The sequence below is a fragment of the Microcoleus sp. T3_A4 genome (assembly GCF_036700465.1).
Lineage (GTDB): Bacteria > Cyanobacteriota > Cyanobacteriia > Cyanobacteriales > Microcoleaceae > Microcoleus.
The window spans coordinates 1-57,671 of sequence record NZ_JAUBOY010000032.1 but is presented as its reverse complement, the minus strand read 5'-3'; the positions used below and the strand labels follow the sequence as shown (position 1 = coordinate 57,671).

Sequence of the window (57,671 nt, the reverse complement as noted above, 5' to 3'; positions counted from 1 at the left end):
GACTCAAAGGCAGAGAATTTTCGTTTTGTTTATCTGAATTAGCATCACTCGACGCCTGCGATAAAGTTGCTGTCGCTGTACCCCCAGACTCAGGCTTGATCGTTTTTATCCCGGAAGTTAGTCTCCCGCTGCTAGATAAACTCAACGCTGATGTTCCGTTTGAACTTGGCAAGGTGGAATTTTGGGGGTTATTGTTTCCGGCCTCGACAGCAGAATTTGCTAAATTTGACAAGGATAAAAATCCGCTGCTTCCTACCCGCTTGGGGGCTAAAGATGGCTGAGGAGTTTCTAAGTCCCGATCTCGAAGTTCCTCGAATAAACCTTTGCTTTTTACTACTGATGAATTTAACAAGTTCAGTTCAGAAGCAGTAGAGCCATTAAACTGATTGACTAGCACTGGTGAGCTGTCGATTTCAGCCGCAATGGCGGTATCTTCAGCAGATAGTCCCGATAGCGAAGCTGGAGTGTTTGAGGCTGGTTCTTCTTCGCCATCTATACTCAACCTTTCTGGATTTACAGAGACCTCCCAGATAAATAACCCCCCCGCACACAGCACGGCTAAGGGAGCCCAAACGGCGGGTTGCGTCCAGTGGCGCAACCGCGCTATTAGATAGCGGACAGATGTAGGAAATCGCTTAAAAATTGACATAGTTTTGCTTCCTTCCGATCGTGCGGATTTAAAACTATTTTCCCTAGTCTACCACATCAATCTTGATTATTTTTGCTATGCGGGGGTAAGTGCGATCGGGAGCATCTCGGTTTGGCTTTTACTGTCGGTGTGCGATCGTCCGGCTGGCTATATTTATAGATTTTGCTGTGCGGGACGGATCGCACTCCCAAAAAACGCTTTTTACTTTCTGCCCAGATGCTCCGAGTACGATCGAACTTTTGATTGAAAGTTGCGAAAGCTCAATGCAACCGGTGAAAATCCATAAAGCACTGGTAGAAATATGTCTTGCTTTCCTTAAATCAAGGGGCATAAGATGATAAAATTTTATGGGATGCTGTGTCCGGCCAGCCGGGTCTGTTAGCAGCTCGACCTCAAACCAAAATGTCAAGGTAAAATTGGCAATTGCTGAGAACAACACCCAAGAAAAGTTGAGAGGAAATTAATGAAAAAAATCGTAGAAGTATTAGCAAATCGGGAACAACTGATAGATCGATCGCTCGAGATTGTGCTGTCGAAAATCTCAGAAGCCATAGCAGAACGCGGACTTTGTACGATCGCCGCAGCGGGCGGAAGCACACCGGAACCCCTCTACAGAGCGATAGCAGCCCAAGACCTGCCTTGGGACAAAATTCACGTTTTCTGGGGCGACGAACGCTACGTTCCCCCAGAACACCCAGACAGCAATCAAAAAATGGCGCGCCTCGCATGGCTCGATCGAGTGAATATCCCCGCCAGCAACATCCACCCCATGCCCACAGGCGCCTGCGACCCCGCAGCCGACGCTGCGGCGCACCAAACCGAATTACAGCAGTTCTTCAAAGTATCCGACGGCGAGTTTCCTGCCTTCGACATCATTTTATTGGGCATAGGAGACGACGCCCACACAGCCTCTCTATTTCCCGGCACAGCAGCTTTGCAAGTCCGCGACGCCCTAGTAACTGTCGGCAACAAAGACGGTCAACCCCGCATTACCTTTACAGTCCCCTTAATCAACCGGGCCCGGTGCGTCATCTTCATGGTCGCAGGAGCCAGCAAACAACCCGCCCTAGCTCAAATTTTTGCCCCCGCAGCCGACGAAATGACCTATCCAGCCAGACTCGTTCAACCAGAGGGCGAACTTTGGTGGCTGTTCGATGCGGCGGCTGGCGAAGCAGTAAAATAGCCGACAGAGCCGCAAGCGTGCCAACACAGTCAGCATTATCACTAACTCAATCTTGCCCATCACAGCTAACGTCACGGCGTCAGCTCAGTTGCTAGTATTAGAAGCAATATAAGAATTGTGGCGGTTAAAGTTAAAATTTGACCATATACACGAGTATTTTTATGAGGCTGATTTGAAAATCTGGCCGATAGCAAGGAGAAATCGATGATTGTCTGTCCCAATTGCAATCACCAGAACCCCGACGGGGCCAGCCAGTGTGAGGCTTGCTACACGCCTTTACCTGTTACCGCAAGTTGCTCGAACTGCGGTGCAGCAGTTCAGACAGATGCAGCATTTTGCGGTCAGTGTGGCTTTAATTTGCGTCCGGGTTCCATAGTTCCAGAAGTTGAGGTGACAGTACCGTCCCCCTCGCCTGTAGGCCCGACAGTGGTATCCTCACCGGCGCCGGATTTAGTGCCACCCGATCCCCTGATGGCAATGGAACCTCTAGTTACCCTGAATAAGGGGCTTAACTTGGAAAAAACTCCTGCCAGCATTCCGACGATTCCAGATCCCCCGCCTTTGCCCTCGGTTCCTGTTACAACTGAATCGGTGGCAACACCAGTAACTATCTCTCCTCCGGTTCCGGGCCTACAGCCAGCAGGTGTAGCTAAAACTCAACTGCAACAGCAGTCGGCGCGCCTGCTACACGTTCAGACAAATACCCCGATGGAATTGCCTCACAGTCTGGCTGTGGTTCACATAGGCAAGCCAAATGATTTAGTGCCCCCGGATATTGATGTTTCGGGATTTGCTAATTCTGAGATAGTTTCTCGGGTACACGCAAATCTCCGGGTGGAGGGAGATGCTTGCTACCTAGAAGATGTAGGCAGTTCCAACGGCACTTACGTCAACAATACTCCGCTACCCAAGGGAAACCGCCACCGGTTGCGACCGGGAGACCGCATTTCTCTGGGCAAAGGAGACCTGGTTACGTTTTTATTTCAAATCTCTTAGAGCGAGTTTGGATTGGGCGATCGAAAGTCTAAAATCTAAAATCGCATCTTGAGGCGCTCTACCAAAACTCAATGCAGCCAATGTGATTAAGCTGACCTTGCTACATCCACTCCAGTCTATACCCGTCCGCAGTTGGATCTTTGAAGACGAGCAGGTCGTCCGGATCGGGCGTTCGACCGAAAACCACGTCGTTCTTTTTAGCGCTGTGGTTTCTCGTCGCCACATCGAATTGCGGCGCAGCGGCATAACTTGGGAACTGATCAATTTAGGTACCAACGGCACTTACCTCGATGGTAAGCCGATCGCTAAGGTTCCCATTGTGGACGGTCTGATCGTTCACTTGGCTCGCTCTGGGCCGAAAATTCAAATCAACGTAGGCCCGAATCAGTCCTCAGTCCAGTTAGGACAAATTAGCGTCAAGCCTAGGGAGGCTAAGGAAATTCACGCTCCCTCGGGCGGCGTGCACATTAGCACGATTCCTGTTCCCGACCACAAAGAAGTTGGCAATTCCAGGGAAGAGGAGGAGTTAACCCAGGCAGATAATAATCGCCATTATTCGGAAGAAGAATATTAAATCGGCTTCTTTGGACGATCGACATTTTTCAAAGGCGGCACTCAGGAGTTTATTTATGAGTACATCACCACAGATTGTTAGGCGCAGCGAACTGCAGGGCCGCCGCACCATCGACCGCAGAACGGCGGAAGAGGTCGGCAGGGTAGATCGGGTTTGGCTCGATGCTCACTCCCAGCGGGCGATCGGCTTTACTTGCAAGTCGGGCCTTTTGGGTAGCAAAAAAACTTGGTTCGCTTGGGCACAAGTTGATACAGTGGGGGAAAATGTTTTTGTCACCATTAACCCGGAACTGCCGGAATTGCATCAGCCGGAACAAGCTGTTTGTCCGATCGGGCTTGAGGTGCTCACGGACGCTGGGAATCAGGCAGGTGCAGTGGTTGACTACCTTTTTGATATCCGCACGGGTTCAGTAACCCACTACCTATTTAAATCAAGCGGCTGGCGCGGTGTTTTAGACGACATTTACTTGTTACCTGTGGCAGCTATTTCGACCATTGGCAGCAAGCGGGCGATCGTCTCTGAAGCTGCTGTATCAGAGCCAGTGCAGTACGCGGAGGGACTGCACAAAAAAGTCGGTCTGGTAGCAGAGTTTTTACACGAAGATTTCGACAGAACTCTCAAAAATGTGGCCGGTGTGAAGCGGGGCGCTCAAAGTCTGGCGGAAAAATTCCAAGATAAAGCTCTCGAAGTCAGGGATGTAGCTCAAGAAAAAGTTGCAGAGTTGAAACGGCAAAGGCAAGAATCTGTCCAGCCAGAGCCGAAACCGGAGCCGCCTGACTCAGATTTGAGCTGAAGTTTGGTCTTCCCGCTCGCCGGGGGACTAATTGCCGATCGCATTTTCGGGCGGCGCGCGCGAGGAAGGTCGATCGGTATTTTCGCTATGAGAAATTGATGCGTTGTCGCTTAAAATTCCAGTGCTGCTCAAAGCATTGTATTTTAAAGGTATCGCATCAATAAGGAAAATGTTAGCAACTCAAAATGACCTATGCTGTTTGATACAATCAACAAGTATTTTATCTAGAGACCCCAGGATTAATAATTGGTTAACTTCTTTCTTTATAAACAGCGAGTCCTTGAGCAGTGACTGTCGCCTGATCGAGAAGTCGAATCAGCGGTGCAACCAGCGCGGGTCTGAGTTAAAGTCTCTGGTTCATCAGCGGGAAAAGGATTATTTAGCCGATCGAATTGAGCGGCTCACCCATCGGCAGAATCGCTCCCTCACAGACCACATTAATCACGCGGTTAAAACCGCCGTCCATCACTGGGAAGTTCACCCGACTAATCACATCGTGTTTGGTTGTTACCGAGGACAGCAAAAATTGGCGCCTGCGCCAAAAGCTCACCCTCAAAAGTTGCTTCAAATGCCTCAAGCAGCCAAAAGTTCGACTTTTACTGCCGATAGAGGGAATAGGGGCGCACTGACGACGCCTTTAAAAAGCAAATTTTTTGCAGTTTTCTCCCAAAAAATCTCTCTGGAAGTATCCCCGTTTCAGTCTGGCGGTGGAGTGTCAAAACATCAGTGATTACCTTAACTCTTTTACATCCTATCCAGTCTGTCCCAGTTCAAAGTTGGTGTTTTGAATCAGAACCGGTGGTTCGGATCGGTCGATCGAACGACAATGATGTAATTATTTACAGCGCTGTAGTTTCCCGCCACCACGTAGAGCTGTGGAATCACGCTAATGGCTGGGAAATTATTAATTTTGGTGCTAACGGCACTTATGTAGATGATAGACCGATCGCTCAGGTGTCCGTTGTGGACGGTATGACAATTCGCTTGGGCAATTCCGGGCCAAAAATCAGGATTCGGGTGGCCGCCACGAATCAACCGGGCAAAATCATTAAGCCACCGCAGCGCGAACTCCGCCAAAAGGACGAAGTTTCAAAAAACAGGTCAACAGCTTGGCCTGGGGGCGTGGGAATCCTCGAAGACGATGAACTTGGGGGGCTGACTCAAATCGATCTTGACTGACCGGCCGCTATCTATCTATCCCTGCTGGCTAGTTCCCACAAAGTGACCGATGCCCAATTCGAGCGTCTAACTAATATTGGGGTAAGTGGCCTGATTTGTGCCTAAATATCCCTATACATTAATTAACAGGTTATCTAGTAGGATGTCAGCCTTCTAAAGATAAGATTGGGGGGAGATCGATCGATATTAGCTCACTTTCGCTGTTTGCCCAGCGGCGGTAATCTAAGAGCAACTGGTGCATCAACCGCTGTTTGACGCTCAGCAGTACGCTCTTGAGCAAAGCATTCCCCGTTGCTTCTAAAATGGGTTTGGGCGTCAGCCAAAACGGCGGCGGTAATTCTACTTGCACTTCCAAATCCGCTTTTCCTTTCAAGTATGCTACCCCGCTGCTTTGGTGTACACAAAGCTTTCCTTTGAGATTGAGAGCAAAGCGATCGTTGATATAACCCACGCCGAGAATTTCGCAGGCGACGGACTGCAAATTGATTGTGCCATCCGACTGGGCCCACACCCTCATGTCTACTGTGGGTTGAATGCTCAGCATCATAAATTGTAACGGTCGCATTTTTAGGCGGAAACAGTCATCGCTTAGCTGTTGTGTGCGACTTTGATCAACGAGGGCGTTCACCAGTCGCCTCGGCTGGCGCAGATAATGTTGAATGGGAACCCGTTCCTCTGGTACGGCGATCTCAACGGATTGGGAAGAATTAAAGCGGGTATACATGAGAAAATATCAAAATATAGGATTCCTAAGCATATCTTAATAAAGTATCACCTTTTTTAAGGTGACATACGTAGCGCACTAAGTCGCACGCCCAGCAATGTCATCCGAGAAATCACTGATTAAAGCTTTCTGGACATCGCTAATTTTTCATCATACTTCCTAGCTGATGAGAGTAAAGCAAACATTTGTAACCTAAAATTGCCTCTACATGAAAATTTCGTTAGCGCAGCCCTCGAAGAGGATCGCACATCTCGGCCCTGTTGGTACAAATGCAGAAACAGCGGCTCTAGCTTATCTCAATTGGTTGAGCCTGGAAACTAACTTGGAATGCACCCTGTGTCCTTATTCCACCATTTCCCAAGCGCTAGAGGCATCTGCCGTAGGGCAGGTTGACTATTCAGTTGTGCCCGTCGAAAATTCGATCGAAGGCAGCGTGACTGTCACCTTAGATACACTCTGGCGACTCGATCAACTCCGCATTCAACACGCCTTAGTTTTGCCAATTTCCCACGCCTTAGTGTCTAATGCCAAAAATTTTAACGAGATTCAAAAAGTTTACTCTCACCCGCAAGCGCTAGCTCAGTGTCAGGTATGGTTGGGGCAGTTTATTCCCTCAGCTCAATTAATTCCGGCGAACTCTACGACGGAAGCATTGCAATATCTGGAAGATAGAAATGTAGCAGCGATATCTTCGCCAAGAGCGGCTGAACTTTACAATTTGCCAGTGTTAGCTCACCCCATTAATGATTATCCCGATAATTACACTCGCTTTTGGGTACTCAGCAGGAGTGGTGGAGAAATCGCCAACGTAGAACCAGGGGAACACTCATCCCTTAAATCCAGCACAACATCTGCTGCTAAGTTGATCCTCGATACTTCACCGTCTAATTGCACCCATACCTCACTAGCTTTTAGCGTACCGGCCAATATGCCGGGAGCACTGGTAAAACCTTTGGAAGTATTTGCCAGTCGCGGTATTAATTTAAGTCGGATTGAATCTAGACCGACTAAAAGATCACTCGGAGAATATATTTTCTTTATGGACGTTGAGGCTAACGCCTGCCAAGCATTTGTTCGAGCGGCACTCGAAGAATTAAAAAATCACACAGAAACTTTAAAAATCTTTGGTTGCTACAATTTACTGTCAGTAGTATAATTTTCTTTTATGTAGTATACTTTTTAAGTCAACCTTAGGAGGCTGGTGAGATGAATGCTGATGAACTTCTCAAGCGATACGCCGCCGGAGAAAGAAATTTTCATGAAACAAACTTGAAAGAGGCTTCTTTGCGAGAAGCTTTCCTAATTCATATTAATCTAGCCTGCGCGAATCTCAAAGAAATAAATTTTGCTTTGGCCAACCTAATGGGGGCAAACTTAATAGGTAGCAATCTCAAGAATGCTTGCCTGGTGATGACCAAACTCAATGGGGCAAACCTGAGCCGAGCCGATCTAAGTTTCGCCAGATTAACAGGAGCTGACCTGATTGAAGCAAAACTGAAAAACGCCAACTTGAGCGACACCAAAATGATCGGTGTTGATTTGAGCGGAGCTTTCTTGTACGCCGCCAACCTAATGGAAGCAAACCTCATAGATGCTTGCTTGGACAATACAAACCTCGAAGAAGCCAATCTAAGCGAGGCTAAACTGCGGGGAGCAAGTCTAAAAAAAGCCAACTTGAGAAACGCTTTTTTGTGTGAAAGTAACCTTGAGGACGCCGATTTGAGAGGAGCTGACTTGAGGGGTGCTAATTTGAGCGGGGCATTTTTGTGCGGTGCTAATCTTGAGGGAGCTCAGCTAGATAAGGCAATTTTAAGTGGGGCTATACATTTTTGCGTCAGACAAGTTTGAAATCACGCAATAATATATAACCGGAGAATCCGACAACTAAGGACTAAAAAATATACTATTGACTTGGCTGAAAGTGAAGTCTATTTGCTGCTGTACCTTAGCAAAATGAAGCTGCATTTTGAGGATCTCTTTCTTAGAATTAGCTTGAGCAATCTTACTTTCCAAAGCCAGCAAGTTGCGGTTGAGGTTTTCTACTCGCACAGTTTGGTAGTCTAAGTCAATTTTTAGTTCTGCCGCCTGATCAAATTGAACCTGCTTGCGAACCACGGCGAGGCGAACTGAATTCTCATCCTGTGTCTGAAGAGCTAGCAAAGCTCGCTGCTGCCACTGGTTGGCTTGAGATTCAGCTTGATTGTACAGCCACTGAATCCGCAGTTGGGCGGAAATCGCAATGCCAACAGCCTGACGCAGTTCTTTGAGAGGTTCCTGAATTTCTAAGATTAATAGTTCCCAAAGATTCATCAGTTCGCTGGTAAATTCTTCGCGTTCTACAGAGGCTACCAGTGCTTCTAATAGCAACAAATTTGGTTGCATTTGCTGCGTAATTGTCTCAAATATTAACTGTGCTTCGGACATTTGCCGATCGTAATTTTTTTCTGAGACTGCACCGGATGAGTGCTTTAATATTTTTTCCGTGCTGTCTAACTCAGCTTCTGAATCTGAACTTGAAGCTACAAAGGCTTGTAACTTTTCGCGGGCGATCAAATTAAGCCTTTGTCGAAGCAAATCGGAGGCCGCCCGCTGCACTGGCCCTGTTTCGCTTTGACAAATCTTGATGACTATTTTTAAGCCAGCATCGCCGTAATTCAGTGTCTCTCTCAGGGCGGCAATTCGATGTTCGTTGACAGAACTAGACAGCCGATGTTTAACTCCTGCTAGTCCGCCAAGCACTACACCGCCCACAGGAGGTGGCAGTTGACCGCCTCTAACTGCATCGTATGGTTTCGGTTGGTCGTGATTTTCTAACACAAGCATTTACTGCTATAAGGAACCTATCCGAACCTGTTTGAAGTTAAGAATTGAACAGATACCAGTTCGCAAAAATAATGGAACTGTAAGCGCGCGATCCAAACCCTTAGTTCATCAGTCAATCGAAAATCAAAAATCGAATGATTTGTGTGTAATTCTTTCTGCAATGGAGGTCAAACAGATCGTACTTTTTGCCTGCCCCATTGACTATTTGAGCGTATCTTTCAGTACAGTCCTCGCTGCCAAGTGATTGCGAGTAGAAGTCAAAATTTCGGTTTCGCGTTCCAATCTCGCAGCAGTATCTTGCAATTCTAAAAGAGTTTGCTGTTCTGTCGCGGCGCCGTAAAGGTAGCTGGCTACCCAGTAGGACAATTCTGTAGGCAAACTGGGAATGTCTTCGGGCAGGTCGATCGGCTGATCCATCAATTTACTGGAGAGGCGAACTACATCTCTCAGCAGTTGTTCGACATCTTTTCCCAAAGGTCTGAGGTCTTGTTGCGGCGGTGCGTCTTCGATCCATTCTACTAGACCGACTAAATACGGTTTTTCCCGAACGGCGTCGAGGACTCGGAACCGCTGCTGGCCGAGAGTCATAATTTTCATGCGATCGTCGGGGAGGCGCTGACAGTGAATCACTTCGGCGCAACAGCCAACGGCAGAGACTTTGTTTTGGTTGGGGTCCCACATGAGTACACCGAAACGCCGATCGCCCTCCAGAATCGTATTCATCATGATTCGATAGCGAAACTCGAAGATTTGCAGCGGGAGTGGCCTACCTGGAAATAGAACCACTTCCGGCAACGGAAATAAGGGGAGTTCGCGAACTGCTACAGAGGAAGAGGATGCCATTGTCGCTCAAAAGTGACGGTACTTGCGCTTATTTTTCTTACTTTAACTGATTAAAGGCAATTCGGGGGCAGGAGCGATCGGGCTTTTTCGGTGGCAACGGGAGCGACGGCTCGCTATCTCTGGTGCTGACAGCTTGACCAAGGCGTTATTTCGTCAAAATGTTAAATATACCTTTTTGCTAAACTAAGTGAGTCCGAAGGCGATGATAGCGACTGCTAAAGGAGCGTTTTTGTAGTGAGCGCCCCTTAATTAACAATAATTATTTAAATTCGTGTCGGAGCAGAAATTATGGGTGATTATTAACTAATAACTAATACCTAATAACTAATGACTAGGAAAATTTCAACAAAAAGAAGGAACAATTTATTTAATCTTTGTTCCTTCTTTCCGAGTTTTCGATAACTCAATCTACAGCTTGACTTCGATATCTACGCCGGCTGGCAAATCCAGTTTCATCAAAGCGTCAATTGTTTTGGCCGATGGCTGGTGAATGTCGATAATGCGGCGGTGCGTGCGGGTTTCAAAGTGTTCGCGAGAATCTTTGTCTACGTGGGGCGATCGCAGCAAGCAGTAAATCCGCCGTTTTGTCGGTAGGGGAATCGGGCCGATCGCTGTGGCTGCTGTGCGATTTGCTGTATCTACAATCTTTTCGCAGGATGCGTCTAGAATTCGGCGATCGAAAGCTTTGAGGCGGATGCGAATTTTTTGCTGTTGAATTGTTGCCATTTTTGTTTCTTTAATTTTCTAGGTTCAGTTTATTTTTAGTCATTAGTTATTAGTTAGTCGTCATTAGTTATTAGTCATTAGTTATTTAATCTTTAACTACTAACCGCTGACTGCTGACTGATGACTACTGACTGATGACTGCTGACTACTCACTAAATAGCAGAAAAGCCTGATTAAATTTGGTGGCTTTTCTGCTATTTAAGTTGTTATCGGAGTCCTACTTGAGGATTTTGGAAACAACGCCGGCGCCGACGGTGCGGCCGCCTTCGCGGATAGCGAAGCGCATTCCTTGTTCGATCGCGATCGGGTGAATCAGTTCAACAGTCATTTTGATCCGGTCACCGGGCATCACCATTTCTGCTTCACTACCGTCATCAGCGGTGAACTGTGCAATCGTACCGGTCACGTCAGTGGTACGGACGTAGAATTGAGGGCGATAGCCAGAGAAAAAGGGCGTGTGCCGGCCGCCTTCTTCCTTCTTCAGGATGTACACTTCAGATTCAAACTGAGTGTGAGGCATGATGCTTTTCGGCTTGGCAATCACCATTCCGCGTTCAATATCCGCCTTTAAAATCCCCCGCAGCAGTAGACCAACGTTGTCGCCTGCCAAACCTTCTTCCAGAGACTTGGTGAACATTTCCACACCAGTCACTGTAGTGCTGCGAGTGTCCTTAAGACCCACCAATTCGACTGTTTCGCCGACTTTGATGGTTCCGCGTTCGATCCGGCCAGTGGCGACAGTACCCCGACCAGTAATCGAGAATACGTCTTCAACTGCCATCAAGAAAGGCTTGTCAACTTCGCGTTCTGGGGTGGGGATGTAAGCATCTACTTCTTCCATCAGCTTGTAAATTTTGTCAACCCACTCATTTTCGCCCTTGACAGTCTTGGGATTAGCAAGCATCGCTTCGAGAGCTTTCAATCCCGAACCTGTGACGATGGGGATGTCATCGCCCGGAAAATCGTAAGAGCTCAAAAGTTCGCGAACTTCCAGTTCTACCAATTCCAACAGTTCAGCATCATCCACCATGTCTTCTTTGTTCAAGAAGACAACCAAGCTGGGAACGCCAACTTGCTTAGCTAGCAGGATGTGTTCGCGAGTTTGAGGCATGGGGCCATCTGCTGCTGACACTACTAGGATGCCGCCGTCCATTTGAGCAGCACCGGTGATCATGTTTTTCACATAGTCAGCGTGTCCGGGGCAATCTACGTGAGCATAGTGCCGACCTGTGGTTTCGTATTCCACGTGAGCAGTATTAATCGTAATACCCCGTGCTTTTTCTTCTGGCGCAGCGTCGATGTCGGCGTAGTTCTTAGCCTTTGCTTGACCTAGTGCAGAGAGAGTCATCGTAATCGCGGCGGTCAAAGTTGTTTTGCCGTGGTCAACGTGACCGATCGTGCCGATGTTTACGTGGGGTTTATTCCGTTCAAATTTTGCGCGTGCCATTCTTGATCTGTTCCTTGTTTTTTTTAGCGATTTTAGACTTGAGATTTTAGATTCTAGACTTTGGATTCAATCCAAAATCCAAAATCTAAAATCCAAAATCATTAGTTCCCTTTGTTCTTAGCGATAATGGCTTCAGCCACGTTTCGCGGCACTTCTTCGTAATGGCTGAATTCCATTGTGAAGATGCCTCGACCTTGGGTTTTCGAGCGGATGTCGGTGGCGTAACCAAACATTTCTGCTAGTGGAACTTTTACAGAAACTTTGGCTATCCCCTGATCCGTCTCTTGACCTTCGATCTGACCCCGACGCGAGTTGAGGTCTCCGATGACGTTCCCGATGTAATCTTCGGGAACTTCAACCTCTACTTTCATCATAGGCTCTAGCAGCACTGGCGACGCCTTCATCACGGCTTCTTTGATCGCCATTGAACCGGCGATCTTAAATGCCATTTCTGAGGAGTCTACGTCGTGGAAAGACCCGTCTACCATAGTAGCTTTGAGGTCAATCACGGGATATCCTGCTACAATACCTGATTCGCACGCTTCTTTCATCCCTTGTTCTGCCGGGCCGATGTACTCTTTGGGTACAGTGCCACCAACAATTTTGGAGACAAATTCAAAGCCACTTCCGACTTCGGTGGGTTCTAGTTCGATCACGACGTGACCGTACTGACCTTTACCCCCGCTTTGGCGGATAAATTTACCTTCGGCGCGGACGGATTTGCGAATGGTTTCACGGTAGGCTACTTGTGGCTGACCCACGTTGGCTTCTACTTTGAATTCCCGCAGCATCCTGTCTACCAGGATTTCCAGGTGCAGTTCGCCCATGCCGGCGATGACTGTCTGGTTGGTCTCTGGGTCAACGTTGACTCGGAAGGTGGGGTCTTCTTCCGAGAGCGACTGGAGGGCTTTGGAGAGCTTCTCCATGTCTTGTTTGGTTTTGGGTTCGACAGCCACCGAGATAACTGGCTCTGGAATAAACAGAGATTCCAGAATCACTGGCGCTCCTTCTTCGCAGAGGGTGTCGCCGGTGAAGGTGTCTTTCAAACCCAAGGCTGCTCCCAAGTCTCCGGCTCGGAGTTCCTCAACTTCTATCCGATCGTCCGCTTTGAGGACAATTAAGCGAGAAACCCGCTCTTTTTTGTCTTTGGTGGAGTTCAGGACGTAGGTACCTTTTTTGAGGATACCGGAGTAGACGCGAACAAAGGTCAGGCGACCGTAGGGGTCAGCCATGATTTTGAAGGCCAGGGCTGACAGCGGGGCGTTGTCGTCGGCAAACCGCTCTGCTGTGTCGCCGTTGGGTAGGAGTCCTTGAATTGGAGGAACTTCCAAGGGCGACGGCAGATAGTCGATGACTGCATCCAACAACAACTGAACGCCTTTGTTTTTGAATGCCGAACCACACAACATGGGGACGATCGTACCTTCGACAGTGCCGTGACGCAGGGCCAAGCGGATTTCGTCTTCCGTTAACTCTTCGCCTTCGAGGTATTTCTCCGTGAGGGCGTCGCTGGTTTCTGCTACGGACTCGATCAGCTTGGTGCGGTATTCTACGGCTAGATCCTTTACTTCATCGGGGATTTCTACTTCCTCGATGTCGGTTCCCGTGTCGTTGTTGTAGATATAGGCTTTCATTTGCACTAAGTCTACAATTCCCCGGAAGTTTTCTTCACTGCCGATCGGGATTTGGATCGGTACGGCGTTCGCTCTCATGCGATCGCGAATTTGGCCGTAGACTTTGTAGAAGTTTGCGCCCATCCGATCCATTTTATTGACGAACACAATCCGGGGTACGTGGTACCTATCGGCTTGTCGCCAAACTGTTTCGGATTGCGGCTGCACTCCCCCTACCGAGCAGAACACTGCGATCACTCCGTCGAGCACTCGCATCGAGCGTTCGACTTCGATCGTGAAGTCTACGTGTCCGGGAGTGTCGATGATGTTGATTTTGTAATCTTTCCAACTGGTGGTGATAGCAGCGGCAGTAATCGTAATTCCCCGCTCCCGCTCTTGCTCCATCCAGTCAGTGACTGCTGTTCCCTCGTGCACTTCACCCATTTTGTGAACCATGCCTGAATAGAACAGAATTCTTTCAGTTGTTGTTGTTTTGCCCGCGTCTATGTGGGCTGCGATGCCGATGTTGCGAGTTTTTTCTAGCGGGACGGTACGTGCCACAGCTACCTCCTTAATCTTGTGTTGCTGTTATAATACTATTATACTACACAGTAACCCTATTTTGCACTCCCCAGTAACTTACAAAAGTCTCTGGAGTTTATTGTTACATTTTAATATTTTTTGCAAGATTTGTTTACAAAAATATTAAGGATGCGACATGGAGGATTCAGAGAGTGCGTGAATTTTGAGTGCGTAAATTTTGATTTTGGGAGTCTTGAGTTTGCTTCACGAATCGCAACTGCGCCAAGAGAAGCAATCTCAACACTCAAAACTTACACTTGCCAATTTCTCACCCGATGCTTTTATACCGCACGATCGCGCTCTTCTCCATGCCCGTTGTTGCAGTTAGTAGCGGTAGTGAGCAAAAGCCTTGTTAGCTTCAGCCATGCGGTGAGTTTCTTCGCGCTTGCGAATAGCACTCCCTGTTTCGTTAGCTGCATCCATCAGTTCGTTGGCTAGCTTGGCTGCCATCGAGCGGCCGGTGCGGGCGCGGGCAAATCTGATCAGCCAGCGGAGGGCGAGGGTTGTACCGCGATCTGAACGCACTTCCATTGGCACTTGGTAGGTGGCGCCACCTACCCGCCGGGCTTTGACTTCGACTAGGGGTGTCGCGTTTTTGACTGCTTTTTCAAACAAGTCTAACGGTTCAGCCCCTGTGCGTTCTTGGATGGTTTTGAGGGCGTCGTAGACGATGCTGGAGGCAACGGATTTTTTGCCGTGCTGCATGATCCGTCTCACCATCATGCTTACCAACCGGCTGTTGTAGGTTGGATCTGGTGGAACTGGACGTTTTTGAATAACTGTGCGGCGAGACATAGTTCTATTTGGGATTTTTGATTTTGAATGATTGAGTTTGGGGTTTTGGGATCACATCTCGATTGATGACGATCAAGCGTGCAATTGAGCGGCGCGATCGGATTTATTTTTGCTTCCCAACCCCGACGATCGGGCGAGTTCCGTGTTATTTTTTCTCTTTAGGACGCTTGGCCCCGTATTTGGAACGACCCTGCTTGCGGTCTTTCACCCCAGCGGTGTCTAATGTACCGCGAATGATGTGGTATCTAACTCCGGGCAAATCTTTTACACGACCGCCCCGGATCATTACTACCGAGTGTTCTTGCAAGTTGTGACCGATCCCAGGGATGTAGGCGGTGACTTCAAAACCAGAGGTCAGCCGTACCCGAGCCACCTTCCGCAGCGCCGAGTTGGGTTTTTTCGGGGTGGTCGTGTACACTCTGGTGCAAACTCCGCGGCGCTGGGGGCAACTCTTGAGAGCTGGCGATTTGGTTTTTTTCTGCGTTTGTTCCCGTGCTGAACGGATGAGTTGCTGAATAGTGGGCATGAGTTACGGCATTTCTAGCTTTTTGCTGAATATAGTGATTTGGCTGTATCCGCACTGAAAGTCCCTTCCCCTCTGGGGGGACGGGATGAATGAAAATAATTATGGGTAAGTGAGGATACCAGACTCTGTATTGTACACGACGCGTGTTTCTTTGGCAAGAAATTTGCGCGACCACCGCTCCAACTTGCTTCCTTACTGCAAGTTGTCCGGGGGCGAGCGCAACGGGAGAATGGTATGTGACATCCTATAATTTAGGCGCAACTATGATGATTTTCACAGCCGTCAGCAAAATTTATGAGATCGCAATATCGCGCTTTTTCGCTCAAATTACCATTGTTAGGAGAGGTGCATTAACTCCAGCCTGGGATCGCATCACAGTCTATAGCCGATCTACATCACATAAAGTTATCTAAAATTGCCGGACAATAAGAAATATACATTGAGTTGACTGCAGATGACAACCAAAGCTTATATTCCTGAATATAAAATTTCCGAACTTTACTTGAATATTTGGAAATCCGGTAAGATCGATCGGGATCAGTTCCAGGAAATTCAATACGCAATTAATTCTCACAGTTTAAAAAGTTCAGAGGATCGAAAAATTGTCAGCAGGCTGCTGTATGCAGTACGGCGGGGATGGGTGTCAGTGATGGACTGAGTTGCTTGGGAGTTTTGAGTCAGGGCGCGAGATTGCTTCGTGACTCCCCGGGCGTAGCTGCGTCAATGAGTTTTGAGATTACCACCCACGGAGCACAACACACACGGGGTGCATGAGTGGTGATACCAATTTACTATCAAGCTGCATTTAATATAACGCTAAGGATATAGTTCCAACCAAAAAGACATCAGCCTCATTTAGTGTATCTTGATAGTGAATTGGTATGAGCTAAAATCTCATCCATAAAAGTAGACGAATCCCCAATAGATGCACCGCTCTTAAAAGGAAATATTAAGGTAAAAGGATAGGGTATGTTTAATTCTACAGAACTGCTGATCGAGGCTTTCATCGAACAACTTCAGAACGGGTACAGCCGCACTTACGGAGGCTACAAATCAGATTATGCTGACATTATTGCCTGGGTGGGGGCAATGGCGTTAGAAAACATCGCCAACAGCGATGCTCTTTATCACAATGTAGAACACGCCATTTGCATTAGCTTAGTCGGTCAAGAAATCTTGCGGGGAAAACACATTCGCAAGGGCGGAGTTTCCTGCGAAGATTGGCTGCACTTCATTATTTCTTTGCTGTGCCAAGACATCGGATATGTCAAAGGAGTTTGCCGGCAAGACCAAGAATCAGAAGGATTGTATGCTACGGGAAAAGATGGCATGAGAATTGCACTTGCTCCCGGTGCAACAGCGGCTAGCTTAGCTCCTTACCGAGTTGACAGAGCTAAATTGTTTATTGACGAGCGCTTCGGCAACCATAAGCTAATTAATGCTGAGATAATTAAGCAGAACATAGAACAGACTCGTTTCTCGGTCCTTGACGGCAACACTGACGAGGAGGCAGTTAATTACTCTAGTTTAGTTCGCGGTGCTGACTTGATAGGTCAGCTCAGCAACCCGCAATATTTGCAGAAAATTGGCGCGCTCTTTTACGAGTTGGAAGAAAGCGGTGCTACTAAAGTTTTGGGCTATCGACATCCGGGCGACTTGCTGCAAAGCTACTCTAAGTTTTACTGGAGCGGCATTTATCCTCACATCAGTGAATCTCTCGGTTACTTGCAGTTGACCCAGGAAGGCAAACAGATTGTTGCTAGTTTGTACGCTAACATATTTCGGATGGAACACCAACGTTGCGATTCTTCTGAGGTTGCTTGATTGCAAAAGTGAATTCAGCAGTCAGCAGTCAGTTGTCAATGATCATGGGTTATTTTTAGGTCCTAATAACTAACAGCTCATAACGAATAAAAAAGCACAAATTACCAATTATCACCAATTCCATATTACCTAAGTGTATTTCATCCAAATCAACTAATTTCCTCCTCCATTTCCGAATGATATCTGGGACACAACCAATTGCTGGGTACCAAAGAAGGCCATCCCTCCCGTAGCGCTTCCAAACAAACAGCTCGCACAGTTAATTGACAGTCAAGCAGTTCAACCCCAGCTTTTTCAACTTGCTTTTTGCCAATTTTTAAAATTGATTCATCGCTAAATTCAAAGGTTTTGTGACACTGAATGCAAACCAGATGATGGTGGTGGTGCAATTCGGGAAAATTCAGTTCGTAATGTTTGTGTCCTTCTGCTAATTCTAGTTCACGCAAAATTCCTATCCTTGCTAATAAATGCAGCGTTCGGTAGACAGTAGACAAGCCTATTCGTTCTCCTTGATTCTGCAAAGTCCTGTATAATTCTTCCGCACTTAAATGATTACCCTGCGGTAGATTTTGAAAGACACTCAAAATAGTTTCTCGCTGGGGAGTCAGGCGGCAGCCTCTTTGGTTGAGTTCGACTTTGAGTGAGTTAGCACTGTATAAATTCATGTCGGAAAAAATAAAAAAGTTGAACGAGGATGGTCATGGATTATCTGTTATTTATTCGTGCTATTTTTTAGATGCTCCTAAAGTATATTTTCCGTGATAATCCATATAACTCTAGACTCCCCCTTTAGTCCAGGGTAATCTGCTAGCCACCTATCCCCTTTGCTAAAAGTGGAACTGAAAAAGTTGTTTTCGGTATTTCTGCGTAATTTTTGTGAAGTTTATAGCAATGTTGCGGATAAGCATTGATAAAACAAGTCTTAGGTTCAAAGTCAGTGCAACCGCTCGCATCTTCAGCACAAGCAACGCACGGGCGCACTGTAAATGTGAGGCGGTAGTCGTTAGTAAAAAAATTCCAATCACAAGGAATTGGATACAAGCGCTTGATTTGATGCACTCCTTCTGGCAATGTTATGGACAGACTCCACAAAAATAATCAAAGTGGCAATACATAAATATTAGAAAAAGACAGTCATAAACCACCGAGATACATAGCTTTAGCCCCCAACAAGAAGGTAGCGACACCCAGCAAAAGTAGGTGGATGCCCAAGATGGTGGTCACTTTGTGTGCGTCTTCCCATGTGTAGCCAAAGAAAGAAGTTCTTGCTTCGAGGGTGGCTGGCCCTTTGAGGGAGTGAAAGATGCCGCCGAAGCCGAGAAAGGCTGAGCTGATTAGGTGAATCGCCCTAACGGCGAAGTACGGATCAGTCTCGACAATTTTGCCTCCCGCACCCCCGCCCAAGCCGAGTCTGGCTAGGTTTGGCAACAGGATTAAGCCTTGTTCGTACATGGGCAATTCTGAGTTAAAGCGAGAAAGCTCTAATAGGGTATAGGCTCCCGCCCAGAAGACGATGAGGCCGGCGTGGGCGACGTGGATACCGAGCAAACGGCCGGAAAGGTTGATTAAGCGGGCGTTGCCGACCCACCAGGGAAATGATTTTCCTTCGGTTGGGAAGGATTTTTTTGCCATGCTGGTCACGGCGATTTACCTCTTGAGAAAGATGTCAGTGGAGTTTTAAGCGATCGCAGATTATTGATATAGATAATCAACAATTTTAGTAGTTTAGTCAAGGGGTATTTGAGAAAAATTTTCACTGATTTGAGTTCAGGTATGTAAATCAGTAGGAAAAAACATCGTTATATCACGATTATGACTGTTTTTGGCGCTTGAGCGGAGTTTGGCTTCTCCTTAGCCAAAATAGCAGCTAAAGGAATACCTCTAAATTTATTGATAAATAATATTATTAAAGAGTACTATGGCTAGAGTATTGTTTAAGTAGGTATCCAATCCTCTCGGAAAAGACAAGGTGGAAAAAGAAATCCGGTACTTTCCTATGGACAAGCTTCTCTAAAAGTACGGTTAGAGGCAGGGCGGTTTCATTCTCACGAAAATCGCGATTTTGTAGGGGTAGTGCCCCCGTGCCTACCCCCCCCACAGGCGATTTCACAGTTTCAGACATGGGGGCAGCCACGGGGGGCAGCCCCTACAAGAGAATGAAACCGCGCGGTTAGAGGGGGGTGTGGGATTGTTTTTTCCGAATGAAGAGAGTTAATGCCTACTTGTTGACATATTCATCTCAAACTCCAAACAACTAAGCCTGAGAGCAAATGCTCTCAGGCTTTTCTAGCGGAACTTTTAACTGCTTGTTGCATCTGGCGTGCTAGCTCAAGCAGAGGATTTTGTTTGTTCAGCTACTTGCTCGTTGTTGGGTAACTCCAGGCAATAACCAGCCCCGTATACGGTTTTGATGTACCGAGGATGGCGGGGATCGGGTTCCATCTTGGTTCTCAGGTGTCTGATGTGTACACGAATAGTTTCGATGTCGTCGTCGGGGTCGTAACCCCACACTTCTTTGAGAATTTCGCTAGGAGAGACTGTCTGACCGTGGCGCTGAAGCAAGCAGTGCAGCAGCTCAAACTCTAGGTGGGTCAGTTTGACTGTCTGAGCGTACCAAACAGCTTCAAACCTTTCGGGGACAAGGGTCAGCGGGCCGTAATTCAGGATTTCGGAGTGTTTGGCCGCTTGGGGGATGCGGTCTGTGCGTCTTAGTAGAGCTCGCACTCGGGCTAGCATCTCTTCTAGTTCAAAGGGTTTGGTCAGGTAGTCGTCGGCGCCGGAGTTGAAGCCTTCTACTTTGTCTTGAGTTTGACTTAAGGCTGTCAACATCAAGACGGGAATGTCTGAGGTGCGCTCGTCACGCCGCAAACGCTGACATACGGTGAATCCGTCTACTCTAGGCAGCATGAGGTCTAGCATGATCAGGTCGGGGAGCAGTTGTATGGCTAGTGCCTGACCTTTGATGCCGTCTTCTGCCTGGGTGACTTCGTAGCCAGCCATTTCTAGGTTGACTGCTACGAGTTCGGCGATCGCCGCGTCATCATCAATAACAAGTATCCGAGGCATCATTATTTATCTCACCGCTAACCGAATGGCAGATCCTACAGCCTTCTGGGGGTTCCAGGTAACTTTAACGAACAATTTTTTAATTTTAAGCTTCATTAAGGATTATAAGGTTAATTAAGAACTTTCGGAACTCTGTAAATATTCTTGTACTAATTATAAGCCCTAAGAGCGCTTATCAGAAAACTGTTTACCAAAAATCTTGCTGGGGACAGATTTTTGGTCGGAAAGAACAGCCTTAACTTTTGCAGGGTGCGCCTGGGGCTTCACAGGATCGCCCTAACGGTAGTCCGCGTTTTGCATAACCCTGTTAACCGTTAACTGTAATTTTTTTAAGTTAGTTAATTTTGCTGATAAAGTTTTTGTGTTTTTTGATCGGTAGGGCTTGCTTTTTTGGGGTATTGACGGTATTATCAAATAATATTAATATGACTATTTATAAAATAAATAAACAATGTTGGCATCATTTAATGATATCATATAAAAGTCAAATAATAAATCCCGCAAACTGAAAGTTTTTGGTCAATTTTTTGCGTGTGGGGCTAATTTCTTTATCGCCCTGGAATCAGCAAAACAACCGATAAAAACAGGTTGCATACCTACTGAGGGCGAGTTTCCGATCGAGCTGGCTGAGTATTTTTGTTGGGAACAGTCGCCTTAGCGCCTAATTTTTGGAAATAAAGACCGCCGATGGTGGCTAAGAATATTGTGTAAGCGGCTGCTTGGACGAGATAAAGTCGATCTCTGTATCCAAACAGTGCTTTGAGAAGCACTCCTGGAAATTGTCGATCGGGCAAAATTTCCGCTGCATTCCACACCATAGGCCCTAAAATACAAGAGTGGAGTGGTGCGAGGCGATCGTAATAAACACAAATTGCTGAATATTTGCTATTCATCTGCGACAAAATCCCAGCGGCTTGGTCAAAATGTTTGAGTGCAGATACTGCCAAACCTGCTACGATTAACAGCAACAAAATCCCCATAAACTTGAAAAACAGGCGGATATCAATTTTGACACCCCACTTGAACAGTAGCGCGCCAAGGATTGCGGCCCCAGTCAAACCGCCCAAAGCACCCAAAGCAGGAGTTAAACCTTGTTGAAATTGAGCGCTGACAAATATAACTGTTTCAAAACCTTCGCGCAGTACCGCAATAAAAATTAAGCCAAATACGCCCCAGCCGGCCTTGCTATTTTCTGTTAAAGCTGCTGTAACTGCTCCTTCAACTTCTGCTTTGAGAAAGCGAGCTTGCTGAGTCATCCAAATTAGCATCCAGCTTAGCATTGCGATCGCCACCATGCCCAACACGCCCTCTAATAGCTGTTTAATGACTGGTGCGTAAGGCTGCTCTGAGGTTGATAGTGCTGCGAGCAATCCATTGAAGATAATACCCACAATACCGCTAGCACCAATGCCGGCTGCGACACCTGCATAAACCCAAGAATTGAGGTGACTTTGCTCGGCTTTTTTGAGGCAAGCTAGTACAATTCCGACAACTAAGGTGGCTTCTACGCCTTCGCGCAGGGTAATTACAAAAGTGGGTATGGCTTCACTAAAATTCATTTTTTATAATCATGGGGCATGGGCATGGGGTATTGGTCATTGGTGAGTGGAAATAACCAATAACCAATAACCAATAACAACTAACTAATGATTAAATCAACTATAATCCCGCAGCATTTTTTTCAATTCTACTTGGTGCAATTCTTCTTGCCCAATCAAATTGCGGGCATATTCTTCCAAATAAACGCTGGAGTCGGTCACAACTTCAAGTAAAGATTTATACTTTTTGAGCGCTTTTTTCTCGTGATTTAAACTTTCTTCTAACAAGTCTTTCACCGAGTGTTTGTAGGTTTCTTCGATGGGAGCAATTTTCTGACTAGGATGCCCCTCTAAACCGGTGAGAATTTCTCCTGCTTGTTGGGCGTGGATTAGAGATTCTGTGGCTTGTGCTTTAAAAAACTGCACGATGGGAATCCGGTTTGGCCCTGTCACCATTAGTGAATAGTGGGTATAGCGCACGACACCTGCAAGTTCCCATTCCATGATGGTGCATAGCAGTTCCTGGGTTTTTTTCTCGTCAAGTTCTTTCATTTGTTGTTTTAGAAGTAGCAGACCCTAGAGGGCGCTGTTTATAATATCACATTTAAGTTAAAAATGAAAAGTAAGGTGCTGATGGCGCACCTTACCGGAGAGATGTTGTATGTGAGTTAGGGGTTAACTTCTAAGGTTCCAGTAGGAGCAAACACTACAGTAAACTTAGCAACTGGTGCTGCACTGTTACGGCTGCTAGTTTCGGAAGATTTCAGCAGATTTGGCAAAGGAGTTTCTTGGCTGTAATCCTTGGCTGGTTGATTGAGTGGCTCGAAATTGCCGATCGCCCCATCTTGACTTGTAGTGACTCGATACACTAGATTTTGATTGAATGTAGGGCTAGTTTGCCAACTTCGATCGATGCGATCGTAGACTTTGAGAGCTAACTCATCTAGTTTGACGCGATCCGTAATTTCTGCTGTGTGATTTGTTCCATCCACCGCCTGAACTTCCTGCTGGCCTGCTGATACAGGTACAGCTTGGACAGTCTTATCTGTAGGGCTACTCGCCATAGCCGTTTCAGTAGACGTATTAGTGAAAGGTACAACCTCTGGAGACTTGTCAGGCAGCTTTTTTTGGCTGTCAAGAGCTAAATAGGAATTATTAGCAGCCGGAAGCGCACTGCTACTGGCAATAGCTGGTTGGGCCAGCCCCTTAGCAACAGCATTAGCGGGATTTTGCCCCTCAATTGTCAAAGACTTGACGTGAAAACCGCGAAACTTTTCTTTTTGGCTAACACGCCACATTGCGATGGGAAAAGTCATAAAGAAAAGAGTTAAAACTCCGACGCTAACCCAAACTATTTTGTGCATCTCCCTGGCTGGGATCGGCTTATTTTTTGTCTCCATCATCAAACCTCACATTACTTAAGTTAACGGTAAATAGGGAAATAGAGGATGCCAGCACATAGCTGTGGCAGCAACCAACAAAGCAAACATCCAGAAAAATATGGTGCGGCTTTTAATGTTCTTATTCTTCCAGAGAGTAGGGAGAATTGGCCAACTAATCAGCCAACCCACCAGCAACATAGTTTCTTTGCCAGTGTAACTGCCGATATTTCCCCACAATTCGCTATCCGTCTGGCTTCCGGGAATCCAAGTGCCGAGATTCCAAACAATTTTTTCTGTGGCTTTCGATGTGTCTGACAAGTGGTGAGTCACCATCATTGTAAAACAACCAATTGCTGCACTAATTACTGCGGCTGCGGCAGGCCCGGAAACACTAGGTGCTGTTTCTGCTCCTTCGGCTAAACCGCTGGGAAAGTGTTTTAATTGGCTCCAAAATTTCCCGTATACAGGTTCATTACCCGCATTATTTTGGCGGGATAATTGTCTAGTCATTGTAAAAATATCCTAATTTTGGTAATAGGTAATTAGCCGTTGCTAATGCTAAAGTCAACTAACTGTTAATTACAAAGCGTGGATTTTAGCCACACCAAGCCCGCTCACCATGCCGCCCATTGCGAAAAACATGATTGCCATCAAAGCCACGCAGGTAGCTGTTAAAACTGGGCGATTTTGCTTTTCTAAAATCGAGTTGCCATAGTTCCACAAAATCCACGCACAAGCTACTGTTAAAGGCAATGTAAACAGCACGCTAAATTCGTGATATTCCATCAAAACGTACTGCGCTAGAGGAGAGTTTTCTTTCAGCGCTGCTCTCGCTCCGCCGAAATCTATGCCTGCTCGATACCGCATATAAGCCCAATTGCCAGTAGCAATGGCCAAAAAACTCAAAAGAGTTGACCAAAAGGCTAATGTACGCATTTGTGGCAAGATTTTAGGGACACCCCGCAACAATGGAAATGCTAGATGTCCTGTATAAACCATTACCACTAATGCCAACATTGCACCCATGCCGTGAATGGTTCCCATCCACCGCTGCCAAGGGCTCGGATGCAGTAGGTTAACTAAAGGTAAAAACAGAAATAAACCAGCGGATAAAAAGCTAAGTCCGTAGACAGAAACTTGAGCGATATCTAACTGTTTGGGAAATTCAGATGCAACTAAATCGGTAGTTGAGTCTTGGGTTGAGTGCTGCACCACTGGCAAACCTCCTGTAGGTTGTGCGGAAAATTACTTGAGAATAAGCGCATTAGTATTTTGAGTTTCTTGATAATGCAGCTCGTGCGGACTAAGCCGATCGCACATTGGCGCGATCGACTACCGCAAACATACTGCTAACTATATTAAGTCGCAATAATTCGCACTTCTTAGTTTCTATAACACGCAATACTTTGGCTTTGACTAGCTATCTGCTAATTTCACTGCTGCGGTCGTCAAAATTTAATGCTATTTATTCTCAATAATTGACAATAAAGCCAATGAGAGATTTTCAGTAAATTCTTTAGATTTTTTTAATATTATTGTTTGAGGGTGACGGTGAATACAATTTTGCAGTTGAATCTGTAAACAAATATTGATAATTTTTATCAAAAAGCTTCTATTTAGGCGTGCTAGGTAAAATATCCGAATAATTCTTCAGGATTATTTAATCTAAAATTTCTCATCCTCAAAATTCAGCCTTTGAGGCGGTAATCTATATCCCATAAGCGATTGCCCGCCACCAATCCCCCGATCGCTCGATCGCACCAATACCCCCAGAGGGGGTTTTAAATTTTTGTAAAAAATAGTTGACTAAAGACTTGGAAGTTCTCTCGTTTGGGATAGATCGATGCACATACCTGATGGTTTCCTTTCACCGCCAGTAGCTGTTGCCACCGGCATAGCAAGCGCAGCAGTAATTGCTGTTGCCCTGAATCGAACCCGCGCCAGTCTTGGACTTCGACAAGCCCCAATCATGGGCTTAACTACAGCTTTCGTATTTGCGGCTCAGATGATTAACTTTCCCGTAGCAGGTGGCACCAGCGGCCACTTATTAGGAGGAGCGCTAGCTTCCGTGGTTTTGGGGAACCCTTGGGCGGCAACTTTAGCGATGAGCACAGTTTTTATAATTCAGAGCGTCTTGTTTGCCGACGGGGGCATCACCGCCCTGGGAGCCAATATTTTTAACATGGGGCTAGTTGGCATTTGGGTGGGCTGGTGGCTGTTGCAGCCATTGCAGCAACTCTTGGGAGGTTCCAGAAATCGTTTGCCGCTAGCTGCAGGGATTGCAGCCGCCCTTAGCGTCGTGGCTGCTTCGATTTCTGTGGCGATCCAATTGGCAATTTCTGGAACAGTAGGACTCAATATCGCATTGCCAGCAATGGTAGGGGTGCATATTTTAATTGGGATTGGCGAAGGGGTAATTACAGGCGGCGTTTTAACTTATCTCGTCAAAGTGCGGCCGGATTTACTGCCGGGACAACAGCCACAATTGCAGAAATGGGTAGTGCCAGTAATCGGAGTTTTATTAATTTCCGGGGTGCTTTCACTGTTTGCTTCAACTTGGCCTGACGGGTTAGAAGCGGTAGCCGAAAAATACGGCTTTAAAGATCAAGAAGCTGTGGCGATCGAAAATCCCACTCCTTTAGCAGATTACACGGTTAAAGGATTAGAAGAACAGCCTATTGGTACTAGCATTGCTGGACTTTTAGGATCTGCCTTCAGCTTCGGCGCGGCTTTTGGGATTGCTCAGTTGGTGGTAAAACCTAAAGATGTCTAAACTCTCCATACCTTTTCGATTGCGAGTGTCTCTCACAATTGTGATTGGCATGGGTTTTCTGAAGACAGGCGGTTGGCTGTGGCTGGGAATTTATGGGGCGATCGCACTTTTGTGGTCATTTCGGCTCAGGGCTCCGGTACGAACCCTAGCGCAACTGTTAGGAGCAGAATTGGTTTTTCTCTCCTTATTAGTGCTGCCCCAAGGTTGGGAACGCGCCAGTTTTCTGTTGCTGCGTTCCCTAATTTGCCTGCTAATTATGAACAGCTTCCTGCTAACTTTGCCACCCCACAGTTTCGGAATCGCCCTCAAAGGATTACCCCTACCAGCAGGTTTGCAAGAGATTGTACTTTTAACAGGACAATACTTAGAAATCCTGCTGGCCGAAGTCAACCGCATGAAAATATCTGCCCAACTCCGGGGCTTGTCCGGTACCGGAGGATGGCTGCGTTACGCCAGTGCTTCCATGATCGGAGCGCTTTATTTGCGAAGTCTCGATCGGGCAGAAAGAGTACACGCAGCCATGCTAATTCGCGGGTATCAAGGAGCTTTACCTGCTGACTCAAAATCAACACCAAAAGAGCGACTCTGGCTGACAGTAGCAATTTTAATGGCAGCAGGATTAACAATAGCTTCTTATGGTAACTGGTAATTTAGAAGGGGCAATTGGTAATTTGTAATTGATTAATTCATGCCTCTACCTTTTGCCTTCTCCCTTCCCCTCTCTGCGCCCTCTGTGCTCTCTGCGGTTAAATACTCTTAATCCTAAAATCGAGGAAAATAAAAATTGACTATACTCAAATCCGTGCCAACAATCGAAGTAGAAAACTTAGTATTCGGATATCACGATCAAAAGCCAATATTGCGGGGAATTTCTTTTACTTTGCAACCGGGAGAAAGAGTTGCCCTACTCGGCCTGACAGGTGCTGGTAAAAGCACTTTGCTCGAAAACTTGATCGGCTTAAAAGTGCCTCAATCCGGTGAGATTAGAGTGCAGGGAAAAAAGTTGGAACCGAAGACTTTATCGCAGGCACGCAGGCAGATTGGATTTTGCTTTCAAGATGCTAACGACCAGCTATTTATGCCCACTATTTTAGAGGATGTCATGTTCGGGCCGCGCAATTACGGAGTGCCGCCGGGAGTTGCGCGCGATCGAGCTTTAGCGCTATTACACGAATTTGGTTTAGTAGAATTTGCCAACCGTTCTGCCCACGAACTTTCGGGAGGTCAAAGAAGGTTAGCAGCCTTGGCAGCAATTTTAGCATTAGAGCCGGCAATTTTAATCTTAGATGAGCCGACTAATGGACTAGATCCCTCGTGGCGGCGTCACTTGGCGTCAGTTTTGTCCCAATTGCCGATCGAGGTAATTTTGATCGCTTCTCACAATTTGAATTGGATCGGGAAAACAACTCAAAGGGCTTTAGTTTTGGCGGATGGCGAGATTAAAATTGACAGAAAAACCCAAGATTTGCTGGCAGACAAATCCACTCTCGAATATTACAATTTGCCGCCAGATTGGTAATTAACCATTGTTTATTAGTCATTACATAAAGTAGTCATAACTAACCACAAGCGATATGTCTCATGGAAAGTGGGTTGTTTGGGGCAACGGCGTTCTAGTAAACTTTAGAGTTGATCGGGAAAGAATTTCCCACTATTACTGGGTTTGCAGGCAAAAATCATGAAGGTAGCCGTATTCAGCACCAAATCTTACGATCGCACATTTCTGGAAGCAGCGAATGTCGGCGACAAACACGATTTAGTTTTTTTTGAACCGCGTCTGAACCTGGAAACCAGCGTTTTGGCTGCTGGATTTCCGGCAGTCTGCGCGTTCGTGAACGACTCCTTGGACGCGAAAACGCTGCTTAGCATTGCCGAAAAAGGCGTTCGCTTGCTGGCCCTGAGATCCGCCGGATTCAATCACGTCGATTTAGCAGCAGCGAAGGATTTAAATCTAACTCTCCTCCGAGTTCCGGCTTATTCTCCCTACGCAGTGGCCGAACACGCAGTCGCTCTGATTTTGTCCCTCAACCGCAGAATCCATCGGGCCTACAACCGCGTCCGCGAAGGCAATTTCGCCCTAGACGGCTTGTTGGGTTTTGATCTCCACGGCAAAACGGTGGGAATCGTCGGAACAGGCAGAATTGGCGCAATTACTGCCCAAATTCTGCACGGATTCGGGTGTCACCTGCTGGGATACGATGTTTACCAAAACCCGGATTGCCTCGCCCTAGGCATGGAATACGTCGCACTCCCCGAACTGTTCGCCACCTCTGATATTGTCAGCCTCCACTGTCCGCTGATACCGGAAACTTACCATTTAATTGGTGCAGAGGCGATCAAGCAAATGAAACCGGGGATGATGCTGATCAATACCAGCCGCGGTCAGTTGATTGACACTAAAGCTGTTACCAAAGGACTGAAGTCTGGTATAATTGGCTACCTCGGTTTAGATGTTTACGAACAAGAGACGGATCTGTTTTTTGAGGATTTGTCAAATCACGTCATTCAAGACGACGTATTTCAGCGTTTGCTGACTTTCCCCAACGTCCTGATTACCGGACACCAAGCTTTTTTCACCGAGGAAGCTTTGAAAAATATCGCCGAAACCACGATCGGCAATATCACCGATTTTGAACAAGGACGCCCTTGCCCGAATCAAATTGACCTCGATCAAGTGAAAAAATGAGTCAAAAGACCGATTTAGCAACGAGGGGAATTGTTTACAATCAAGTCTTATCCTTATTTTTGCTTGCAATTTGTGAAGCTCTGCCTTAGTCTCATCAATTAGTCCCTGCAGCGCGAATGCTGTGCTAATTGCCGGAGAATTATACTGGCAGCAATTCACAGCCTGCAATTTTACCTGACAACGGAGGAAGTATCCAATGACACAAGCTAACTTTTCGGACGAGACACAAACAGTTACTGAAGTCGTCACAGTAGACCTGGTGGAGGACAAACCGGGGGTAATGACTACAGTGACAACCACGGAAACAACGGCGAGCCAGTTCCAAGATATTAAAGACCAAGTTATTACAATTTTGTCGGAACTCCCAGCCTATCTCTCTAATTTTTTTGCTGACTACCAAAAGCCCCTCATAACTGTTGGTTTAATTCTGGCAGGCGGTATTAGTATTAAGGTAATGCTGGGAGTTTTAGGTGCTCTTAATGATGTCCCTTTGGTAGCTCCAATTTTTGAGTTGATTGGCATGGGATATACGGGTTGGTTTGTTTACCGGTATCTGCTCAAGGCTTCTAATCGCCAAGAGTTGTTAACGGAAATTGATTCTTTAAAAGAACAAGTTGTAGGGAAAGATTCTTAGAGGAAGTCATTAGTCATTAGTCATTAGTTAGTGGTTATTTGTTATTTTTGAGGCTATACCAATAACCGATAACAAGTAACCAGCAACCAATGCCCAATGCCCAATGCCCAATGTCCAATCTTAATTTGGATGGCAAACTTGTTGCAAAGTGGCGGTAAATTCGGGGTAGGAAATGGCAGCAGCTTCTGCCCGGTGAATGTTAGTAGTACCTGTGGCGTTGAGGGCTGCGATCGCCAAACTCATCGCTATTCGGTGGTCGGTGTAGCTGTCAACATCCGCGCCGGTCAAAGGAGTTCCCCCGGTAATTTCTAAACCGTCGGGTAACTCGGAAATTTGAGCTCCCATGCGGTTGAGTTCGGCAGCAGTCACGGCCAGTCGATCGCTCTCTTTGACTCGCAACTCGGCCGCATCTCGAATTATTGTAGTACCCGACGCAAAGATCGCCGCTACTGCCAAAATCGGGATTTCGTCAATCAGTCGGGGAATTAAGTCGCCCGCAATGGTGCATCCCCGCAATTGGCCGGAACTGCGAACCAAAATATCCGCTACAGGTTCTCCGGCGGCCTCTCGCTGATTTTGCAGTTCAATATCGGCCCCCATCATTTCCAAAGCTTCCAAAATGCCTGTACGAGTTGGGTTGACGCCGACATTTTCGACTAGGAGTTCCGAACCCGGGACGATCGCCCCAGCAACTAGCCAAAATGCCGCCGAACTAATATCCCCCGGTACAATCACATTCTGCCCTTGCAGTTGTGTCGGCCCAGTAACTGTCACGCTGCAAGTTTCTGGATCGACGCTCAATTGGGCTCCAAACGCTCGCAGCATCCGTTCGCTGTGATCCCGCGACAGAGCGGGTTCTGTGACTGTAGTTTCTCCGCTTGCCATCAAACCAGCGAGCAAAATGCAAGATTTTACTTGAGCCGAGGCGATCGGAGAATGGTAGTGAATCGGTTTTAACTGCTGTCCTAGTATCGCTAAGGGAGCTAAAGAATTGCTCTTTCGACCCCAAATTTGCGCTCCCATAAGTTGCAGCGGTTTAATGACGCGCGACATGGGGCGCGATCGCAGAGAACTGTCACCCGTTAGCGCAAAAAAACGCCCCGGATGAGACGCTAAAATTCCCAACATTAGCCGCATCGTTGTGCCGGAATTGCCAGCGTCCAAGACTTCTACAGGCTCCTCTAACTCGCCAATTCCGACGCCCGTGACTGTCACCCGTTCCGCGTTGAGTTCAGAAACTTTGGCCCCCAGGAGCGAGAAACATTTAGCCGTGCTGCGGGGGTCTTCCCCTAGGAGTAGTCCCTCAATAGTAGTTTCACCTTGGGCGATCGCACCCAACATCAAAGCTCGGTGAGAAATCGACTTATCGCCTGGAACTCGAATCCTCCCCACCAGCGACAAGCCCGATGCCGGTTTTTGAATGCTTAAAGTTTGGCTTTTGTCAAGAAGCGTAGTAGTTATAATGTCAGCTTGCATTGAGATAAACTAGGATTGGATGGCGTTAGCTATCCTACCTTTTTCCCAGTCCTAAGTCAGTCGTCTTTTGTACGGCCTGCGGGTTTTTTCCCAATGTGTCCGGTTAACTTAAAGCCTGATTAAACTCGCCCAGAGACTCCGCTGTCAGTTATCGAGGACACAGGAGTGCGGACGCAACGGCACGGATTTCACTTTAATTTCACATTAATTTCACAAATATTATCCGTGTATATGCTTAGATTTCATGTCCTGCTGTGAGTTATCGACCAGATGATTGAATTGTGACTAAACAATTTTCGATTTTCGATTGCCAGTTGTAGATTTTTCATTTTTTTAAGCAAAAGCTCCGGAATTTGGAACCCAGCTAATCTAAAATCTAAAATCTAAAGCTTAAAATCTCAAATCTCAAACCCCCCGATCCACAACAACTCCTACACTTTTGTTTATGCTGACGCATCACCGCAAGCCTGTAAGTTTATCGCTGGTATCCACAGATTTACCATTGTGGTCAGTTGTTGAAACCGCTGGTACGCTTTATCAAAAAGACCGCGATCGCTTTCACTTGTTGTTACACGAACCAGCAATAATCGATCGCCAATTTTCTGACGACTCCGACGCATCTGCCGAGCAAGTTACAATCTTACCCCCAACTACAAAACCCCGGTTGCTCTGGCTAGAAGTTTCCCCCTATCGAGTCATTATGACCATGCAAGGAAACGGCAAATACAGTTACCGCCACTGCTGGGAACGAGGAATGTACGGCCTGAGCCGTTATTGGCTTCAGGGCGAATCGCTGGCCACTCCCGAACAGTTGCGACTCCGCAACTTCACTCGCAACTTGACGCTGACAGGAAAGCCGGAACCGGATCACTTGCGGTTAGAATACGAGTTGTGGTCGGAGAAAGTGCAACTCGGTCGCTATATTTTGAATCTAGAAATTCATCACTAAATTGGGTAATTGCAAAGGGGTAGATAGTAGGTGAAGGCGACGCATTCCTCCAATTCATTCACCCCCCGTGGTTTGTTGGGGTTCGTGTTGCTATCTCAAAACTCAAAACTCTTAGCCTTTAGCGATCGCCCTTACAATAATTAATCAGTTTGCTAGTCAAAGCGTCTTGATTTGCGGCTGCTTGATTCGCCTGTTGGCCGGCTCTAATAATATCTGCTTGAGCTGTTTGGATTTGCTCTCGACCTTCTATACTTGTAGAAGCGAGATTTCCAGCCTGAAGACTTTTGCTTATGTCGCCGAGTGCTTGACTAATTTCCTGGAAGGATTTAACCGATGGCTGCTGAATTTCTTTGAGGGTTGGATCAGTTATTCGCAGATCCTCAAGTTCATTCGCTATCAGGTTCAAATTTTTAGCTAAATTGTCGGTCGTTGCAGCATCGTTGCTGTCTTTATCAACATCAATGAGAGCGTTGCCTTTGTTGACAATTTCAGTAAATTTAGTACACTGGACAGCTCGGCTATCGCTGCAACTAATCGTCAGCGTACAGCAAGCAACAACTATCAGCAGGATGGCAATCTGTTTGCGAAAAAAGTACATGAACCCTCGGTTGCAAAAAAGTAGATTCTGGGATTTTGTCGTAGAGTGAGTCAGCGATTAGCCGATATATCGACTGTCGAAAAACTTTTGCGGCATTCAGACACGCTCTACTAAGCTAAACTACGTACCTGTTTAGGAACTATGGTCAAAAACAGCAATAACCTAAAGAAGGGAAGCATTTGGGGATATCTTACCCTGCTTTTGCCTATTTCCTTGACGGCGGTTGCCAGTTTCGAGTCGGGAAGGATGTTTTGGGCGATCGCCACCACAGCGGGCATTGCTTGGGCTTACAAACTCTACCACCAGCAGCAAAAACATAAACTCGCTCATTTAGACTCGGTTTTCTACAAGTTGATTAAGGAAAATCAAGGGCGAGTTACGGCTTTGGATTTGGCGATGAATGCGAAACTCCCCGGCGAAAAGGTTCAAGAGTATCTCGACGAACGAGCTTCTGAGTTTGCAGCGGATTTTGAAGTGACGGAACAAGGCGGAATTTTGTATTATTTTCAAATAGCTCCACCTGTCAATCAAAGCGAAACAGCTAATGCGGGAATAGCTGTTCAAGAGCCTCCCACAAATCGGGAAAAAGCACAAGATAAAAAACCAAATTTATTCCCCATTGCTTCAACCAAGACCCCTCAAAAGCCCAAAATCTCTTTTACCCAGACGGAACTCTCCCGCAGGTTCAAAGTGCACGCAACTACGATCGGCAAGTGGAAACTTAAGCCGGAGTTTGCTCAGTGGAGCCGCGAAAAAGACCCGGAGGATCTCGCCTGGGAATATTCTACAGAAAACAAGCGATTTTATCCCAAAGATTGAGTTCCTCCGGTATTCCCCAAAATATCTCAAGAAACCCGGTTTATACAACGCTCTGCGCTTAGTAACTAAGAATTTGGCAAGAAACCGGATTTCTGAGACTTTAGCGCCTCCTGGACTAATTTTACTGCCGTTGACCGATCGACCTGTTTAGGTTACTTTAAGTAAAATCATGTATTGTTGAGTTTGCCAAATAAAAATCGGTAAATTCGATCGTCCTATCTGTGACTTTTTTCTCCTATGTCCAAAACAACCTTGCGAGTAGTCGCCCGCCTCGCCGCCTTTCCCGACAAAGTAGCAGAACTTAAATCTCTGCTGCTGAGCGTTATAGAACCAACTCGCAAAGAAAAAGGCTGCATCAAATACGAGCTCCTGCAAAATCAAGCCGACCCCACAGATTTTACGTTTGTTGAAGAGTGGGAAAGTGCAGATTTGCTCGAACTACATCTCGGTTCAACTCACATTCAAGACGCCGTACAGAAATTAGACGGTTTGGCCGTTGGGCCTCCAGATATCCGCCGCTATGAATTGCTAGCTTAATCGGGTTTTTATAGCAATTTGATTAAGGTTTTTGAATTAGCTTCGACCCCCCTAGCCCCCCTTAGTAAGAGGGGGGGGAAAGAGTGAAATTTAAAATTGTAGTAACTTCAGAAAATTTTATGACATTAGCAACAATAAAACAGTTATTTATTTATCCAATTAAAGGGCTGACGCCGCAAGAAATGTCGGAGTTTGCTTTAACAGCCGGACATGGAATTAAGGGCGATCGAGCTTTTGCCTTAATGTTTGCAGATAATCTTGAAGCTGCAAAGATGCCCGCCCAAAATGTCCCTTGGATGAGCAAAAAACATTTTGCAGTCCAAAACGATTGGCCTTTGTTAGCAGCTTTAGAATGTGATTATCAACCGGAAACTGCCGTTTTAACAGTCAAGCGTGAAGGAGTTGTAGTGTTATCGGCAGAAACGAACACAGCAGCGGGGCGGGATCGCATCGGCAGTTTTTTCACAGAATATTTGGCAGCAATTGAACCCACAAAAGAAGCGAGACACCCGCAGTTTGCACCTTTGCAATTAGTCGGTGACACCAGCGGCGAAACTCGTTATCCCGATCGAGAACCCGTACACATTTCTTTACTCAGTCAAGCCACATTAGACGAATTAACAGCAAGGGCGGGTAGCCACATTGATGTGGGCCGATTTCGCCCGAACATTGTGCTAGAAGGTATGGCAGCTTGGTCAGAATTTGAGTTGATCGGAAAACAGTTTCAATTAGGCACGGCGCGCATAGAAGTTACAGCACGAATCGGTCGCTGTGTCAACATAGAAGTGAATCCAGAAACGGGCGATCGGGATATTTCCCTACTCAGTTTACTGCAACAGGAATTCGGTCACGCGCAAACCGGAGTTTTAGCCAAAATTATCAACAGCGGCACAGTTAAAATCGGCGATGTTTTGACTGCTTATTAAAAAGCAACCTTAAGATTGTGAATGCTGCCTAACTTCCTCTACTGATAAACCGAGTGCTTCTGCCACTTGCTCTGTATTCAATCCCATTGCCAACAGCCGAGGGATGGCATCCCGCCGTGCTTGGGCTTCTGCACTCAAAGCCTGCTCTGCTAAGGAAGCTCGTTGCTGTTCGACAGCAGCTAGTTCTGTACCTGTCAGCAGCAAATTGCCCTCGCTGTCCCACCACCGCAGCCACAGCATTGTCTGGTTTTGATAACTGCCTTGCCACAGTCCTAATTCTACGCCCATTGGCGCGATCGGATAATGAGCGCGATCGTTCGGAAGCAACTGCTGGTAAAACCCATTGTTCAGGCTGTAAACCTCCAGCCTGCCACTATTGATTTCATAAATGCCATAATACGGAATCCGCATGATCCGCTCATAGACCCAAAACTTCCCAGGCCTTTGCGCCGCTCCAACTTCCGAGTACGATAGTGGGGTTGTGTCTCGCTCTTCTGAACCGTCTCCCGATGCGAACTCCAAAGCAATCATCGGAGCCATGAATTCCCGCCACAGCACGTAAGAGCGACGAATCTGATTTCCTAGTGTTGGTGGCACGTTCGGCACGTAGAACCAATCAGGAGCTTCTGCTCCCTTTTCAAGCGGGTCTGTTTCTCGCCAATAGATGCCACAGTCTTGCCCTATAGCATATTGCCCATCGGGATGAAGCCGTTGCAATACCGACCCGATAGAATCAGTCAAAATAATGCTCTGCGGATGCTCCTGAAAATTCTTCACAAAAGTGCCGTCTTCCTCTGGCAGTTGAGTGTGGTCGGGGAAAGGAGAGGGAAGGACAATTTTTTCGGTTGCCTGGGTCATGCTACCTCTCAAGTATTGCAGCTTACCTGAATATCTTAACTCATCCTGCTTCCGGCACCCTCACCTTATTACCAATTAAATTCAGAAAACTCGTGCCAAAATGTTGAACCTCCAAAAAATTAGCATAAGCAGGAGTTGACTTGTAAACTCTAAAAGTCCGCATAATTCCTAAAGTCGCGGCACTTTCCAGCGGGCCGATAAAGCTAGTATCCCTATCCAAAAAATGAGACTGCTTAGCCCAATGTGCCATTTGTTCCGCATTCAAAAAATAGCAGCCGGAATGAGGATTCAACGCCCGCTCAAAAGCGACTGTTTGTTCCATGATTTTTCCCATTAACTGCCGCTGCTCCTCTACATTTTGAAATGGAGAAGTCGCTGAGTCTGCTAAATCACCATCAACATATGCTTTAAAAACCGCGCCTTTAGGCGATATTTCATAGCGATTAGGTTGCAGCAAATTGCCATTTCCTCCGTGATGCGTAAACCACTTTAGTTTACTAAAAAACCACGGATCATGCAGCACTAAATCATCTTCCAAATAACAGAAATAATCGTATTTGTTAAGACACGCTCGCAAAACTGCTTGACACTCAAACCCCAACAGCAGCGGTTCGCATTTTGTAGCATGGTGCATAAAACATCTGGGCTGCACTGGCAGTTGAGGCAACAGATGATAACCTTGAGTAGTGCAAACAACAATGTCAATTTCGTGCTGTTGAGATTGATTGGCTGGAATAGTTGCACATTCGCTAATGTCAATCATGGACTGAGATTTGCCGTACAAAGCTTGCAGCGATGTCACGCAAGCGGTTAAAGCATTTAGTCGTGGTTGCGGATCATTTCGTTGGGAAGCGTGTTTCCCGTCGCCGCTGGGATTGTAAAAGTGAGCAATAGTGAATAGAATTCGCATTGGTGTGGAGTAACTATTAGAAATTAAACAATAAAACAGAACGATCGCACAATAACCCGTATAAATCTTACCGCATTTAGTCACCAAATAACTCCGGCAGGCGATCGCGCAACTCAGCATTTAAGCGTGGCAACTCGTCCCGCATCTGTAAGTACCAATCTCGCCGCTGTCGGTAGTGTCCGCACAGCAAGCGGTTGTCCCGCACCCATTCGTAAGCATTCGCGGCTATTTTCCGGCGCCTAGAAGTGTCAGAAATCAGCGAATTTAGTTTGGTTTCAAACTCTTTTTCATATCTATAAATCAATCCTGTTTCACCTTCGACAATCGAATGTTCGTACACAGTGGGACTGGCCAGCACCGCTACTCCCCGCGCTGCACATTCAATAAATTTTAAGTCGGATTTCGTTTCGTTAACCGGGCTGGAAACAAGCGGCAGCAAAGCTATATCGCAACTATACATGATTTCTTGATACCGTTCGTAACTGCAAAACGGTTCAAATTCTTTTTGCTGTATTTTCAAGGATTCAAAAAATTTTCTGTCGTGGATTACTTTAACTCTAATCCGGTGCTTGTGGGCAACTAAAACTCGATTGAGTGCTGCCATAATCGGCTGCCAATCTTTTTCGCGGTTGAGCGCTCCAAAAAAAATTGTGATTGTATCTTCTGCGGGATAAACTCGCGGCGGAGGTAGATAAGCTAATTGATTGGGAAATACGGCAACATTTGAATTGTATTGGCGCAAAATTTTTGCGAGGGGTTCTGTAGAAGTTTGAACGCAGTGACAGCCGCGATAGCTGAGGTAATTATTATCTGCGTATTCGCGGCGGCGGATGGGATTGTCGTCAATTTCAGCTACTATTAAATAGCCTTGTTGCAACAGTTCTTTGAGTTGAGGAATATAGCCAGGATATTGCATAATTGTCCGCTGCCAAATGAAGACTTTTTCTTCTTCCGGTAGAGGGGGAATTAATCCTGCTGTTTTCACGCCGGATACGGTGCGGACACCGGGAATTGTGGCGCTAAATTTGTCCGGTTCCAAAACTCGCACACGATCGCACCCTGTAGGAGCCATAATGATAGTCTGAATCAGCAGTCTGCGCGCAGGTACGGTCGATTTTGTCGATCGCACGATATAATGTTCAGCACCGGTTTCCGTAGCAAAGCTGCTCGATGTGAGCTCTAAAGCCTTTACCATTGGATGCAGTAATTCCTGAAAGTGGACAAAATTTTCGGTTTTGTGTCCCTTCCCTTGAAATTCATAAACCTGTAATCCGGCTTGAGCAAATAGTGATTTAATACTTTCTAGGGTAAACCAGTGCTGCATCTTGTTGTCGGGATTCTCCCACTGTCCGCGCAGCAGATTGACAATGCGCCGCCAGTATTGAACATTGGGGATTCTGGCGAGAATTTGCCCCTCTGGATTCAGCAAAGCACTGTATTGATTGAGAACTTCCCAAGGGTTTTTGAGATAGGGTAGCAAGTCGCCAAAAACCAAACAATCGACGGTTCCTGGAGCGATTTCGAGACTTTCGAGGGCAATTTCTTCAATATCGGCTACCGTCACCCAGTTTAGCCGATCGACGGCAATTTTAGCTTTTTCTCGATCGCATTCAATGCCGATATACTGACAATGGGGATTGATCAGCTTGTACTCTTCACCCGTCGAACCCGTACCGCAGCCAATTTCAACAATGACTTTAGCATCCGGCGGTAGCAGCTTCAAGAGGTCGTGGTTGACGCGATCGATCACTTTGTCTAAAATTCCTGATTAGTTGATCGTAAAATAAAACAGAGCAACCCATGCCGACAGACAACCAGCCGAAGGTTAGCATTGCGATGTCAGTATACAATGGCGATCGGCACATTTGTCAAGCCTTAAATTCTCACTTGCGAACTTTTTTTATTTTCTATTCTCTTGGTCTGCGTTAAGAGCGTTTCCTTTAAATCTTATTCACCAATCCTACAAGGATTGCTATATTTGAGCATACTAAGTATGGAAGACCCGTTTTTGGATACTTAAACTAATATTTAAGGACAGTAAGTACGAAGCCGCCTATTTTTTTATTTTTTAGCAAGCCCCAACACTTCTGTCTCACATCTCATCACTTCAAACCTAATAATAAGGCGATTCCGCCGATCGCGCCAACTACCCCCAAAACAGCCCGAATGCTGACTTTTTCGCCCGCCAGCACGGCTAAAGGCAGTATAAACAGGGGACTGGTAGAACTGAGTGTTTGAGCGATTGCTGCGGGTGCATATTTCAGCGAAGTCTGTTGCAGGAAAATTCCGAGATAGGTTCCTAAAAAAGCTGCCAGAATTATGGCACCTAATATTTGTGAGGATTTTAATTGTTTGAAACTGTCAAGGTTTGTTGGCTTAAAAAAGCACAACATGACTGCCATACCACCGCTCAAACGCAAGGCGGCTGTCCACAGGGGATCAATATCTATTTGAGTGAAGGCAGCGCGGGATAAAATTGCTCCAACGGCGTGGGTTGTTTGTCCTAATAAACTAATACCTAATCCCTGCCAAAGATGTTTTGATGATAAGGTTGTTTCGGCTGTTCGTTCGGCAATTACCCAAGCTACGCCACAGATTGTTAAAAGAATGCCAGTACAAGCAATGGGCGATAACTTTTCTTGCAAAAATATTAAGCCCAATAAAGCTGTTAAAGGGGGAGATAGGGTTTCTAAAAGTAGCGTTCGCCTCGCCCCTAAATATTTTAAGACGATAAAGAAAGCGGTGTCTCCGATGCCAATTCCTAGGCCGCCGCTAATCAGCAGCATTGCTAAAATATTAGGGTTGATTGCGGGTAAAGATTTTCCTAAAATTAGTACAGTGGCAAGGATCATGAAAAGGGCGATCGCGCCTTTGAGCAAATTTAGCACGACTGCGGGGATTTGCTGTCCCACTCGCTGCCAGATGGTGGAAGATAGAGCCCAGACAAATGCAGCGCCTAAAGCGGCGATTTCACCCATAAAATCTGTTGAATGTTGACTGTTGACTGTTGACTGTTGACTGTTGACTGTTAACTGTTGACTGTTGTCATTAGTTACCAATTCGCAATTCCCTATGCCCGATTCCCGATGCCATATAAATTAGGGTTCCCGGTGGCCTACCTGGAACCCTAGGTTTATTAAGCTTTTTTAGCAGTGGGCGGTGAACATAAATCAATACCATCATGTCCGAATAGAGGAAAGAAGCAATTCGCTTGCGGTTTGGGATTGCTTCGTTCCTTTCTTCGGACACCCAATATATATGTCTACCTACTGATTAACGTTGTGGTAATTGCGGAGGTTGGGTAGGTTGAAATTGTGACCGCATATCTGTTCTTACCCAAGAACCAAAACGATCGGGACGAACGCATTCAGCATTATCTAATTCGTCTTTGAGTTTAGTGGCGAAAGATTCAAACATATCGACTAACGCCTGACGATCTGTTAAGCAACCTTGGAGAGCAATAAGTTGTTCCAGCGTCCAGTTATACAGTTGAGTGTCCCCTTGTTCAATGCGTAAATAGAACTGATTCTCAAACTGTGCCAGATTAGAGTAGAAGTTCTCAACTTCTGCCTTGATCAAGTTCATATCCAGGTAGAATTGTTGCTGTTTCAAATCTGCAAAAATCGTATTTTTGAGGTTCTGCGTGAAGTTTTGGTTCAGCTCATTTTTGACGATAGTAGAGACATCATTACGGAAGTTGAGAATCTTGTTATCCAAGCTAACATTAATGCGATTGTCAAGATCGTTGACAATATTATTAGTCACTAACTGCACGTTGCTAGTGCTAGATTGATTAACAGCCGTATTGATGCGAGCATCAATGTTAGATTCAATCTGCTGAATGACCAGATTTTTAATGTTTTGGCTTTGGTCAGCAATTTTGAGATTAACTACCGCATTAATCCGCTGATCCATGTCGTGTTGAATTTGCTGAACAATTTGAGTGTTAATATCTTGAGATAGATTAGACACTTTCAGGTTCACGACATTATCGATGCGTTGATCGATGTAAGTTTGCATCTGCTGAATCACCAGGTTCTTCACATTCTGGGTTTGATCAGAAATCTTGATGCTCACCACATTCTCAACACGCTGATCAATAGTATGTTGGAGTTGCTGAATTACCTGATTAGTGATCTCTTGAGATTGATTGGCGATTTGGACATTAACGGAGTTACTAATGCGCTCATCAATATCAGTCGATATTTGATTAATTACCTGGGTATTAATCTCTGTAGACTGATTTGCAACTTTGATGTTAACTACATTCTCAATCCGTTGCTCAAGTTCAGTTTGCATTTGCTGAACTACGAGGTTCTTAACTTCTTGAGTCTGATTAGCCACTTTGAGATTAACGACGGCCTCAACACGCTCATTGAGTTCGGTTTGCATTTGTTGCAGCACTAAGCTTTTAATCTCTTGGGTTTGTTCAGAGATTCTTAAATTCACCTGCTCGCTAACAATGCGGGGGATTCGGGAAATAAATAAGTCGTTGAGATTTTTGTTGAAGTATCCCGACCAATTGTGGAAATTCTGATTAAAACTAACTTCCATTTGTTGGGTAAGAGTTTTAAGCATAAACTCCAGCCGTGCTACCTTCATCGCTAAGTCTTTAGCTTGAGTTTGATAGCCTTTAAGCAGCCATTTTTCCAAATTGTCCCAATAAGCTTCTTTTTTCTCGTTCGGGTCACCTGTTACTGTGATGGAAGTATTGATTTGGGCTGCCATTTGCTGCCACATTTGTTCCATCTGATCTTGGTCAAAAGTGAAGTTAAATCCACTGCCAATATTGATATTTTCAGTCCCCGAGCTAGTTGTACCACCAGTGGTAACTGGTATACCACCAGAGCTAGTTGTACCACCAGTGGTAACTGATACACCACTAGAGCTAGTTGTACCACCAGAGCTAGTTGCGCTACCACCAGAGCTAGTTGCGCTACCACCACCCACTACACTAACAGTGCTGTCGCTGCTGCCACTAACAGTGCTGTCGCTGCTGCCCGTACCAGGCTTTACTGATGACTGTGCATATTCTTGGGCTACTTCTAGATCACTGATGTTATTGATTTCTAAAACAACTTGCCCTTCGTTATCTTCTATGTATGTATCAAAAAAGAAGCCGGAGAGGGTGGTTTTTTGTTTGACTTCAAAAATAACTTCATCTTTGAAGCCATTTAAGGAACACCAACTTTCGCTAAGTTCAATTCCTGTCAACTTGGAGATAAATTTTCCCCCTTGAATCAACAGTAACGCCCAAGGTTCTAATTGGAAATTTTTGGCTTCTGCTCCATAAGTGGCATTGCTTTCCCGAATTTTGACGCGATAGTTCCCTGGGGCTAACTCGATAGAATTAGCATTGGCTTTTTTAAGAGTTGAGAGATAATTGCCATCAAGCGGATAGCAGTTCGTCTCGCTATCAACGGTTAAAGTTTGGGGATTCTGTTGATTGCCAGTGATTGAAACAGTTACTTGGCCTTCATTATCATCACTATAGGTATCAAAGAATAAAGCACAGACTACAGCTTTTTCTTTGATCTCAAACTGCAATTTGTCGTTATAGCCGTTTAAAGTTGCCCAAGTTCCACCTGTCTCAACACCTGTCTTTGTGTTGATAAAGGTACTGCCATCAAGTCCATAAATCCAGAGAAAAACAAAAGGCTCACCAACGGTATTGTTGGCACTATAACTGTAAGTACCACTGGTAATTTGGATGTCAAAAGTTCCTTTGTTTAATGTCAGAGACTTAGCAACATTTTGTTGCAAGTTATTCATCTGATCGGTATTGATAACGTAACAGTTTTCTTTGGTATCAATTGTTAACAGTTTCATAGTTGCCTCCCTAGTTGTAGTAGTTGTTTGTGCCGCTTGTGTAGCTTCAGTGTTAACTTTTGAAGTGATGGTTGCGCTCACTTCTGCTGCTGGTTGATAAACCGCAATTCCTGCCCAACGACCGCTAGGCTTGGTTTGAGCCACTAATGTGCCTTTACCGGTCTGGGTATTAATGCGGATTAATTGACCGTCTTTTCCCAAGTTAAAAAATCTGCCAGTAACGCCATAAAGGACATTGCCAACAAATTCCATACTGCCAATACCAGGAAATCCGGTATCACCAATAGTTTTAACTTCGCTAGTATCGAGATTGCATCTAGCAAGTAATTTCTTCTTTTGGTAGCCAATTAATGTGATATATGCTATGCCATTGCTATCAAAGGCAACTTCACCACAGTTGTAGTCTTTATTAGCTACGGTAGCTACTGGTGTACCTTTTCCTGTTTTGATATCAAGGGCAATCAGTTGTTTAGCTGTGGTGGCATAAAGGGTTTGACGTTGGGCATTATAAGCCAAGCCGGCTGTAGCAAAGCCCGTATCCCCAATGACAGCCGTATCGCCCGTTTTGATGTCAATTTTTACGAGCTGCGTTGTGTCGCCTTCTCGATCGATGCCATAGAGCTGTGAATCAACAAAGGCAATATCATACACTTCTGTAATGATCTCACCGATGAATGTTGCTTTACCTGTGGCTAAATCAAGAGTATACAGTTTACTTAACTGATTTGAGACACAATCTTGGATATACACTGTCCCTGGAACCATAGCTAAATCCAAAGAAGATCTATTGCTTGCCTGATTACTCATCTTTTTCTGTTTTTATTACATAAAAAAGCAGATGAAAGTAACAGTGCGGTTGGTCATCAGTTATTTCAACTGATTTTGGGAAAATACTCGGCTAGCAACGACAGCCACCAGCGAGTGCGAGATAAAGTGATCAGAGATGCAGTTGGAGCTGCTTGGCTATTGAGCACAGAGCGCTTTATTAAGACATCACTAGCTTTCCTCGCAGTGGGCGGGGAGAGAATCGAACTCTCATACCTTTCGGTGTCAGATTTTGAGTCTGATGCGTCTACCAATTTCGCCACCCGCCCTTTGTGTTGGTTTCACCCTAATAACACACCGATCCATTTCCTGCCAGCAAAGATTCATAATCTTTTGAACTTGCTCAGCGATCGATCTCTCTGGCGCGCTATACTGGTACAGGATGGGACAAATGAGCCGTCTGAGCTTGTTTGAGCATATCTCCCAGTTGAGTGGTTCTGAGGTCGTCGTAGGATCGCGCCTGCGCCAAAAACGCATCTACATTCAGTTTTTGGTAATCACTTAATGTGATATATGCTATTAGACTTGTTTTGCAAAACTTTTAAGAAATCATAATCGAGGTTGCTGATGACGGTATTTCCGTTAGTGCTGATAACTCAGCATCTGCTAGAATTGGTCGCAAGTTTGCCCGATCTGGGGATGACTATTAGTCTATCTAGAAGGGTAGATAATTTTTTTTTTAGTAATAAAGCGTAACATCTTTCTGTATCCGCTCAATTATCCGGGATAAATCGCTCAACGATGCACCTCAAATGACGCAAAATCGTTCCTGAGTGGGTAGTCCGCCCCGAATTATTGAGCGGATACATCTTTCTCATCTTTCACTGGTGCGAAGTCAGCAGCAACGAGCATTTTATCGAACTCGTACTCGCTCCATGCCATAGAGTTGTGAATCAACAAAGGCAATATCATACACTTCTGTAATGATCTCACCGATGAATGTTGCTTTACCTGTGGCTAAATCAAGAGTATACAGTTTACTTAACTGATTCCAGACACAATCTTGGATATAAACTGTGCCTGGAACGATAGCTAAATCCAAAGAAGGTATATTGCTTGCCTCCTTACTCATCTTTTTCTGTTTTTATTACATAAAAAGCAGACGATAGTGCGGTTGGTCATGAGTTATTTCAACTGAAGTTCGGAAAATACTCGGCTACCAACCACAGCCACCAGCAAGGGGGATATCAAGTGATGAGATATGCACTGGGAGCTACTGGGCTACCTAGCACACAGTTTTTTATTAATACATCACTAGCTTCTTTAGCAGTGGGCGGGGAGAGAATCGAACTCTCATACCTTTCGGTGTCAGATTTTGAGTCTGATGCGTCTACCAATTTCGCCACCCGCCCTTTTTCGTTTCACCATCATAACACACCGATCGATTTCTTGCAAGCAAAGATTCATAATCTTTTGAACTTGCCCAGCGATCGATCTCTCTGGCGCGCAATACTGGTACAGGATGGGACAACTGAGCCGTCTGAGCTTGTTTGAGCATTTCTCCCAGTTGAGTGCTGCTGAGGTCGTCGTAGGATCGCGCCTGCGCCAGAAACGCATCGACATTCAGTTTGGGAGCTAAAGTCGGCGAACCTCCGGCCAGTTTCATCAACAGTGATGCTACCACTCTTGGGTCTTGAGTCGCGAGCAAGGCGGCGCGATCGCACGTAAATTCCGCACACCGCAACCATTCCAACATTTGCGCCTGCAAACCCTGCGCCAGCACGGCTCCCACAGGCGAAATTTGGCCGGCGGCCAACACAATTAAATTAGCCAGAGTCAGGTAAACTCCGTGCTCGCACTTCAAATGCCCCAACTCGTGAGCAATTACTGCCTTAACTTCCTCGTCTGTGAGCAAATCAATCAGAGAAGTGTGCATCACCACAAAAGGCTGTTTTCCCCGCATCGCAAAGGTGTAAGCATTTGGCATCGGATGCTGGCGGACATAAAGCTGCGGCACCTCCAAATCCAGAGTTTTGCAGGCATCCACTAGCAATTGATGCAGGTGCGGCAATTGATTTTCGCCGACTTGGACGCTGGAAGCCAGATTTTCCAGCATGAAAAACTGTTCGCCCAGTTGTCCCAGCAACTGCCGCACCATCAAATCCAGGCCGGGCAGTTGTTTGAGAGTGCTGGTAGCTTCCAAGTCTAGCGGGTGGCGAAACTGGTCTGCTTTTAAACCTATGAGCGGTATGTTTGACATTTTAGTCAGTTGGGAATGGGGAATTGGGAATTGGGAATTGGGCATGGGGCATGGGGAATTGGGCATGGGGAATTCTTTTGCTTCTTCCTTTTTTCCTCTTCCTTCTTCCTTCTTCCTTCTTCCTTCTTCCTTCTGACTACTTTAAACCCGATCGCACGGGATTGACAGGAGCCTCAGCAGTCGCCGGGTCTGTACCCTCTTTGACCCGCCGCAAGTTAGCTCCCAATTTTTGCAGTTTCACCTCTAACTGCTCATAGCCGCGGTCTAAGTGCTGCAAGCTGCTGATGGTGGTGACACCATCGGCTGCAAGTCCCGCTAACACTAACGCCGCCGAAGCCCGCAAATCTGTTGCCACTACCGGCGCACCCGACAGCCGCGAGACTCCGCGCACAATCGCTACATTGCCTTTCAGGCGAATGTCGGCGCCCATGCGGTTGAGTTCTGCTACGTGGCGCAGGCGATTCTCAAACACGGTTTCTTTGATCAAGCTGTCGCCTTCGCTCAGCGTCAGCAAAGCCATAAACTGAGCTTGCATATCTGTGGGGAAACCAGGGTAAGGCAGAGTTTCGATGTCTGTGGCCGAGTGAGTTTGGCCGGGAACTATCCGCAAAATGTCGGGGGATTCTGCAATAATTTTCGCCCCAATTGTCTTCAATTTGGCAATGACTGCGGTCAGGTGGTCGGGAATTACCGGCGACAAACTGATTTCGGAGTGAGTGATGGCTCCGGCTACTAAAAATGTTCCGGCTTCAATGCGATCGGGAATAATTGAATAGTCTACCGCGTGCAGCTTGGGAACTCCCGAAATGACGATCGTATTCGTGCCAGCGCCTTGAATTTTTGCTCCCATGGCGCGGCAGAAATTCGCCAAATCTGCAACTTCCGGCTCTTGAGCCGCATTTTCAATCACGGTTTCTCCTTCAGCCAGAGTTGCCGCCATCATCAAAGTTTCAGTTGCGCCGACGCTGGGGTAGTCCAAATAAATTTTGGCTCCTTTCAGGCGGCGGTTTGGCCCTTTGACGTAAGCGTGAACGGTACCGTGGTCAATGTGGACTTCGGCACCGAGGGCTTGCAGACCACGAACGTGGAGTTCAACGGGTCGCGCACCGATGGCGCACCCACCGGGCAAGGGCACTTTGGCAAATCCCAAACGCGCTAGGAGTGGGCCGATGATGAAGAAGCTCGCCCGCAGTTGGCTGACTAATTCGTAGGGGGCTTGAGCGTCTATGAGGTTGCTGGCGTTGATGTCTAAAACGTCCCCGTTCTGCTGTAATTTGACTCCTACAGCCGAGAGAATTTGCCCCATGCGGGCGACATCGACTAGACCGGGAACGTTGCGGAGACGGCAATCCTCTGGGCATAGCAGGGTTCCTGCCATGACGACTAAGGCCGAGTTTTTGGCGCCGCTGATTTTGACGTGTCCTTTAAGGGGTTCGCGACCCCAAATTTGTAATACTTGTTGTTCGTCGCTTTCAGGGGAAGCTGGCAGGTTAGATGAGTTCTGAGCTGGTGTAATGGGTTTGCCCTCCATAATGCGCTTCGTTACTTTATACATTATTAATTTTGGTTCGATTTTACCGGAAAGTTTTTATATGTCTAGGGGTAACATTAGGAATTCTTGGCATTATATTTGCCAACCTTCAGTCGGGGCAAGGCTTTCAGGTTTGAGCGTACAAATAATGTCGATCGAGTCTCATGAAGTTATCTGTATCAAAATTTACGTTCATTTGTAGCGTTCGCTCGGATCTCAGATGTTGTACCTTTGTCAACGATCTTTTTAAGTAAAAGCAGACTCTGTTGTTGACAAAGGTGTAAGATATCGGTTCGATCGACAATGCTAGAAAGTTAACACATTGTCGATCGCCCCATTGCCTGTGCTACCCTGTGACAACAACCTAGAGCCAAAGCTACTCCTAGCATATGGTTCACATTAAGCGGATCGAACTGACTAACTTTAAATCTTTTGGCGGCACGACGGCCATTCCCGTGCTGCCCGGTTTTACTGTGGTTTCCGGGCCCAACGGTTCTGGGAAGTCCAACATCCTCGACGCTTTGCTGTTTTGTCTCGGACTTTCGAGTTCTAAGGGAATGCGGGCTGAACGTTTGCCGGATTTGGTGAACAGCGCCCAAAACAAACGCGGTACGATCGAAGCTAGCGTGACTGCGACTTTTGCGCTGGAAGATGTGGGAGAGGAATGGTTCACCCGGGATGAAGATGAGGAGGAAAATGCAGCAGATGAGTTATCTGTTGAAGCAGAGGAAGTCGAAGGGATAGAAAATGCCGAAACTCAAGACAACAACGGCCAATCATCTGCTAATCGAGAATCGCCTCTATCTGTTGAAGAAGTCGCAGGGATAGAAACTGCCGAAAATCAAGACAACAACGGCCAATCATCTGTTAATCGAAAATCCAAAATCCCAAATCCAAAATCGGATGAGTTATCTGTTGAAGACGTAGAAGAGATTGAAATCGCAGCAACTCAAGACAACAACGGACAACTACTCGCTACCAATCGAAAATCCAAAATCCAAAATCCAAAACCGGATGAGTGGAGTGTGACCCGCAAACTTCGGGTAACTCGCCAAGGTACTTACACTTCAACTTATTACATTAACGGCCAACCTTGCACCCTGACTCAACTTCACGAACAACTCAACCGCTTGCGAATTTATCCCGAAGGCTATAACGTCGTGCTGCAAGGAGACGTTACCAGCATTATTTCGATGAATTCTAAGGAACGCAGAGAAATCATTGACGAATTAGCTGGCGTGGCTCAGTTCGATCGCAAAATCTCTTTAGCTAGGCAGAAGTTGGATGAAGTTAAGGAGGTGGAAGAACGCAGCCGCATTGTAGAAAAAGAGCTGATTTCTCAGCGCGATAGACTGGCTTCCGATCGCACAAAAGCGGAAAAATATCAAAAATTGCGGGCTGAATTTCAAGAAAAATCGCAGTGGGAAATAGTGCTGAAATTCCGCCAATTGCAGCAGCAAGAATGGAAGCTGCGAGAACAAATCGAAACGGGCGATCGTACTTCGGCATCTCTCACCGAACAACTGCAAGCAATTAACACCCAAATTCAAGCAGCAACCGCCGAACTTGAAGCGCTGAATGCCCGCGTTAAAGCTTTGGGAGAGTCGGAATTGTTGGCTTTGCAAGCGACGATTGCGACTCAGGAAGCGGAACGGCGGCAACTGCAAAACCGCAAACAAGATTTGGAAAAAACTGCTGGGCAAATGGCGGCTAACATAGCACAAACCGAGGAAGAAGTTCGCCAATTCCGGCAAAGTTTGGAGCAAATTGAGATTGAAATATCTTATGTTAAGTCTCAAATAGGAACTTTGCAGGAACAGCGGGATGCAGCGCAGCAAAGTTTAGATGAAAATCGGGAAGTTGCAAATGCGATCGCGTCGACGGCCGAAGTTTGGGTACAGCAGCAAACGGAATTGCACCGCCAAATCGAAACAATTCAACAAACTTTGGAACCGCAGCGTACAGAACAAGCTACCATTGGCGAAAGAGCCGATCGCCTGCACAGCCAAATTCAAGAACAAAACCAATCGCTGCAAGTATTGGAACAGGAAATTGCAGCGAAAAAAGAGCAGCAATCTCGCCTTGTGGAAACCAAAGGCGTTGCATCTTTGCAAGTAGAATCGCTAAATCAGATTTTAGTCGAAGCCGAACAAGAATTGCAACTGCAACAGGAAACTCAAACTCGTTTGTTGGAAGAACAGCGGGAAAGACAGCGCAAATTAGACAAGCTAGAAGTGCAGTTTCAAGCACTGCAAGAAGCGACGGGAACGTTTACTGCAAAAATTGTCGCGCAAAGCGCAATTGGCGGAGTTTGCGGCTTGGTGGCTCAACTCGGCAGGGTCGAACCGCGCTATCAATTGGCGCTGGAAATAGCGGCGGGCGGGCGCATGGGAAATATGGTGGTGGAAGATGACAGCGTGGCTGCTGCTGCGATCGAATTGTTGAAACAAAAACGGGCGGGAAGGATGACGTTTTTGCCTTTGAATAAGATTAGAGGTGGCAGGTATTCGGTGAATGAAAATTTGCGGCGCGCGGCTGGGTTTGTGGATGCGGCTGTTAATTTGATTGATTGCGATTCCCGGTATCAGGAAATTTTTGCTTACGTTTTTGGCAGTACGGTTGTGTTTAGTAACCTCAGCGACGCCCGCCGCTATTTGGGACAGTACCGGATTGTCACTTTGGACGGGGAAATTTTGGAAACTAGCGGGGCGATGACTGGGGGAAGTTCTACTAATAGATCTACTTTGCATTTTGGCACGGTTGAGGCTAGTGAGGCTGCTAGTGAAGCCAGGACGATCGCATCTCTGCAAGAAAGGTTGGAGGAAATTGAGCGGATTTTGGAACGGTGCAAAATTGCGATCGATCGCGCTTCTGTTGCAGTCAAAACTCGCAGCCAAGAATTGATGGAAGCGAAACAAAATTTGCGCGAACATCAGTTGCGCTTGGAACAGTTGGAGTCAGAAATTAAGAATTTGCAAGCGCAACAGGAACAAGTGCGATCGCAAATTGCGAAAAATACACAGGAATTAACTAATTCGCGATCGAGATTGCAGTTGCTGGAGAGAGAATTGCCCGCCCAGGAAACTCAATTGCAGCAATACCGCCAAACTTTGGCGCAGTTGGAAGAGTCCAACAGTCACAGCGAATGGCAGCAAATGCAATCGAGTTTGCGCGCTCTGGAAGCGCAACTCCAAGAGCGAGAATTGGCTCTGAGAAACGTCCAGCAGCGCCTTGTAGACTTGGAAAATCAATTCGGGCGTTTGGAAGACAAAATTAAGGAAGGCAGCGAGAAGTTGCAGGAATGGCAAGTGCAGCAAAATGCGGGGGCGGAGGCACTCGATCGCATTGTTTCGCAGCAGTTAGAACTTGATCGGCAAATTGCCGAAGCTAAGGCGGCTTTGGGGGAAATTGAGGAAAAATTGGGCGTGCAGAAAGGAGAGCGCGATCGGGCGGAATCTCAACTGCGAGAACAGCATTTAGCCAAACAACAGTTACAATGGCAGTTGCAAAAACTCCACGAAACCCAGCAAGAACGCCGGGAACAATTGGCCGCAATCCGTACTCTATTGGAAGCGCAGCGGGCGGAAATGCCCGACCCCGTGCCGTCGATTCCTGAAAATGTCGAGAAAGCCAATTTAACGGAATTGCAGCAAGAAGTAAAGGCGATCGCCAAACGCATTCAAGCTTTAGAACCTGTCAATATGCTAGCCTTGGAAGAGTACAACCGCACTCAAGAACGCCTTCAAGAATTGAGTCAAAAATTGACGACATTGGAAGGAGAACGCACTGAACTGCTGTTGAGAATCGAAAATTTTACCACACTGAGGCGGCGCGCTTTTAAGGAAGCTTTTGACGCGGTTAACGAGAACTTCCAGACTATCTTTGCGGAACTTTCCGAAGGCGATGGCTATCTCCAGCTAGATGACCAGGAAGACCCCTTCAGCAGTGGCTTGAATTTGGTGGCTCACCCGAAGGGCAAACCCGTACAGCGGCTGGCTTCCATGTCTGGAGGCGAAAAGTCATTGACGGCGCTGAGTTTTATTTTTGCGCTGCAACGCTACCGCCCGTCTACGTTCTACGCTTTTGATGAAGTGGATATGTTTCTGGATGGGGCAAATGTGGAGCGATTAGCTAGAATGATAAAACGACAGTCTGAACAAGCCCAGTTTATTGTTGTGAGTTTGCGGCGACCTATGATTCAATCGGCTGAGCGTACAATTGGTGTTACTCAAGCACGGGGAGCTTATACTCAAGTCATAGGGCTGAAGTTGTAGTCCCGGAGTTTCTGTTAACGCTCGTGTTGAGTGATATATGTACTTAATAAATCAGGATTAAAGTTAGAATGACATCCGAACAAATCTGCCAACGCTCAGACATTCTAGGCACTCAGGTCATCACCCGCGACAGAGGTAAACGCTTGGGGGTGGTTAGTCAATTGTGGGTGGACATCGATCGGCGGGAAGTTGTGGCGATCGGTCTGCGTGATAATATATTTGCGGTCGCTGGAATGCCGAAGTTTATGTTCCTCAGCAATGTTAGTGAAATCGGCGACGTGCTGTTGGTGGAAGATGAGAGCGCGCTCGAAGACGATGTTGATGTTGAAGTCTACAGCATTTTGATTAACAGCGAAGTTATTACCGAAACTGGCGAACTTTTGGGTAGGGTGCGGGGCTTTAGGTTCGACCCCGAAGACGGTAAGTTAGTTTCTATAATTATCGCTTCCTTGGGAATCCCCCAAATCCCCGACCAAGTTCTCAGCACTTACGAGTTGGGGATTGAAGAAATTGTCAGCAGCGGCCCGAATCGCTTGATTGTGTTTGAAGGTTCCGAGGAAAGGCTCAGGCAGCTTAGTGTGGGTTTGCTGGAGCGCGTTGGTTTGGGTCAAGCACCTTGGGAACGAGAAGAGGACGAGGCAGGTTATTATCCTAAACCCGTGGCTACGGGAAATCAATTGGGCCCGGGCGTGCGGATACCTGCACCGGAAATGCGGAGCCGGGTAGCTGCGCCTGCGGTGGAGGAAGTTCCTTGGGATGAGGATTTAGAGTGGAATCGGCCTGCGGTTCGCCAGCCGCCGATGCGCGCGGTGCAGGCACAGCCGCAGCCCATCGACGATTACGAGGATTACGAAGAGGATAATTGGGGTGGCGAGGAGGACGATTACGAAGAGGAGGAGTACGAGGAGAAGCCGCAATACACTCGCCCTGAGATTTCTCGCCCCAAGCAGCCGGTGGTGCAGTACGAGTACGAGGATGATGTGGAGGCCGATGCTTGGGCTGACGATGAGGCACCGAAGCCTTACCAGGCTCCTCGGGTGAATATCCCTGAGAAAACTAAGACTCCTGAGTATGAGGAGGAGCCTGGTTATTAGAAATTAATCAATTGGTTGGGCGGGTTTACGAGATTGTTTGTTTTAGACATAGATAGTTGTGAAATCCGCCCCTACAATGGCTTGTAGGGGCGGGTTTTACCAAGCATATCGGCGTAAAACCAACAATATAATAAACCCGCTCCCGCCCAACGAATAATCGGAATCTACATTTTTTTGGACTATCTCGAACATCAGGTTAATCTAGATTATCGGCTGTGTGGGGGCGGGTTTATCTAAATTGTTGGTGAACCTCAAATATTGTTTGTAAAACCCGCCCCTACGCTAAATTATGAAAAAAAACTTTATTAAAACCTCTATTTTCAGATTAATAACTTATCTAATTTTTCCCGTTTTTTTATCCACCACCACGGCTGAAATTGTCTTGCGAGTTGCGGGATACAAACCCTGGCAAATAGAAAATGTTGATGTTGCAGTCGAACCAAAAGGTAACTTTTTTACCAAAGACTCAGAACTAGGCTACAAGCATTTGCCGGGTAAATTCAAGGTGACACTTAACGGCAATTACTCATTTAATGCCACTCATCTAAATAATAGTTTAAGAATAACTCATCCCCTCAATACTTACAATCAATCCTCAAAAAAACCTGAAATTTGGATTTTTGGCTGTTCTTTTACCTACGGTTGGTCATTGAATGATAGCGAAACTTATGCTTGGTTGCTGCAAGAGAAATTACCCAAATATGAAATAGTGAATTTCGGGGTTAACGGCTACGGCACGCTGCACTCGTTGATTCAATTCAAAGAAGCACTCAAACAAGCAAATAAACCCCAAATTGCGGTGATTGCTTATGCGGGTTTTCACGACCGCCGCAATACTTTGTTAAGAGCGAGAAGAAAGCAAATGGCTGCTTGGAATAAACTGGGTATTTTATTCCAGCCCGATGCTAGGCTGAATGGAGAAAATAATTTTACCTACAAGATGGCAAAGCTTGAATATCACGAGTTCCCCCTGATGCGGGTTTCTGCATTAAGCCATTTTTTGGAGGTTAATTACAATCAATTTGAAGAGGGATTATATAGAAGCCATGAGGTTTCTAAGGCAATTATTGAAGAGTTTCACCGTGTGGCTGAGGCTAATGGCGTTAAGTTAGTCGTGGCAGGAATTAATGCGGGTTCTGCTAAGATGTTGGCGGAGTTAAGTCAGGAGGGAATTGCTACGGCGGATATTTCGGTTGATTTGAAAGTACCTGCCAATAATAATTTACCTCATGACCTTCATCCAAGTGCGATCGCCAATCGGCAATATGCAGAAAAGTTGGAAGTTTTTTTGCAAGGTACTGTTTTAAGGTAAGTTAATGAACCGCGAAGGCGCAAAGGGCGCGAAGGAATAGAGAAAGAGGAAGTTTATAAGTTATTTAGGGTTGCGAGAGTGATGGGATTATTGGATTTGGTTTCTTTTAAATTGCCTCGCAAGAGTTTGATTGATGGCTTTTTTCTGTTTTTACTTGTTCTTGTAACAGTTGCAGTAACATCAATCTATGTATCCAGCGAACATACTTTTTATTGGTGGGATTACGCGGGCTACAACACCGCTACAGTCAACACGGCCAATTTATTTCGAGACTCGCCCGATAAAGCATGGCGCGGAGTTATAGAATCGCTATCTAAGGAAAAAAATCTATTAATCTCTTTGCCGTTAGTGCCATTTATTCTCTTATTTGGCGAATCTCGGCTGAGTTACATTCTCAGTATATCCCTGATTTATGTGCTGCCGTTTCGCCTGTTGCTGGGGGCAATTTCTGCAAAGCTAATTCCAGTTTATCCGCGCCGGGTGTTTTGGTCAACTGTGCTGCTGAGTTTATTAATTCCGATGAGTTGGATACCGACTCTGCGGGGATATCTGGATACTGGCGGCTGTGTGTTTGTAGCCTTGGCAATTTGGGTTTATTTGCAGGATGTTAAGCTGAAATCTTGGTGGAAAATCCCGTTAATTGGGTTTTTGCTGGCGGCGGCGATTCTGTTGAGACGCCATTTTGCTTATAGTGCGATCGCCTTTTTGGGTGCAGCGACTTTACAGGCTTTCATCGAGTTTATTGTACTAATATACCGTAAAAAAACGGCATTGTCGTCTCCAAAAGACAAGGACGCGGCAGCGCCGTTTGCCTACAGATGCTTGTTTGAATCCGGTGTAAAATTGGGCTTGATAGCTGTAACTAGCTTGAGTATTTTAATGTTGGTAGCGGGAGATTTTACTCGCAGTGCTCTGACGGTTGACTACCGCAATTTGTATGTCGCTTGGAGTTTGCCTGTAAGTGATATTTTAACTCGTTATGCGGATTTTTACGGTTTGGGAACTTGGCTGCTGGTACTGATTGGTTTTTCTGCGGGAATTCTCACCCGAATGCTGGTTCCGGCGGCTATTTTTGTTTCGTTGTTTGGGGTTTTGTCGCTGATTGAATGGCTGTTAGTGTTGCGTTACGGCTACTTGCACTATACAATTCATATTACACCGATCGCACTTTTAGGACTATCCACATTTTTCTGGACAACGTGGCTGACACTCAAGGGAAAAATCCGGTATTTCATGCTGGGCGCGGCGGGTTTGTACCTGGTTGTCAATGCCGCAGTCGGGTTAATTCCTCTCAAAATTGATTTGCCAAGACTGTTTGTGGGTAATTTTCCGCCGTTAGTGCGATCGGATTACGACGAAGTTGTAAAATTAGTAGAGTTTCTGCGAAAATTAGCACCGAATGAAGAACCGATTTATATTGCCGGTGCTTCTAACAGTTTTAATGCTAACATCCTCAGACAAGCCAACCGAAAATTAAACCCGCCGGAGGGTTGGTGGAAATTAAATACAATCGGGAGGCCGCAAATTGACTCGCGCGATACTTACCCGCTACCGGAGTTGTTACAGTCACAATATGCGGTGGTTGCGGTACCTTTTCAGCAGGTATTACCGACTGACGAACAAGTTTTGCGATCGCACGAACAAGATGTTGTTAAAGTTGTGTACGATGCCTTTACTCAAAACTGGGAAATTGCCCGCGATTTCCAATTGCTACCGGAACAGTTTAAGCTAGAAAACGGCGTGACTGTCAGCGTTTACCGGAGGGTGCGGCCGACTGATACAGCAACGGCAGTTAGGACTCTGGAGGCGATGCAGCGGCAAATAGTCGATCGACCAGGCACGCAGTTAGATTGGATTAGTTTGCATCAATCAATCTACACAAGTGCCAATTATTCAATCAGTCAAGAATCGAATAACCTATATAATATTGTAACTAATTCAATTAAAAACAGCAAGAAAATCGATACATCTTTCCTGTATTTAGGTTCAATCTCAGACAAAGTGAAAGTTACCGGCAAACTCAATTTACCTAACAAACAATGTCCGGGACTTGTCCTGCGCTTGACTTTGTGGGACAAGCAAGGTAAATTAATAGACTCAGCAGAAATGGCTTATAGTTCAAAAAGTGCGATCGGCTTAAATCTATTAGTTGAGGGCAAAAATCCCATTTATCTGCTGCTTGAGGTATTGAGTAGCAGCAAACAAGATTTATCAAACCAATGCCAACTGGAGATTAACAATTTGGCTGTCAGTAGGTAGGTGGAACCGTCAATGCAAAAACATCAAAAATCCCACTGGTATTTTAATCTATCTCTCTATACTTTTGTCATCATCGGCTCCCTGATGGCCACTGGGTATATTTTCCCGATAGGAGGCAACTTTCCCGAAGTGCCACCAATTCAATTGATGTTAAATCCTGAACTCTATAAAAATGACTATTACGTTCAGGAAATGGTTAAGTTTAATCCGAGATATTACTATTATTATATTATCTATTTGCTCGCAAATATAGGAACCAGCATTCCCCTAGCGCACTTTATTTATCAATTCCTCGCCTTCGGTTCATTTATCCTAGCTTGCTACGCAATTATCAATATCTATACTAATTCCAAGCTGCCTGCAGCAGCGATGGCTTTTTTATGTATAGCCGCTTCATTTACAGATGTTGGTAACACCCTGATATTTTCCACCAAATCAGTACCCAGTACCTTCGCAATGGGTTTCGCAATCTGGGGAATTTACTTTAGTTTGCGCCAGAAATGGCTGACCGGATATTTATTTTTTGGACTGGGTTGTTTGCTGCAATTTTTAGTTGGTTTGTTGCCGGGATTGATGATGGTTCCCGTTTTATTTATTGAATCTGTAAGACAGCGGAAGTTTAAAACATTGATTTTGGCGATCGCACTTTTAGCAGCAATGGCAAGTATCGTTTACGTACCGATGTTATTAACAGGTACTACCAGCACTCACACTATCGACAACGCTGAGTTTGTCTACATTCATGCGAAAGTCCGCAACCCCCACCACATCCTCCCGTCAAATTGGGATGTCGGGAATTGGTTCAACTTTATATGTTTTATAATGGGTGGCTTGCTGTGCATCAAAAATTCCGACTTCTTGCCAAAAGAAGACAAAGTTAATTTTTATATAATTATTGGTACATCCCTTTTTGGGCTGTTTCTAAATTACATATTTGTAGAAATTTACCCGGTGGCTTTTATCGCCAAACTACAGTTAGCTAGAACCGTACCTTTTGCTCAATTAATTATATTTATTGCTGTTGCCTTGACGGTAGAACAAATTTACAGAGACAAACAAATAGCTGTTAGCTTGTTGCTGTTAGCTATTCTAACTTTGCCTTTTCGGGGTATCCTTTTCTTAGGATTATCAGTTTGGCAAACAAAAAAATACGTATTTCCCAAACGATATAATCTATTGTTGTGGATTATAGCAGCAGGCACGGTAATTTTCAGCTTGATATATCCGCTGACTGATTCATGGGAAATAATGGGCGATCGAATAATTAGTATCCCCATCTTTTTCTCAATCCTCGCCTTCCCATTCATTTTAGAAAAAACATCCCTAGCTACATCTATAAAACAGACTATAACTCACACATTAGCCTTAATAACTACCGCCACCTTAGTTTTTGGAGTAGCAGGAATTATGCCCCAACCTATATTAAATGTATTTCACACAAGAGTTAATATCAATGCCGTTCCCAGGGACGACTTAAGCAAATTAGCTGTGCGATTTTCGCAAATTAGCAGCCGAGATTCACTCGTATTAATTCCACCTTCAGTTACCAGCTTTCAGTTTTTCTCCGAAAGAGCGATTGTCGTCAACTTCAAAAACTTTCCCTTTACCGAAAAAGGCATCAAAGAATGGCAAAGTCGCATGGAAACCGTTTTAGGAGTGCCATTAAACCCGCAAATGATCTGGGGAGGAAATGACTTTTTCATCCGCCGCAGCAGTGCAGATTTAGTCAAAGTAGCCAAAAACTATCATGCCGATTATATCCTGACTCGTACTGACTGGCATCCAAATATTCCAGGGGAAATCGCAGACAAACAAGGCAAATGGATACTGTATAAAATTAGGTATAGTTATTTCAAATAAAAATGAGACACTAAGTTGCACAATAAGCGCGAATAATCTCATCAAGAGATGTGGCAGA

General features: G+C 46.0%; 52 protein-coding genes, 2 tRNA genes and 1 pseudogene (1 of these 55 running past the window's edge). 25 read left to right on the top strand and 30 right to left on the bottom strand.

Annotated elements, in window-relative coordinates; translation table 11 throughout:
• Both QUA07_RS18840 and QUA07_RS18835 read right to left on the bottom strand, forming a co-directional pair.
• Nucleotides 1-649 carry the beginning of a hypothetical protein gene (locus tag QUA07_RS18840; protein WP_333327819.1) on the bottom strand. The gene continues 719 nt to the left of window position 1, outside the view, so the window shows 649 of its 1,368 coding nt (coding positions 1-649); it begins with the start codon at nucleotides 647-649; its stop codon lies off the left edge, out of view.
• 118 nt (nucleotides 650-767) lie between these two features.
• Complete coding sequence (locus tag QUA07_RS18835; RefSeq protein ID WP_333327817.1) at nucleotides 768-980, bottom strand: hypothetical protein; 213 nt, start codon at nucleotides 978-980, stop codon at nucleotides 768-770.
• Between the two features lie 132 nt (nucleotides 981-1,112).
• Between QUA07_RS18835 and pgl the strand changes: the two genes are divergently transcribed.
• The 6 genes from pgl (at nucleotide 1,113) to QUA07_RS18805 (ending at nucleotide 5,374) form a co-directional block, all read left to right on the top strand.
• Entirely contained in the window at nucleotides 1,113-1,832 is a 720-nt protein-coding gene (gene pgl, locus QUA07_RS18830) for a 6-phosphogluconolactonase (RefSeq protein WP_333327814.1), read from the top strand.
• Between the two features lie 204 nt (nucleotides 1,833-2,036).
• A complete protein-coding gene (locus tag QUA07_RS18825; protein WP_333081242.1) occupies nucleotides 2,037-2,828 on the top strand; it encodes an FHA domain-containing protein in 792 nt (263 codons plus the stop codon).
• Between the two features lie 82 nt (nucleotides 2,829-2,910).
• On the top strand, nucleotides 2,911-3,402 hold the full coding sequence (locus QUA07_RS18820) for an FHA domain-containing protein (RefSeq protein WP_333081243.1): 492 nt from the start codon (nucleotides 2,911-2,913) through the stop codon (nucleotides 3,400-3,402).
• A 55-nt stretch (nucleotides 3,403-3,457) separates the two neighbouring features.
• Complete coding sequence (locus tag QUA07_RS18815; RefSeq protein WP_333327811.1) at nucleotides 3,458-4,195, top strand: PRC-barrel domain-containing protein; 738 nt, start codon at nucleotides 3,458-3,460, stop codon at nucleotides 4,193-4,195.
• A gap of 280 nt (nucleotides 4,196-4,475) precedes the next feature.
• Nucleotides 4,476-4,925, top strand: coding sequence for a hypothetical protein (locus tag QUA07_RS18810; protein WP_333327809.1), 450 nt, complete (start codon nucleotides 4,476-4,478; stop codon nucleotides 4,923-4,925).
• Entirely contained in the window at nucleotides 4,922-5,374 is a 453-nt protein-coding gene (locus QUA07_RS18805) for an FHA domain-containing protein (protein WP_333081247.1), read from the top strand. The genes QUA07_RS18810 and QUA07_RS18805 overlap by 4 nt, the downstream gene beginning before the upstream one ends.
• A 145-nt stretch (nucleotides 5,375-5,519) precedes the next feature.
• Here QUA07_RS18805 and QUA07_RS18800 read toward each other — a convergent pair whose 3' ends face one another.
• Nucleotides 5,520-6,098 (bottom strand): DUF1997 domain-containing protein, encoded by a 579-nt coding sequence (locus QUA07_RS18800; protein ID WP_333327806.1) that lies wholly within the window; start codon nucleotides 6,096-6,098, stop codon nucleotides 5,520-5,522.
• Between the two features lie 208 nt (nucleotides 6,099-6,306).
• On the opposite strand from QUA07_RS18800, the gene pheA reads away from it, so the two are divergent.
• The gene (gene pheA / locus QUA07_RS18795) at nucleotides 6,307-7,254 is read left to right on the top strand and encodes a prephenate dehydratase (protein WP_333327802.1); all 948 of its coding nucleotides are present in this window, start codon (nucleotides 6,307-6,309) and stop codon (nucleotides 7,252-7,254) included.
• Nucleotides 7,255-7,304: 50 nt separating this feature from the next.
• Entirely contained in the window at nucleotides 7,305-7,946 is a 642-nt protein-coding gene (locus tag QUA07_RS18790) for a pentapeptide repeat-containing protein (protein ID WP_333327799.1), read from the top strand.
• A 36-nt stretch (nucleotides 7,947-7,982) separates the two neighbouring features.
• Here the strand turns inward: QUA07_RS18790 and QUA07_RS18785 are convergent, their stop codons facing one another.
• The 7 genes from QUA07_RS18785 to rpsL form a co-directional block, all read right to left on the bottom strand.
• The gene (locus tag QUA07_RS18785) at nucleotides 7,983-8,921 is read right to left on the bottom strand and encodes a PspA/IM30 family protein (protein WP_333327796.1); all 939 of its coding nucleotides are present in this window, start codon (nucleotides 8,919-8,921) and stop codon (nucleotides 7,983-7,985) included.
• Between the two features lie 201 nt (nucleotides 8,922-9,122).
• On the bottom strand, nucleotides 9,123-9,764 hold the full coding sequence (locus QUA07_RS18780) for an LON peptidase substrate-binding domain-containing protein (RefSeq protein ID WP_015174045.1): 642 nt from the start codon (nucleotides 9,762-9,764) through the stop codon (nucleotides 9,123-9,125).
• A 408-nt stretch (nucleotides 9,765-10,172) separates the two neighbouring features.
• Nucleotides 10,173-10,490 carry a 30S ribosomal protein S10 gene (gene rpsJ / locus QUA07_RS18775; protein WP_006632193.1) on the bottom strand — a complete coding sequence of 106 codons (318 nt, stop codon included), beginning with the start codon at nucleotides 10,488-10,490 and terminating at the stop codon, nucleotides 10,173-10,175.
• Between the two features lie 217 nt (nucleotides 10,491-10,707).
• A complete protein-coding gene (gene tuf / locus QUA07_RS18770; RefSeq protein ID WP_190660866.1) occupies nucleotides 10,708-11,937 on the bottom strand; it encodes an elongation factor Tu in 1,230 nt (409 codons plus the stop codon).
• 101 nt (nucleotides 11,938-12,038) lie between these two features.
• Complete coding sequence (gene fusA, locus QUA07_RS18765) at nucleotides 12,039-14,111, bottom strand: elongation factor G (protein ID WP_333044560.1); 2,073 nt, start codon at nucleotides 14,109-14,111, stop codon at nucleotides 12,039-12,041.
• Nucleotides 14,112-14,456: 345 nt separating this feature from the next.
• A complete protein-coding gene (gene rpsG / locus QUA07_RS18760; protein ID WP_006632196.1) occupies nucleotides 14,457-14,927 on the bottom strand; it encodes a 30S ribosomal protein S7 in 471 nt (156 codons plus the stop codon).
• A 145-nt stretch (nucleotides 14,928-15,072) separates the two neighbouring features.
• A complete protein-coding gene (rpsL, locus tag QUA07_RS18755) occupies nucleotides 15,073-15,453 on the bottom strand; it encodes a 30S ribosomal protein S12 (protein ID WP_006632197.1) in 381 nt (126 codons plus the stop codon).
• A gap of 454 nt (nucleotides 15,454-15,907) precedes the next feature.
• Between rpsL and QUA07_RS18750 the strand changes: the two genes are divergently transcribed.
• The gene (locus tag QUA07_RS18750) at nucleotides 15,908-16,111 is read left to right on the top strand and encodes a hypothetical protein (protein ID WP_333081254.1); all 204 of its coding nucleotides are present in this window, start codon (nucleotides 15,908-15,910) and stop codon (nucleotides 16,109-16,111) included.
• Nucleotides 16,112-16,422: 311 nt separating this feature from the next.
• The gene (locus tag QUA07_RS18745) at nucleotides 16,423-17,277 is read left to right on the top strand and encodes an Npun_R2479 family HD domain-containing metalloprotein (RefSeq protein WP_333327792.1); all 855 of its coding nucleotides are present in this window, start codon (nucleotides 16,423-16,425) and stop codon (nucleotides 17,275-17,277) included.
• Nucleotides 17,278-17,426: 149 nt separating this feature from the next.
• On the opposite strand, the gene QUA07_RS18740 is transcribed toward QUA07_RS18745, so the two are convergent.
• From QUA07_RS18740 to QUA07_RS18705, 8 genes and pseudogenes are all read right to left on the bottom strand, one after another.
• On the bottom strand, nucleotides 17,427-17,942 hold the full coding sequence (locus QUA07_RS18740) for a transcriptional repressor (protein WP_333327789.1): 516 nt from the start codon (nucleotides 17,940-17,942) through the stop codon (nucleotides 17,427-17,429).
• Nucleotides 17,943-18,414: 472 nt separating this feature from the next.
• Nucleotides 18,415-18,909, bottom strand: a pseudogene (locus QUA07_RS18735) (chlorophyll a/b binding light-harvesting protein); the annotation flags it as partial.
• A 696-nt stretch (nucleotides 18,910-19,605) separates the two neighbouring features.
• Nucleotides 19,606-20,343 carry a response regulator transcription factor gene (locus QUA07_RS18730; RefSeq protein ID WP_333081299.1) on the bottom strand — a complete coding sequence of 246 codons (738 nt, stop codon included), beginning with the start codon at nucleotides 20,341-20,343 and terminating at the stop codon, nucleotides 19,606-19,608.
• Between the two features lie 596 nt (nucleotides 20,344-20,939).
• A complete protein-coding gene (locus QUA07_RS18725; protein ID WP_333327786.1) occupies nucleotides 20,940-21,902 on the bottom strand; it encodes an FTR1 family protein in 963 nt (320 codons plus the stop codon).
• Nucleotides 21,903-21,998: 96 nt separating this feature from the next.
• Nucleotides 21,999-22,433 (bottom strand): ferritin-like domain-containing protein, encoded by a 435-nt coding sequence (locus QUA07_RS18720; protein ID WP_333075906.1) that lies wholly within the window; start codon nucleotides 22,431-22,433, stop codon nucleotides 21,999-22,001.
• 116 nt (nucleotides 22,434-22,549) lie between these two features.
• Nucleotides 22,550-23,284 (bottom strand): hypothetical protein, encoded by a 735-nt coding sequence (locus QUA07_RS18715; protein ID WP_333327784.1) that lies wholly within the window; start codon nucleotides 23,282-23,284, stop codon nucleotides 22,550-22,552.
• A gap of 15 nt (nucleotides 23,285-23,299) precedes the next feature.
• Complete coding sequence (locus QUA07_RS18710) at nucleotides 23,300-23,773, bottom strand: hypothetical protein (RefSeq protein WP_333327781.1); 474 nt, start codon at nucleotides 23,771-23,773, stop codon at nucleotides 23,300-23,302.
• A gap of 69 nt (nucleotides 23,774-23,842) precedes the next feature.
• Complete coding sequence (locus QUA07_RS18705; RefSeq protein ID WP_333327778.1) at nucleotides 23,843-24,478, bottom strand: hypothetical protein; 636 nt, start codon at nucleotides 24,476-24,478, stop codon at nucleotides 23,843-23,845.
• Between the two features lie 628 nt (nucleotides 24,479-25,106).
• Between QUA07_RS18705 and QUA07_RS18700 the strand changes: the two genes are divergently transcribed.
• The 5 genes from QUA07_RS18700 (at nucleotide 25,107) to QUA07_RS18680 (ending at nucleotide 29,356) form a co-directional block, all read left to right on the top strand.
• Nucleotides 25,107-26,036, top strand: a complete 930-nt coding sequence (locus tag QUA07_RS18700) for an energy-coupling factor ABC transporter permease (RefSeq protein ID WP_333327775.1) — start codon at nucleotides 25,107-25,109, stop codon at nucleotides 26,034-26,036.
• Complete coding sequence (locus tag QUA07_RS18695) at nucleotides 26,029-26,685, top strand: energy-coupling factor transporter transmembrane protein EcfT (protein ID WP_333327772.1); 657 nt, start codon at nucleotides 26,029-26,031, stop codon at nucleotides 26,683-26,685. The genes QUA07_RS18700 and QUA07_RS18695 overlap by 8 nt, the downstream gene beginning before the upstream one ends.
• Before the next feature lie 135 nt (nucleotides 26,686-26,820).
• The gene (locus QUA07_RS18690) at nucleotides 26,821-27,555 is read left to right on the top strand and encodes an ABC transporter ATP-binding protein (protein WP_333327769.1); all 735 of its coding nucleotides are present in this window, start codon (nucleotides 26,821-26,823) and stop codon (nucleotides 27,553-27,555) included.
• A gap of 159 nt (nucleotides 27,556-27,714) precedes the next feature.
• Nucleotides 27,715-28,722, top strand: coding sequence for a 2-hydroxyacid dehydrogenase (locus QUA07_RS18685; protein WP_333327766.1), 1,008 nt, complete (start codon nucleotides 27,715-27,717; stop codon nucleotides 28,720-28,722).
• Between the two features lie 196 nt (nucleotides 28,723-28,918).
• On the top strand, nucleotides 28,919-29,356 hold the full coding sequence (locus QUA07_RS18680) for a CAAD domain-containing protein (protein ID WP_333230982.1): 438 nt from the start codon (nucleotides 28,919-28,921) through the stop codon (nucleotides 29,354-29,356).
• A 120-nt stretch (nucleotides 29,357-29,476) separates the two neighbouring features.
• On the opposite strand, the gene aroA is transcribed toward QUA07_RS18680, so the two are convergent.
• The gene (gene aroA, locus QUA07_RS18675; RefSeq protein ID WP_333327762.1) at nucleotides 29,477-30,832 is read right to left on the bottom strand and encodes a 3-phosphoshikimate 1-carboxyvinyltransferase; all 1,356 of its coding nucleotides are present in this window, start codon (nucleotides 30,830-30,832) and stop codon (nucleotides 29,477-29,479) included.
• Between the two features lie 445 nt (nucleotides 30,833-31,277).
• On the opposite strand from aroA, the gene QUA07_RS18670 reads away from it, so the two are divergent.
• Nucleotides 31,278-31,781, top strand: coding sequence for a hypothetical protein (locus QUA07_RS18670; RefSeq protein ID WP_333327759.1), 504 nt, complete (start codon nucleotides 31,278-31,280; stop codon nucleotides 31,779-31,781).
• Between the two features lie 118 nt (nucleotides 31,782-31,899).
• On the opposite strand, the gene QUA07_RS18665 is transcribed toward QUA07_RS18670, so the two are convergent.
• Nucleotides 31,900-32,379, bottom strand: a complete 480-nt coding sequence (locus QUA07_RS18665; protein WP_333327756.1) for a hypothetical protein — start codon at nucleotides 32,377-32,379, stop codon at nucleotides 31,900-31,902.
• Between the two features lie 141 nt (nucleotides 32,380-32,520).
• On the opposite strand from QUA07_RS18665, the gene QUA07_RS18660 reads away from it, so the two are divergent.
• The 3 genes from QUA07_RS18660 (at nucleotide 32,521) to QUA07_RS18650 (ending at nucleotide 34,661) form a co-directional block, all read left to right on the top strand.
• Entirely contained in the window at nucleotides 32,521-33,198 is a 678-nt protein-coding gene (locus tag QUA07_RS18660) for a hypothetical protein (protein WP_333215429.1), read from the top strand.
• A 237-nt stretch (nucleotides 33,199-33,435) separates the two neighbouring features.
• Nucleotides 33,436-33,735: a putative quinol monooxygenase gene (locus QUA07_RS18655; RefSeq protein ID WP_333327753.1), complete on the top strand. Its 300-nt coding sequence runs from the start codon at nucleotides 33,436-33,438 to the stop codon at nucleotides 33,733-33,735.
• 119 nt (nucleotides 33,736-33,854) lie between these two features.
• A complete protein-coding gene (locus QUA07_RS18650) occupies nucleotides 33,855-34,661 on the top strand; it encodes an MOSC domain-containing protein (RefSeq protein ID WP_333327750.1) in 807 nt (268 codons plus the stop codon).
• Between the two features lie 9 nt (nucleotides 34,662-34,670).
• Here the strand turns inward: QUA07_RS18650 and QUA07_RS18645 are convergent, their stop codons facing one another.
• The 9 genes from QUA07_RS18645 to QUA07_RS18605 all read right to left on the bottom strand — a co-directional run bounded on the left by QUA07_RS18645 (nucleotide 34,671) and on the right by QUA07_RS18605 (nucleotide 45,283).
• On the bottom strand, nucleotides 34,671-35,519 hold the full coding sequence (locus tag QUA07_RS18645) for a Uma2 family endonuclease (protein WP_333327747.1): 849 nt from the start codon (nucleotides 35,517-35,519) through the stop codon (nucleotides 34,671-34,673).
• A 40-nt stretch (nucleotides 35,520-35,559) separates the two neighbouring features.
• Nucleotides 35,560-36,429: a calcium-binding protein gene (locus QUA07_RS18640; protein WP_333327744.1), complete on the bottom strand. Its 870-nt coding sequence runs from the start codon at nucleotides 36,427-36,429 to the stop codon at nucleotides 35,560-35,562.
• A 76-nt stretch (nucleotides 36,430-36,505) separates the two neighbouring features.
• Entirely contained in the window at nucleotides 36,506-38,179 is a 1,674-nt protein-coding gene (locus QUA07_RS18635) for a methyltransferase domain-containing protein (RefSeq protein WP_333327741.1), read from the bottom strand.
• 352 nt (nucleotides 38,180-38,531) lie between these two features.
• Nucleotides 38,532-39,407 (bottom strand): DMT family transporter, encoded by an 876-nt coding sequence (locus QUA07_RS18630; RefSeq protein ID WP_333327882.1) that lies wholly within the window; start codon nucleotides 39,405-39,407, stop codon nucleotides 38,532-38,534.
• 295 nt (nucleotides 39,408-39,702) lie between these two features.
• Entirely contained in the window at nucleotides 39,703-43,065 is a 3,363-nt protein-coding gene (locus QUA07_RS18625) for a hypothetical protein (protein ID WP_333327738.1), read from the bottom strand.
• Nucleotides 43,066-43,270: 205 nt separating this feature from the next.
• Nucleotides 43,271-43,352, bottom strand: a tRNA-Leu gene (locus QUA07_RS18620).
• A 584-nt stretch (nucleotides 43,353-43,936) separates the two neighbouring features.
• Entirely contained in the window at nucleotides 43,937-44,155 is a 219-nt protein-coding gene (locus QUA07_RS18615) for a hypothetical protein (RefSeq protein ID WP_333327735.1), read from the bottom strand.
• Between the two features lie 198 nt (nucleotides 44,156-44,353).
• Nucleotides 44,354-44,435: transfer RNA gene (locus tag QUA07_RS18610), tRNA-Leu, on the bottom strand.
• Nucleotides 44,414-45,283, bottom strand: coding sequence for a M48 family metallopeptidase (locus tag QUA07_RS18605; protein WP_333327732.1), 870 nt, complete (start codon nucleotides 45,281-45,283; stop codon nucleotides 44,414-44,416). The genes QUA07_RS18610 and QUA07_RS18605 overlap by 22 nt, the downstream gene beginning before the upstream one ends.
• On the opposite strand from QUA07_RS18605, the gene QUA07_RS18600 reads away from it, so the two are divergent.
• Nucleotides 45,273-45,419 (top strand): hypothetical protein, encoded by a 147-nt coding sequence (locus QUA07_RS18600; protein ID WP_333290653.1) that lies wholly within the window; start codon nucleotides 45,273-45,275, stop codon nucleotides 45,417-45,419. The two genes, QUA07_RS18605 and QUA07_RS18600, sit on opposite strands and share 11 nt — an antisense overlap.
• On the opposite strand, the gene murA is transcribed toward QUA07_RS18600, so the two are convergent.
• Nucleotides 45,420-46,838 (bottom strand): UDP-N-acetylglucosamine 1-carboxyvinyltransferase, encoded by a 1,419-nt coding sequence (gene murA / locus QUA07_RS18595; RefSeq protein WP_333327728.1) that lies wholly within the window; start codon nucleotides 46,836-46,838, stop codon nucleotides 45,420-45,422.
• A 365-nt stretch (nucleotides 46,839-47,203) separates the two neighbouring features.
• On the opposite strand from murA, the gene smc reads away from it, so the two are divergent.
• The 5 genes from smc (at nucleotide 47,204) to QUA07_RS18570 (ending at nucleotide 57,613) form a co-directional block, all read left to right on the top strand.
• Nucleotides 47,204-51,088, top strand: coding sequence for a chromosome segregation protein SMC (gene smc / locus QUA07_RS18590; protein ID WP_333327725.1), 3,885 nt, complete (start codon nucleotides 47,204-47,206; stop codon nucleotides 51,086-51,088).
• A gap of 68 nt (nucleotides 51,089-51,156) precedes the next feature.
• Nucleotides 51,157-52,182, top strand: a complete 1,026-nt coding sequence (locus QUA07_RS18585; protein WP_333327722.1) for a PRC-barrel domain-containing protein — start codon at nucleotides 51,157-51,159, stop codon at nucleotides 52,180-52,182.
• Between the two features lie 289 nt (nucleotides 52,183-52,471).
• Nucleotides 52,472-53,494, top strand: a complete 1,023-nt coding sequence (locus QUA07_RS18580) for an SGNH/GDSL hydrolase family protein (protein ID WP_333327719.1) — start codon at nucleotides 52,472-52,474, stop codon at nucleotides 53,492-53,494.
• An 81-nt stretch (nucleotides 53,495-53,575) separates the two neighbouring features.
• Entirely contained in the window at nucleotides 53,576-55,753 is a 2,178-nt protein-coding gene (locus tag QUA07_RS18575; RefSeq protein WP_333327716.1) for a hypothetical protein, read from the top strand.
• Nucleotides 55,754-55,765: 12 nt separating this feature from the next.
• Nucleotides 55,766-57,613 carry a DUF6798 domain-containing protein gene (locus QUA07_RS18570; RefSeq protein ID WP_333327713.1) on the top strand — a complete coding sequence of 616 codons (1,848 nt, stop codon included), beginning with the start codon at nucleotides 55,766-55,768 and terminating at the stop codon, nucleotides 57,611-57,613.
• Nucleotides 57,614-57,671 lie beyond the last annotated feature (58 nt).

Excerpts from the sequence above, each read along its gene's own strand:
- QUA07_RS18835 (WP_333327817.1), bottom strand. The coding sequence starts at position 980 with ATGCCCCTTGATTTAAGGAAAGCAAGACATATTTCTACCAGTGCTTTA.
- pgl (WP_333327814.1), top strand. The coding sequence starts at position 1,113 with ATGAAAAAAATCGTAGAAGTATTAGCAAATCGGGAACAACTGATAGAT.
- QUA07_RS18825 (WP_333081242.1), top strand. The coding sequence starts at position 2,037 with ATGATTGTCTGTCCCAATTGCAATCACCAGAACCCCGACGGGGCCAGC.
- QUA07_RS18815 (WP_333327811.1), top strand. The coding sequence starts at position 3,458 with ATGAGTACATCACCACAGATTGTTAGGCGCAGCGAACTGCAGGGCCGC.
- QUA07_RS18800 (WP_333327806.1), bottom strand. The coding sequence starts at position 6,098 with ATGTATACCCGCTTTAATTCTTCCCAATCCGTTGAGATCGCCGTACCA.
- pheA (WP_333327802.1), top strand. The coding sequence starts at position 6,307 with ATGAAAATTTCGTTAGCGCAGCCCTCGAAGAGGATCGCACATCTCGGC.
- QUA07_RS18790 (WP_333327799.1), top strand. The coding sequence starts at position 7,305 with ATGAATGCTGATGAACTTCTCAAGCGATACGCCGCCGGAGAAAGAAAT.
- QUA07_RS18785 (WP_333327796.1), bottom strand. The coding sequence starts at position 8,921 with ATGCTTGTGTTAGAAAATCACGACCAACCGAAACCATACGATGCAGTT.
- QUA07_RS18780 (WP_015174045.1), bottom strand. The coding sequence starts at position 9,764 with ATGGCATCCTCTTCCTCTGTAGCAGTTCGCGAACTCCCCTTATTTCCG.
- rpsJ (WP_006632193.1), bottom strand. The coding sequence starts at position 10,490 with ATGGCAACAATTCAACAGCAAAAAATTCGCATCCGCCTCAAAGCTTTC.
- tuf (WP_190660866.1), bottom strand. The coding sequence starts at position 11,937 with ATGGCACGCGCAAAATTTGAACGGAATAAACCCCACGTAAACATCGGC.
- rpsG (WP_006632196.1), bottom strand. The coding sequence starts at position 14,927 with ATGTCTCGCCGCACAGTTATTCAAAAACGTCCAGTTCCACCAGATCCA.
- rpsL (WP_006632197.1), bottom strand. The coding sequence starts at position 15,453 with ATGCCCACTATTCAGCAACTCATCCGTTCAGCACGGGAACAAACGCAG.
- QUA07_RS18750 (WP_333081254.1), top strand. The coding sequence starts at position 15,908 with ATGACAACCAAAGCTTATATTCCTGAATATAAAATTTCCGAACTTTAC.
- QUA07_RS18745 (WP_333327792.1), top strand. The coding sequence starts at position 16,423 with ATGTTTAATTCTACAGAACTGCTGATCGAGGCTTTCATCGAACAACTT.
- QUA07_RS18740 (WP_333327789.1), bottom strand. The coding sequence starts at position 17,942 with ATGAATTTATACAGTGCTAACTCACTCAAAGTCGAACTCAACCAAAGA.
- QUA07_RS18730 (WP_333081299.1), bottom strand. The coding sequence starts at position 20,343 with ATGCCTCGGATACTTGTTATTGATGATGACGCGGCGATCGCCGAACTC.
- QUA07_RS18725 (WP_333327786.1), bottom strand. The coding sequence starts at position 21,902 with ATGAATTTTAGTGAAGCCATACCCACTTTTGTAATTACCCTGCGCGAA.
- QUA07_RS18720 (WP_333075906.1), bottom strand. The coding sequence starts at position 22,433 with ATGAAAGAACTTGACGAGAAAAAAACCCAGGAACTGCTATGCACCATC.
- QUA07_RS18715 (WP_333327784.1), bottom strand. The coding sequence starts at position 23,284 with ATGATGGAGACAAAAAATAAGCCGATCCCAGCCAGGGAGATGCACAAA.
- QUA07_RS18710 (WP_333327781.1), bottom strand. The coding sequence starts at position 23,773 with ATGACTAGACAATTATCCCGCCAAAATAATGCGGGTAATGAACCTGTA.
- QUA07_RS18700 (WP_333327775.1), top strand. The coding sequence starts at position 25,107 with ATGCACATACCTGATGGTTTCCTTTCACCGCCAGTAGCTGTTGCCACC.
- QUA07_RS18695 (WP_333327772.1), top strand. The coding sequence starts at position 26,029 with ATGTCTAAACTCTCCATACCTTTTCGATTGCGAGTGTCTCTCACAATT.
- QUA07_RS18685 (WP_333327766.1), top strand. The coding sequence starts at position 27,715 with ATGAAGGTAGCCGTATTCAGCACCAAATCTTACGATCGCACATTTCTG.
- QUA07_RS18680 (WP_333230982.1), top strand. The coding sequence starts at position 28,919 with ATGACACAAGCTAACTTTTCGGACGAGACACAAACAGTTACTGAAGTC.
- aroA (WP_333327762.1), bottom strand. The coding sequence starts at position 30,832 with ATGCAAGCTGACATTATAACTACTACGCTTCTTGACAAAAGCCAAACT.
- QUA07_RS18670 (WP_333327759.1), top strand. The coding sequence starts at position 31,278 with ATGCTGACGCATCACCGCAAGCCTGTAAGTTTATCGCTGGTATCCACA.
- QUA07_RS18665 (WP_333327756.1), bottom strand. The coding sequence starts at position 32,379 with ATGTACTTTTTTCGCAAACAGATTGCCATCCTGCTGATAGTTGTTGCT.
- QUA07_RS18660 (WP_333215429.1), top strand. The coding sequence starts at position 32,521 with ATGGTCAAAAACAGCAATAACCTAAAGAAGGGAAGCATTTGGGGATAT.
- QUA07_RS18655 (WP_333327753.1), top strand. The coding sequence starts at position 33,436 with ATGTCCAAAACAACCTTGCGAGTAGTCGCCCGCCTCGCCGCCTTTCCC.
- QUA07_RS18650 (WP_333327750.1), top strand. The coding sequence starts at position 33,855 with ATGACATTAGCAACAATAAAACAGTTATTTATTTATCCAATTAAAGGG.
- QUA07_RS18645 (WP_333327747.1), bottom strand. The coding sequence starts at position 35,519 with ATGACCCAGGCAACCGAAAAAATTGTCCTTCCCTCTCCTTTCCCCGAC.
- QUA07_RS18640 (WP_333327744.1), bottom strand. The coding sequence starts at position 36,429 with ATGCGAATTCTATTCACTATTGCTCACTTTTACAATCCCAGCGGCGAC.
- QUA07_RS18630 (WP_333327882.1), bottom strand. The coding sequence starts at position 39,407 with ATGGGTGAAATCGCCGCTTTAGGCGCTGCATTTGTCTGGGCTCTATCT.
- QUA07_RS18625 (WP_333327738.1), bottom strand. The coding sequence starts at position 43,065 with ATGAGTAATCAGGCAAGCAATAGATCTTCTTTGGATTTAGCTATGGTT.
- QUA07_RS18615 (WP_333327735.1), bottom strand. The coding sequence starts at position 44,155 with ATGAGTAAGGAGGCAAGCAATATACCTTCTTTGGATTTAGCTATCGTT.
- QUA07_RS18600 (WP_333290653.1), top strand. The coding sequence starts at position 45,273 with ATGTTTGACATTTTAGTCAGTTGGGAATGGGGAATTGGGAATTGGGAA.
- QUA07_RS18605 (WP_333327732.1), bottom strand. The coding sequence starts at position 45,283 with ATGTCAAACATACCGCTCATAGGTTTAAAAGCAGACCAGTTTCGCCAC.
- murA (WP_333327728.1), bottom strand. The coding sequence starts at position 46,838 with ATGTATAAAGTAACGAAGCGCATTATGGAGGGCAAACCCATTACACCA.
- smc (WP_333327725.1), top strand. The coding sequence starts at position 47,204 with ATGGTTCACATTAAGCGGATCGAACTGACTAACTTTAAATCTTTTGGC.
- QUA07_RS18585 (WP_333327722.1), top strand. The coding sequence starts at position 51,157 with ATGACATCCGAACAAATCTGCCAACGCTCAGACATTCTAGGCACTCAG.
- QUA07_RS18580 (WP_333327719.1), top strand. The coding sequence starts at position 52,472 with ATGAAAAAAAACTTTATTAAAACCTCTATTTTCAGATTAATAACTTAT.
- QUA07_RS18575 (WP_333327716.1), top strand. The coding sequence starts at position 53,576 with ATGGGATTATTGGATTTGGTTTCTTTTAAATTGCCTCGCAAGAGTTTG.
- QUA07_RS18570 (WP_333327713.1), top strand. The coding sequence starts at position 55,766 with ATGCAAAAACATCAAAAATCCCACTGGTATTTTAATCTATCTCTCTAT.